Below are 54,939 nucleotides of genomic sequence, written 5' to 3'. Positions count from 1 at the left end.
TCCGCGTCCGCGTACCCATCCAGATACTGGCAAGCGGCTTGCGATCGCCCAGGTCGACATGATTCGCCTCGTGCAGCCCGATGAAGAACTCCTGCATGTTGACGGACGCCAGATAGATGGGCGGCGTGTCGGGCACCCCCTCGTCGGCATCGATCCGCGCGAAGATCTGCGCCAGTCCGGCATGCGCCGTCTGGAAATTCATGCCCTCGGCATCGTCGTAGAACAGGCGTCCGCCGCTGCGCGGATTGACGACCGATACGGCAAACGGCTTCGGCTGCGCGTGGCGGGCGATATAGTCGCGCGCCCTCCGCGCGGATTCCTGTCCCGCCCGCACAATGGGCCAGTCGGCGACGAGGCCGCGCACGACGAATGGCTCGTTTGCTTCGCGCAGCGTGCGATCGAGCGTCGCGGCATCGCCGATCGCCAGCTCGCGAATGGGTGGCAGGCTGGCGAATATGCCCTGATCGCCGTCCGTCATGATCGATCCCGCTCTCCTTGCCGATCACGATGTCCGCGGCGGCAGGCTCCGTCAAACCAAATGCATCGACCGGCGTTGCCGGCCGCGTCGTCGCCAGCGCAGCCAGCCGGTAACGAACAGCATCGTCGGCGCCAATCCGCTCAGGAAGATCAGCACCCGCCCCGCCATACCCGCGGCCTCGCCACCGTGCAGCGGGTGGAGCCAGTCCAGCACCGTGTCGCCGCCCGTCTCCGCCAGCCCATCGCGATACGCCACGATCCGTCCGTCATACGGATCCAGCCACACATTGGTCCGCGGAAAGCGCCGGCTCGGTTCCCCCGGCCGCGACAGGTTGACCCGCACCGTGCCGCGCGGGCCGGCGGGGGTCTCGATCCACGCCAGTGCGCCATCGGGCATTCGCGCCTGCGCGATCCGTGCCAGCGCATCCAGTGACAGCATCGCACCACGGGGAACCGTCACCACAGCCGAGGCCCGATAGAGCGGCGACACGCGCCCGATCACCGCCCGCGTCTGATCGGGCAGGTCCAGCATCACCCCCGTCGCGGTCACCAGCAGCAGCAGGCCCACACTGGCCAGCCCGACGACCTTGTGCAGGTCGTAGAGCCGCCGCACCGCCGCGGCGTCGCGCTTGAACCGCAGCGCCCGCCGCCAGCTGCCCGGCCGCGGCCACCACGCCCACAGTCCGCTGCCGATCAGCCCGAGCATGGCAATGCCCAGTATTCCCAGCGCCGTTCCGCCCGGTGCGTCGAGTAGCAGGCGGTAATGGAGGTCGTACAGCCACGTCACCACTGTTCGGCCCCAGAAGCCGGCGCGGATCGTCGTCAGCTGGACCGGGTCGATCCATAGCAGCAGCGGGGCGAAGCGGCCGGGCCCCCGCGTCTCGGGTGGGTCATAGTAGCGGATGGGGATCGCGCCGCCCTCTGCCGTCACCTCGATCCGCCACGCGCCCGTCCGCTCCGGATGCTCGCGGTGCAGCGTGTCGAGCACCGCCTGCCATGAGCGCGGACGCGTGCCCGCCGGCACCGCGTGGAGCGGCTCGCTGAACGCCCGCTCCAGCTCCGGGTAGAAGACCAGCGCGCTGCCGGTCAGCCCGACCAGCGCGAACAGCCCGCCAAGCGTGATCCCCAGCCACAAGTGCCACCGCCGCACCGTGACACGCAGCGCCTGCCGGCTCATAGCCTCAGCCGCGCGGCGACGAACAATGCGCGCGGGTCGACCGGCGCGAACAGTCGTTGCGCGCCGTCGTACCAGACATAGGCATAGCGCGCCCCGCCCAGATTGCGGACCTGCGCGGACAGCTCGACTTGCGTCGTCACACGCAACGCGACCTCCGACGTCAACGCGACATAGTCGCCATACCGCCCCTGGCTGTTCGCCGGATCGAGCTGATACGAAGACTGGCCGTTCCCCCAGAGCGACAGGCGCAGCCGCGGCGTCGCGGCCACGTCGATTCCGCCCGAGAAGACGTTCCGCGGCACATGGTCGATATCGTTGCCCGCCTGCGACGGCGTGGCCGGCGCAGGGATGCGGATCACCGCCCGCTGGTAGGAATAGCTGCCCCATAGCGACACGGCGTCGACCGGCCGTACGCTCAGCTGCACGTCCAGCCCACGCCGCCGCGTCGCGCCGAGATTGTCGACGTCGCCGCTCGGGTCGTTCAGCCGCCGGCGCAGCTCGCCGCTCGCGGTCTGCTGCCACAGCGCGATCCGTGCCTCGATACGGCGGCTTGGCGCCAGCTTCACGCCAGTCTCCACGCCCTCGTTGATCGACGGATCGACGTCGCTGACCCGCGGTGGCACCAGATAGCTGGCGGCACCGATCCCGATCTGGAAGGTCCGCCCGTAATTGCCATAGAGCGTCACGCCCCTGGCCGGGGTTACCGCGACCGCCAGCTTGGGCTGGCTGATCGTGCCGTAATCGTTGATCGGTGCCGGCGTGCCGGTCAGCCGGTCGAGATAGCTCCCTGCCACCCGGTCCCAGCGCCAGCCCGGCGTCACCGTCAACCAAGGGGCCGGCTGGATGACCGCCTGGACATAGCCGCCATAGACGGTCAGGTCGAAATCCTGGTCGCGTGTCTGGCGGCCGAGCACGCGCCGGTCGGTCAGCCAGCGCCGGCTGCGGACGTGCTGCACCTGCACGTCGCCGCCAGCTTCCAGCATCAGGTCGAACGGTAGCCCACTGGCGTGATAGCGCAGCATCGCGCTGCCGCCGTCCTGCCGCTCCCCGGTCAGCCGCCGCTGCTGCGCGACGCTGGCGGAAAAGCGCACATAGCGGTCGTCGTCCAACACGTTGCGATATGCCCGTGCCGCGAGCGTCAACCCACTCGCGAGATCGCTGTCGAGCAGCAACCCGTACATCTCCATCTGCCGCCGTCCGCCATCGGTCGCGGAGATCGGATAGGAGCGGCGGCGGTCACCCTCAGCATCCGCTTCGGTCAAATAGCCCGGCTCCTCGGCATTCGCGATCGAGTGGCGGACGATCGCCCCCACGCGTGTGCCGCCGGTGCGATAGAACCATTTGCCGGCCAGGTTCACTCGCTCCAGCCCGCCATGGTCGCGAAACCCGTCGGTGCTGCGATAGGCGACCGTGTAGTTCTGGCTGAAACCACCGCGCTCGATGCCGGCGGACAGCTGCCCGTCCAGTACCCCGAAAGCACCGATGGCGAGGCGGGCATCGGCATAGGTTCCGCCGGTCCGCGTCGCGATGCCCGCGCTGCCGGCGATGGCGTGCAGCCCCCAGCGCGGGTCGGCGGTGCCGCGCACCAGCTCGATCCCGGCGATATCGAGCGACGGCACCGTGTCGATGAACGGCATCCCGCCGGCATTGTCGTTGGCCGGAATGCCGTCGATCAGCAGCTTGACCGCGTTGATCTCCCCCTCGCCATTGAACCCGCGGATCGAGAAGCGGCCCGACGTCGTTCCCTGGTTAAAGTCGGTCAGCACGACGCCGGGCAGCCGCGCGAACAGTTCCCAGCTATTGTCGACCAGCTGGCGCTGTGCGGTATCGCCGCCAAGGGTATCGACCGAAGTCAGCACGCCGTCGGCCGGCCGCCCGGTGACGACGATATCGCCGATGGAGAAGCGGGTATCGGCCTGCGGCTCCTCGGCGAAGACCGGAGTGGCGGACAGCAGGGCACAGGCGAGCACGGGCACGCGACGGCGGCGCGTGGGGATCTTGGATAGCATTGAACGACCTTCTCGACCGCCCCGTGCAGCCGCGCGGGACGTGGACCGGATGCGCCGCCCGATCCGGGCAGGCGCGCTGACGGAGCGATCAGGCGGTCGGCGGGCCGTGCGATGGTGGTCGCCAGTAGAGCCGCGGCGCGGAGAGCGGCGTCGGCCGGCTCCGCGTTCCCAGCGCCAGCACGAATGCGATCAGCACTGCCAGCAGCAGCGGATCGGCACTGCCCAGCGCGTGGAGGCTCAGCCCGGCAAAGGCGCAAGGCGGCTCGGGCTTGTCATGCGTGGGGGAGGGGGCATGGTCGCTTGCCATGCCGTGGTGCATCCCCGTCATCGCCACGGGGGCGGCGTCCGCCGCACCCGGACACAGGACGATCGCGGCATGCCCGTCCTGCTGCGCGACCATGTATCCGGTCGGCACCATCAGTCGCGCCGCCAGCGTCGCCAGCAGCAGCAGGGCCGCAAGCCACGGAGATTGCAAGACAAGGCGGCGCAAGCTGGTCACACTTTCGTGCCTAGCCGCCCGCCGCCGCCCTGTCACCCGGACCAAATGTCCAACCCCCATCTTCTCCCCTCCCTGAACAAGGGAGGGGAGTTTGGGTCGGCAGGATCAGCGCAGCTTCAGCGCGCGCTTCACCTTGCCCCAGTCGACATATTTGAAGTTCTGCGTCGCCGGCGCATTGTCGCCGTCCTGCGCCACGAACAGCCCCTTGCGGAACCCCGGTCCGAAATCGCCGGGCATCAGCTCGATCCCGTCCGTCTCGCTCGTCCCGTAGATCGCGCCGCCCCCGATCCGGAAGCGTCCTGCATAGGTCACGCCCGGCAGCCGGTAGAGGGTGTACGCATTGTCGCCCTGACTCGACACCACCAGATAGCCGCCACGCCGTCCGGCCGGGGCCAGCGCGAGCCCCTCGGCATCCGCTACCAGCGTCCGTCCGTCCACCCTTGCGACCGCTGTCGCGGTGCCCGGCGCAGCGGGATCGGCGGCGAAGCGCCACAGCCCGGCATCCTCCTCCGCGACATAGAGCAGCCCGGTGCGATCGTCCGCCACGCACCCCTCGGACTGGGTGGCAAGCTTCATCGAGCGGACGGTGCGGACCTGCGGCACCGCGCCGCCTTGCATCGCGACCTGATCGATTCGCCCGTCCTTCAGCACGACGAAGCCGAACAACGCCCCGTCGCGCGCCCGCGTCCACAGGCACATGCCATATGCCTCGCCCGCACCGACCGGATAGCGGCCGAGCGGACGCAGCCGCGCCGTCGCCGGATCCAGCTCGAACAGCGAGACATGCGCCTGTGCTACGTCCGCCCGGTCGCTGGCGGCGACCAGGATGCGGCCGCCGACCTCGCGCAGGTCGACATTGTTCAGTCGCGGCGCAGGCGTGTAGCTCAGCCGGCGGCCGTCCAGCCCATAGACATGGATGCCCGCCTGCTTGTCGGTCGCGACCACCAGGCTGCGTTCCGGCGCACGCGGGTTGCGCCAGATCGCCGGGTCGTCGGCGGCGTCGTCGGCGCTGGCGACCGGCTCAGTCTCCACCGTCGCCGGGACCATCTGTACGTCGCCTGCGGGCGCCGGCAGGGTCGCGCACGCCGATAGCGCCAGCGCGCCCAGTACGGCTGCGCGCATCAGAAGGTCACCCGCACGCCGCCGGTGTAGCGCCGCCCGAACGTCTCATGCTCAATCGTGTAGCGGCTCGAGCGGACATAGCGGCGACCCGGCCCGTTCAGCAGGTTGGCGAAATCGGCATAGACCTCGATATTCGGCGTGATCGCGTAGCGCAGGCTGGCGTCGAGCTCGTCGTCCTTGGCCCAGTAGAAATCGCCGCCATCGACCCCGCGCACCACGCCGCCGACATTGTCGAACGACCCGATCGCATCCAGCCAGGGCGAGCGGTTCTGGTACGATACCCGCGCCGAGAAGCCGTACTTCTCGTAATAGCCGATCAGGTTGTAGACCGCGTCTGACGCACCGGGCAGCGGCACCTTGCGCGCGGGCACGACGCCAACGGGCAGGGTGGTCGCCCGGCTCTTGTTCAGGGTCGCGTTCAGCTGCACGCCGAACCCGCCCATCCAGTCGGGCAGGTCCAGATCGGCGACGAACGGGTCCAGCTGCTGCTGGATTGCCGCCTCCAGACCCAGGATATAGCCGTCACCGCCATTGGTGATCGTCGCATACTGATACTGCGACCGATCGACGCCGCCGATGTTCAGCGTCGTGCGCCCGAACGTGCCCACTGAATCGAACAGCACGTCGGTCACGTCCTTGTAGAAGACGCCGACCGACAGGAAGCCGCGCGGCATCGTGTAATATTCGACGTACAGGTCGACGCCCTTCGCCTTCTCCGGCTTCGCCTCCGGATTGCCGCCGGAGATGGTCAGGTTGGCGTCGTTGAAGGTCAGGTTGGGGCGCAGCTGGTCGTAATCGGGCCGCGCCGCGCCGGTATTGAACGACAGCCGCGCCTTCATCTGCTGGTTCACGTCCCAGTTCAGGTGGAGGCTGGGATAGACCAAGGTCTGCTCGCTCTTCACGTCGATCGGCGTGGTGTTGGCGAAGGCGGCGCTGTCGTTGCGGATATGCTCGACGCGCGCGCCGCCGATCACGTTGCCCCAGCCGGTGGTCACCGTCGCCATCGCATAGGCGGAGTACACCTTCTCCTGCACCTTGTAGTAATTGGCGCGAACGAAACTGTACGGCAGCACCGCCTTCGCCTTGTCGACCAGCGCAAGCAGCTTGTCCCGGTCGAAATACTGGAAGGTGTAGCCGAGCGGGATCTCGCCCTGGAACCCGCCGGTCGTGGCGATCGCATCATACCCCGTGGCGACGCCCAGCGTGCTGATATTGGTGGTGTCGATCGCATATTCGCGCGACGTCTTGGTCCGGTCGTCATAGCGGACGCCGCCGGCAAAGGTCACCGGCGTCGCGAACAGCTCCATCTCGCGCGTCACGTCCAGCTTGGCGGTGTACGCCTCGGTCACGTCCTTCGCCTTTAGGGAGCGCAGCCGCGTCAGGGTACGCGGGAAATCCTCGATCGCCGTGACCCGCGCGCCACGAGAGAACGTCCCGTTGGCGTTGCGGATGGTGCGGAACAGCTGCACCTTGGCCAGCTGCGGATCGGTCAGGTCGTAACCGACGGTCAGGCGATTGCCCGCATTGGCGCCGTTGGTGCCGAAGCCAGGGCTGTCATAGTTCAGCTGCCCCGGTGCCGAGCGGTCGTCGATCGAGCGGCTGTAATTCCCGCGCCACTTCACCGTCCAGTCGCCCAGCTCATGGTCGCCGCCGACCGTGTTGGTGAACACCGACTGCTTGTATGCCCGCACCAGGAAGTTGGAGTTCAGGTCGATACCGTACACCGTTCCTGCTAGCGGCGTGTTGCCGGTGCAGACGTCGGCATAGCCCGTCGTGCCGGCCGCCGGCGTCGCGTTGACGGTGCAGGCCGCGGTGCCGTTGGGAACGCGCGACTGCTGGTCGTCGAGGTCGAAGATATAGTTGTTGCGCTGCTCGTCGTCCTGGAACGCCGAGTAGATCGTCTCAGCGAACAGCCGCGAGTTGCCGTCGTTGGGCCGAAAGTCGAGCCGGCTGGACAGCGAGTAGTTCTTGCGCGTCAGCCGATACAGCTTGTTCTCCGTCTCGCGCGCCCAGATGCGGTCGGCGAAGCCCGGCCGCTGGTCGCGGTCCACCGCCTCGAAATCGGTCTCGAAATTGTCGGTGACCATGCCGCGGCGATAGATGCTGCCCGACGAGACGATGCCGAACTCGCCGATGCCGGTCTGGAACCGGTCGGACAGGACCAGATACGCCTCATACTCGGTTTTCTTGCCCAGCTCGACATGGCCGACGCCACCCTTCGCCTGGCCGCGAAAGCCCGGATAATCGAAGGCCGAGCGGGTGATGATGTCGACATTGCCCGCGATCGTCTCGCCGGTCATGTCCGGGGTCACCGCCTTGCGCACGACGATCTGGGATGCGATCGCCGAGGGAATGGAATCGAACCGCGCGTCGCGCCCTTCCGGGCTGACGACGTTGATGCCGTCGAACGACAGTGTCGTCCAGTTAATCGGCGCGCCGCGCAGGTTGATGTAGCGGGCCTGCCCCTGGTCGCGCTGCACGCCGACGCCCGGCAGGCGGCTGACCGCCTGTGCCACATTCTGGTCGGGCAGGCGGCCGACCGAGTCCGATGCGATCACCGACACCAGCGCCGGGCTGGTTCGCTGCAGCTGCAGCGCCGCCGCCTCGGACTCGGCGATCGGGCGCGAGCCGCGTACCACGATCTCCTCGCCCTCACTCTCGGCGGCCGGGGTCAGCGCGACGTCCAGCGTCTGCGCCTCCGCCCCGATCGTTACCTGTCGGCGCAGGTCGGGAAAGCCGACATAGCGGACCACCACCTCGAACGTGCCCGCCGGGATGCCGGTCAGCGTGTAGCGGCCCGACCGGTCCGCCGCCGTCTCCAGCCGCAGCGCCGGGATCGATACGGACGCGCCGTCCAGATACTCGCCGCTGCCCCCTTGCGTCACGGTACCGGTCAGCACGCCCTCGCCGCGTGCGACCGCATCGGCGGCGCTCCCCTCGGCCGCCGGTGCGGCGATCACCGCCGCCGGCCAGGCGGCGCAGCCCAGCAGCAGGGCACGCGCGAGAAGACGGGCGCGGACGGGCCGCGCGGGCGATGCGAACATGAAATTTCCCCCGATAACCGGCCTTTCCGGCCGTTCTGCGGCCCCGGTAGGAGCGCTTGGCGACGCTCCGATGACGGCGGGGTGACGTGTGCGTGACGTACAGAAGGCGAAACGATGACATGCCCGTCATCGCCTTCCCGGCGCCGATGTCACTCGCTAGGCTTGCGCACGATCACGATGGAACAAGGAGTTGCCCGCATGTCGATCCGGTCCAGCGACATAGACGGCGTCGAGCAGGTCATCCTGCCGCCGACGCGCGATCTGGGCGACGGCTTCACCGTCCGCCGCGCGCTGCCTTCCGCGCACCGGCGGATGGTCGGGCCCTTCATCTTCTTCGACCAGATGGGTCCCGCGGCGTTTCGCGGTGGCGAGGGGCTGGACGTGCGGCCCCATCCGCATATTGGCCTCGCCACGGTCACCTATCTGCTCGGTGGGGAGATCATGCACCGCGACAGCGTCGGCTCGGTCCAGGCGATCCGCCCGGGCGAGGTCAACTGGATGACCGCGGGGCAGGGCATCGTCCATTCCGAACGCACCGGCCCGGAACAGCGCGCCGCCGACACCAGCCTCTACGGCCTCCAGACGTGGATCGCGCTGCCCGCCGACAAGGAAGAGGTCGCCGCCGATTTCGCCCACTACAAGGCCGCGGCGATCCCCACCGCCAGCGCAGAGGGCACAACGGTTACCGTGATCGCCGGCTCGGCCGACGGCATGACATCGCCGGTCATGACCTTCTCCGACCTGGTCTATGCCGACATCGTGCTGGCCGACGGTGCGCGCTATCGCCCTGGCGCCGAGCATGTCGAGCGTGCGCTCTACGTCGTCGAGGGCGCGATCCAGGTCGTCGGCCAGACCGGCGGCTTCGCTGCGGGCGAGCTGGTCGTGCTCAAGCCCGAGGCCGAAGTGGTCGTCCGTGCCGAGGGCCCAACGCGCCTGATGCTGATCGGCGGCGAGCCCTTCCCCGAGCAGCGCCATATCTACTGGAACTTCGTCTCCTCTCGCCCCGACCGGATCGAGCAGGCCAAGGCGGACTGGCGCGGGCGCCGCTTCGCCGACGTGCCCGAGGAGCATGAATTCATCCCGCTCCCCGACGAGCCCGCCCCGGTGCGCTATCCATGACCCACGCAGTTTCGCCCGGCCCCGGCCCGATCCGCCTGGCGCAGGCCTATGCCGCCGGACTGATGGGGCAGGCCCCGACCGTCCCGTTCGCCGTCGACGCGCTGGAGCGCGCGGCCGAGGCGGCGATGACGCCGCAGGCGTTCGGCTATCTCCGCTCCGCCGGATCGGGCACGACCGAGGGCGCCAACCGCGCCGCGCTCGACGCCGTCCGGCTCGTCCCGCGCATGCTACGCGACGTCGGCGAGCGCTCGCTCGGCATCGAGCTGTTCGGCCGGCGCCTGCCGGCACCGCTCCTCCTTGCACCGATCGGCGTGCAGGAGCTGGCGCATGCCGACGCCGACCTCGCCACCGCCCGCGCCGCGGCGGCAAGGGGCGTGCCGATGGTCTTTTCCAACCAGGCATCGGTCGCCATGGAGGACTGCGCGGCGGCGATGGGGCAGGGGCCGCGCTGGTTCCAGCTCTACTGGACCCGCTCCGACGACCTCGCCGAGAGCCTGGTCCGCCGTGCCGAAGCCGCCGGATGCGAGGCGATCGTCGTCACCCTCGACACGACCATGCTCGGCTGGCGCCCGGCAGATCTCGACCACGGCTTCCTGCCGTTCCTGAAGGGGCAGGGGATCGCCCAGTATACCAGCGATCCGGTGTTCCGCTCGATGCTCGCCCGCCCACCCGAGGAGGACATGCTCGCTGCCGCGCAGCTCTTCACCCGCCTCTACTCGGACCCCACGCTCGACTGGCAGCGGCTGGCGAGGATCCGTGAGTGGACCGGCCTGCCAGTGGTGTTGAAGGGCATCCAGCACCCCGCCGACGCCGCCCGTGTGGCGGGCGAGGGCTGGGACGGCATCATCGTCTCCAACCATGGCGGCCGGCAGGTCGACGGTGCGGTCGGCTCGGCCGCGCAGCTCGGCCGCTGCGTCGACGCCGTCGCCGGCCGCGCGCGCGTGCTGTTCGACAGCGGCATCCGCGGCGGCGCCGACGTCGCCAGGGCGCTGGCGCTCGGCGCCGACGCGGTGCTGCTCGGCCGCCCCTATATTTGGGGCCTCGCCGCCGCCGGACAGGCGGGCGTGGAAGCGGTGATCGACAATGTCATCGCCGAACTCGACCTGACCATGGGCCTGATCGGCTGCTGCGACGTGCGGGATCTCGGACGCGAGTATCTCGCCTGACCGGCGCGACGAAGAAAAAAGGTGTTCGCGCGAAGACGCGAAGGTGTCTCGTGCGCGCCAGCGCACCCCTGTTCAGAAACGATCAGCGATGAAAAGCTGCCGCACGGCTGGATGCAACACCTCCGCGTCTCCGCGCGAACATCATTCTTCTTCCTTCGCGTCTTTGCGTCTTTGCGCGAAATGATCCTTGATCCTCTGAGCGCCCGCCCATGCCGGGTAATGATTAGCTCCGCCCCAACGCGATGAACCGCTGCAGATGCTGGTCCTGATCGCCCAGTTGCTGGTCGATCATCGTGATCCGCTTGGCATAGTGGGACAGCGGCAATTCCCAGGTCATGCCGATGCCGCCATGCATCTGGATAGCCTCCTCGGCCACAAGCTGCCCGATCGCGCCGATCGTGTGCTTGGCCGCCGACAATATCCGGTCGCGCGCCGTACCGCTCTTGTTATCGAACGCATCCGCCGCGTTGATGACCGCCGAGCGTGCCTGCTCCACCTCCATCAGCACGGTGGCGATGCGATGCTGGAGCGCCTGGAATTTGCCGATCGGCACGCCGAACTGCTTGCGGGTGCGCAGATATTCGATGGTCGCCTCCTTCGCGACCTCCATCGCGCCCAGCCCCTCCGCCGACAGGGCGAGCAGCCCGGCCGCCTCGGCCTCGGCGATCGCGGCGGCACCATCCGCCGCGACCCGGTCCGCCACCACGACCCCGCGCAGCGTCACCTCAGCCGAGCGCCCGCCATCGACATTGGCATAGCCGCGGATCGTCAGCCCCTTTGCGCCCGCCGGCACCAGAAACAGCGACCGGCCATCCTCCGTCTCGGCGGACACGAGCAGCAGCGCCGCCGCCTCGGCCTGCGCGACCACCGCCTTGGCACCGTCGAGCGACCAGCCGCCCTCGACCTTCGTCGCGCGGGTGGCGAGCGGATCGCCGGCTGCGCGGTCCTGCGGCTCCTGATGAGCGAAGGCGATTATCGACGTCCCTGCCACGATTTCCGCCAGCGCCGCATGCTCCGGCGCCGCAATCGCCAGTGCGCGCCCGGCCATCAGCGTGCCGAGGAATGGCTCGACCGCCAGCGCGCGGCCCAGTTCCTCGAACACGACCATGATGTCGAAGCCCGACCCGCCGAAGCCACCCGCATCCTCGCCGAACAGCGCGCCCGCGATGCCGAGTTCGCCCAGCCCCGCCCACACCGCCGGGCTGTACCCGGTATCGCCATAGGCGACCCGGTTGCGCGCCTCGACCGGCGCCTCCGCGGCCAGATAGCGACGCAGCGTGTCGGCCAGCATCTGCCGGTCGTCATAGTGGTGGAAATCCATCAGAGCCCCACGATCATCTTGGAAATGATGTTCCGCTGCACCTCGTTCGACCCGCCGAAGATCGACAGCTTGCGGTTGTTGAAATAGCTGGGCGCCGCGGCTCCGGCATCCTCCGGCCCGACCGGTTCGCCATTATAGCCCTCCTCGAAAGCCTCGGGAATGAAGGGCTGGGCATAAGGGCCATAGGCGCGGCGGAAGAGGGCGGTGATCGCCTGGCGGATCTCGGTGCCCTTGATCTTCAGCATCGAGCTTTCCGCCCCCGGTGCGCCGCCGCCTGCCGCCGCGGCGACGACGCGCAGGTTGGTCGTCGTCATGTTGGCCAGCTCGATCTCGACCCGTGCCATCCTTGCTGCAAACAGCGGATCGTCGGCGAGCGGCCGCCCGCCGCGCGTCAGCGTGTTCGCCAGCGCCTTCAGCCGGTCGAACGCGGCCGCCGACGCCCCGACGCCGGCGATGTTGGTCCGCTCATAGGTCAGCAGATACTTGGCATAGGTCCAGCCCTTGTTCTCCTCGCCGACCAGATTGCCGACCGGCACACGCACGTCGGTGAAGAACACCTCGTTCACCTCCGCATCGCCGTCCAGCAGCACGATCGGCCGAACCTCGACGCCCGGCGACTTCATGTCGATGAGGAGGAACGAGATGCCCTCCTGCGCCTTCGCCTTGGGATCGGTGCGCACCAGGCAGAAGATCCAGTCGGCATATTGGCCCAGCGTCGTCCAGGTCTTCTGCCCGTTGACGATATAGTGGTCGCCGTCGCGCACCGCGCTGGTCTTCAGGCTGGCGAGATCCGACCCGGAGCCCGGCTCTGAATAGCCCTGGCACCACCAGTCGGACCCGTCGAGGATGCGGGGCAGGATGCGGCTTTTCTGCTCCTCGGTCCCGTACTTGATGAGCACCGGTGCCAGCATCGACACGCCGAACGGGATCACCCGCGGGGCGTGGGCGCGCGCCGCCTCTTCCTCGAAGATCGCGCGCTGCACGACCGACCAGCCCGGCCCGCCATGCTCGACCGGCCAGTGATTGGCCAGCCAGCCGCGCGCGTTCAGGATCGCGTGCCACTCCTCCATGTCCGCCTTGGACAATGTATGGTCGTGCCTGACCTTGTCCGACAGTCGCCTGGGCAGCTTGTCACGCAGGAACGCGCGTACCTCTTCGCGGAAAGCCTCTTCCTCGGGGGTGAAGCGAAGGTCCATCGATCCTCTCCGATCTCTTGTGGAGATCGGGATAGCAGAGCGATGGCCGCGAACAAGCGGAAACGTACCCGATCTTCGAAGTCACCCCCAGGCATAGATCCGGTCGAGAGTCCGCGCCACCGTGACCAGCCGCTTCGCCTTGGGATCGAACCGCGCGCCCGCCGCCAGCCGCCGCGCCCAGTCCGCCGCCGCGCGGCCGCCCCAGTCGCTGTCGACCGGCGCCAGCGCCTCGGTCGTCGTGCCGGCGAACCGCTCGGCCGCGAAGTCGTAGAAGGAGCCGCCGATGTTGCGCAGCCGCGCGCCGCCGCTGGTGCCGTAGAAGGTGGCGCCGATCTCCGCCTCGACGCCCGCGTTCAGCCGCCATGAACAGGCCAGCCGGATCGCCGTCCCGTCCGCCAGCGTCAGCGTCGCCACCGCGTAATCCTCGACCGCGTCGGCAGTCAGCGGCGTGCCGCCCGCGAACAGCCGCGCCTCGACCGTTGCCGGCTCGTCCGCTCCCAGCGCCCACAGCGCCAGGTCGACCAGATGCACCCCCAGGTCCATCACGCACCCGCCGCCCGACTGCGCCCGGTCATAGAACCACGGCTTGTCGGGCCCATAGGCATTGTGGAACACCAGATCGATCGCGAAGACCCGGCCGAGCGCGCCCTCGCGCAGCAGGCCGGCGATGGCCTGCATCCCCGAAGTCAGCCGGTACGAGAAGTCGACTGACAGCAGCCGGTCGGCGCGTTCGGCCGCCTCGACGACGCGAGCCGCCTCGTCCGCATCGCGCCCCAGCGGCTTCTGGCAGAACACCGCTGCCCCCCCCGATAAGGCACGGATGGACTGGTCGGCGTGGAGCGCGCTCGGCGTCGCGATCACCACCCCGTCGAGCCCCAGTGCGAGCATGGCGTCGAGATCGTCCACTATCGCCGCGCCGGGCACCAGCGCCGCCGCCTCAGTGACCATTTCAGCGGAAGGATCGCTGATCGCCGCCGCCTCGATCGCCCCTGTCGCCAGCATCGCCGCCATCCGATGCCGTCCGATCCAGCCGACGCCGAGGAACCCGACGCGCGGACGTGTCGTGGCGCTCACGAAAACACCACCACGGCCTTCACGAACCCTTCGGGCTTGTCGCGCGTCGCGGTGATCGCCTCCGCCACCCGCTCCAGCGGATAGGAATGGGTCAGCAGCGGCGCCAGGTCGATCCGTCCGCTCGCCACCGCGTCGATCGCCTCGCGCAGCCCCCGCATGCAGACGCCGTGATCGCGCTCATGCGCGTTCGCCACGTCGATTCCCTTCCAGTTCCACATCTGCATCGAGACCTGCCGCGGCCCGTCCTGATGATAGCCCGCGATCACCAGCCGTCCGCCCTCGGCGACCAGCTCGCCTGCCAGGTCGAGCGGCCATTGCTTGCCGACCGCCTCGATCACCCGCTCGCAACCCTTGCCGCCGGTCAGCGCCTTGACTGCCTCGATGATCGCGTAATGATCGTGCATCGGCACCGTTTCCGCCGCTCCGAACGCCCGCGCCAGATCGAGCGACTCCTGCCGCCGCGAGATCGCGATCACCCGCGCCCCTGCCTCGGTCGCCAGGCGCGTCAGCACCGCGCCCAGAAAGCCGATCCCGACGATCGCCACCGTCTGTCCGGCCTGAATATCGCTCCGGCGGAAGATGTTCATCGCGCAACCCAGCGGCTCGCCCGGGAACGCCTGCCCGTCGAGCGCGGGCGGCAGCAGTGCCACCGCGTCGGCGCTCGCCACATCGAATTCGGCGAAGCTGCGGTACGACAGCGCCGCCACCCGGTCACCCACCGAAAGGCCCGACACATCGGGCCCGACCGCGTCGATCGTGCCCCAGCCTTCATGCCCCATGCCGCCCGCCTCGCCGGGGAAGCTGGACCAGGGCTGCCCCTCGAACGGCTCGACGTTCGACGCGCACACCCCGCATCCCTCCAGCCGGATTCGCACCTCGCCTGGCCCCGGCTCGGGCCGGTCCACCGCGGTGATCGTCATCCGTGCCGGGCCTTCCAGGATCGCTGCCTGCATCATCGCGCTCACCATAGTCTTCCCGCGGAGCCCGAGCGATTTCCATTGGTTACCGTCGTCATGTCATCCCCTGATCTGAAATCGCAGCTGCGCCGGAACATCGATACGCTCGGCGACAAGCGCGCCCGCGACCGCGCCGATGCGGGTCTGGGCGACCGGCTGGCGGCGGCGATCACCGGCTTCACCGGATCGATGACCTTTGTCGCCATCCACGCGGCGCTGTTCGGCGGCTGGATTTTCTGGAACCTGTGGCTGGAGCCGAAGTTCGACCCCAGCTTCGTCGTGCTGGCGATGGTCGCCTCGGTCGAGGCGATCTTCCTGTCGACCTTCGTGCTGATCTCGCAGAACCGCACCGCCCGCCTTGCCGACGAGCGCGCCGATCTCGACCTCCACATCAACCTTCTCGCCGAGCACGAACTGTCCCGCGTCGCAGCGCTGCTCGGCCGCATCGCCGACCGGCTGGAGGTGCCGACCGACGGCGCCAATCTCGATGAGATCGCCCGCAACGTCCGCCCCGAACAGGTACTCGACACGCTCCGCGACAAAGAGCCGCCCCCGACCGGCTGAGGCCATGCTCAGGCGACCGCCCGCGCGGCCTGTGCGGGGGCGTAGCGCTCGATCATCTCGGCGCAGAAGTCGGCGAACTGCGCGGGATCGCGTGGCGGGCTGGTGTGGTGCGGTGCCAGCCCCAGATGCTCGGGCGTGAAGCAGAAGGTCAGCGTGACGTCGAAGTCCGCCAGCGCCTCCATCTGCCGGTCGAACCAGCCGCGCGCATCGGGGCGGAAGCTGTCGGCCCAGCTCATCCCGGTGCGCAGGTGCCGGGTGCCCAGCCGCTTCATCCACGCCACCGCCTCGTCCAGCCGCGGGTCCTGATAGTGGAACCACTGCATCAGCCCCACGTCGCCGGCGACCCTGGCATAGCTGTCCAGTGCCGGCTTCGGCGTGCCGTCCGGCCGGATCAGGCCCATGTGGAAATGCCGGTAATAGCTCGATCCTTCCGCCTCGCGGTGCCGCGTCTCGGCACCCCATTCCATCGGCAGGTCGAACAGCGAGTACCAGAAGATGCGCGGCACCCGCCCGACCAGCAGCTCGGCGGTCCGCTCGATCCCGAACACCTGCACCTCGTCTGCGCCGAAGGTGCCGACGCCGACCTCGGTCACCCAGATTGGCTTGGCCACCGCCGCCTCGATCTCGGCGATCTTGTCGGGCCACTGGTGGATCGACCACAGGTTCCAGTCGAGCGGAAATCCGTGGACGGCGACCACGTCGACCGCGTCCATCACCCCATATCCCGCCAGCCGGTGGACGAACTGCGGGTCGATCGGCGACATGCCGCCCAGCACGCGCGTGACCGCCGGATTGGCCGCGCGGATCGCCGCGCCTGCCTGCTTCACCGTCTCGCCGAAGATCGCCCAGTCGGGGTCGAGCGCCACGTCCCAGTGCGACTTGTTGTTCGGCTCATTCCAGATCATCGCCGCTTCGATCATCGCACATCCCCCAATCGCTCGTTCAGGCTGACCAGCCGCGCGCCCCAGTCGCCGATCACCACCCGACTGACCGAGGCCGGCCCCACATCGAAGCGCAGCAGGTGGTCGAGCGACAGCCCCAGCACATGCGCCACCGCCGCCCGGATCATGTCCGAATGGGTGACCAGCGCGATCGTCTCGCCCGATCGTTCGCGCCCGATCTGCTCCAGATAACCGACGATCCGGCCCTGCGCCTCCGCCATCGTCTCGCCGCCGGGGATACGCGCGGTGCCACGGTGCGCGTTCCAGTCGCGCCACGCCGGATCGTCGCCGAAGCTGCCGAACGCACGTCCCGTCCAGTCGCCCAGATCGATCTCGACCAGCGCCTCGGCTGCCCGCGGCTCCCCCAGCCCAGCCGCGCTAGCGATCGCCGCCGCCGTCTCGCGGGTACGGTCGAGCGGACTGCACTCCACCGCCGTCAGCCCCTCGTCGGCGAGCGCCGCACCCAGCGCAGCCGCCTGCGCATGCCCGACCTCGCTCAGCGGCACGCCGGGCATCCGGCCCGACAGGCAGCGGTCGAGATGCACATGCGCGGCATGCCGAATCAGCAGGACGCTCGCCGTCATCGCCGCACCACCGAAAGCCGCAGCAAAATTAACATGGGTTATAAGGAATGTAGCTCATCCCGTTAGGAACAAAGAAGAAGATGCTTCGTTTCGTCCGGGTACCAAATAATTTCCGGGGGCGGAGGCGCGGCCCTGCGGGCCGGGTCACCGAATGCAGCAGATCGACGGGAGCTTGTCATTGACGCAGATCAACTACCAGGCCGCGGGGGCGGCGCGTTGACCGAAACCGTGCTCATCACCGGCGGCGCCGGTTTCATCGGCCGCTTCGTCGGCGACGAACTGCTCCGCCGCGGCCACCGCGTCCGCGTACTCGACAGCCTGATCGAGCAGGTGCACGGCGACGTCGAACGCCCGCCGCTCCTCAATGCAGAGGCCGAGCTGATCCGTGGCGATGTCCGCAACGGCGACGTCGTCGCCCGCGCGCTCCAGGGCGTCGACAGCGTCATCCACCTCGCGGCAGAGGTCGGCGTGGGCCAGTCGATGTACGAGGTCGAGCGCTATACCTCGACTAACGACGTCGGCACCGCGGTGCTGTTCGAGAAGCTGATCGACCATCCCGTTCGCCGCGTCGTGACGGCCTCGTCCATGTCGATCTATGGCGAGGGGCTGTACCGCGATGCCGACGGTGCGCTGGTCGAGGATGCCGAGCGCCACGGGCTGAAGGACGGCCTGTCCAACTGGGAGCCGGTCGACGCGCAGGGCCGCCCGCTCGCCCCGGTCGCGACGCCCGAGTGGAAGCGACCGGCGCTGTCGTCGATCTACGCGCTCAACAAATATGTGCAGGAGCGCACCACCCACATCATGGCCGCGCCCTATGGCATGGAGGGGGTCTGCCTGCGCCTGTTCAACGTCTATGGCCCCGGCCAGGCGCTGTCGAACCCGTACACCGGCGTCCTCGCCATCTTCGCCTCGCGCCTGCTTAATGGCCAGCAGCCGATGATCTTCGAGGATGGCGAGCAGCGCCGTGACTTCGTCCATGTGTCGGACGTCGCCCGCGCCTTCGCCGACGCTTTGGTCCTGCCGCAGGCGACCGGCGGCACCTTCAACATCGGCTCGGGCCACGACCGCTCGGTGACCGAGGTCGCGACCGAACTCGCCCGTGCGATGGGCAAGAACGACATCGCGCCGGAGATCGTCGGCAAGGCGCGGATCGGCGACATCCGCCACTGTTTCTGCGACACCTCGCTCGCCGCCGAGAAGCTTGACTTCCGCGCCACGCAGGACTTCCAGCAGGGTCTCGCCGACCTCGCAGAGTGGGTCGCCGAGCAGACCGCGACCGACAATGTCGCCGCCGCGCGGGCGGAGCTGGAGAAGCGGGGACTGGTCGCGTGACCATCCTCGTCACCGGCGGGGCGGGCTTCATCGGCGCCAATCTGGCCGACCGGCTCGCCGGCGACGGCCACCGCGTCCGCGTCTACGACGCGCTCAGCCGCGCCGGGACGGAGCGCAACCTGGACTGGCTCCGCGACCGCCACGGTGATGCGATCGACTTCGTTCATGCCGACATCCGCGACGCCGACCGCCTGGCTCAGGCCGTGACGGATGCCGATGCGGTCTTCCACCTCGCCGCGCAGGTCGCGGTCACCACCTCGATGGTCGATCCTCGCGAGGATCACGAGATCAACATCGGCGGCACGTTCAACCTGCTCGAAGCCTTGCGGCAGCAGGGCAGGGCGGTCCCGCTGGTCTTCGCCTCGACCAACAAGGTGTATGGCGACCTCGCCGACCTCGATTTCCGGCTCGATGGCGACGCCTATGTCCCCGTCGACGCGCAGGTCCGCGCGCACGGCATCGGCGAGGATCGCCCGCTCGATTTCCACACGCCCTACGGCGTGTCGAAGGGGGCGGCTGACCAATACGTTCTCGATTACGCGCGCAGCTTCGGCTTGCCCGCCGCGGTGATCCGGATGAGCTGCATCTACGGACAGCGCCAGATGGGGACCGAGGATCAGGGCTGGGTCGCCCATTTCCTGATCCGCGCCCTGCAGGGCGAGCCGATCACCCTCTACGGCGACGGTCACCAGGTCCGCGACATTCTCGACGTGTCGAACGCGGTCGACGCCTATGTGCAGGCGTGGCGGCATATCGACGCGGTGAAGGGCCGCGCGTTCAACCTGGGCGGCGGCCCCGCCAACGCGATCAGCCTGCGCCAGCTGATCGCCCATATCGGCACGCTGATCGGCCGCGAGGTCGAGGTGAGCTATGCCGACTGGCGCGCCGGCGACCAGCGCTACTTCGTCGCCGACACCCGCGCCGCCGAGCAGGCGCTCGGCCTCGCTCCGAAGCGCGCCTGGCAGGACGGTGTCGCAACCCTCGCCCGCTGGCTGGCGGCCGAGCGGCGCCTGAACCTGCCGGTCGTGGAGGAAGCGCTGCTGCTCCGGGCCGCATCATGACGCGCCTGCTGATGGCCGCCGACGCGGTAGGGGGCGTATGGCAGTACGCCACCGAACTCGCCGTCGCGCTCGCCCCGTTCGGGATCGAGACGATCCTCGCCGTCGTCGGCCCGACCGACGCGCTGCCGGACAGCGACGACCAGCGCTTCCGCATCATCCGCACCGGCCTGCCGCTCGACTGGCTGGCCGAAGACGAGGAGGCGGTGATCGCCGCCGGCCACGCCGTCGCGAAACTGGCGCGGCAGGTCGGCGCCGACCTCGTCCACCTCAACTCCCCCGCGCTTGCCGCACAGGCGGAGTTCGACATGCCCGTCGCCGCCGTTGCGCACGGCTGCATCGGCACTTGGTGGCAGGCCGCGCGCGGCACCGCGCCCGACGCGGACTTCGCCTGGAGTGTCGCGCTCACCAGCGCCGGCCTCGCCGCCGCCGACGCGGTCGTCGCCCCCAGCGCCGCCTTTGCCGAGACGGTGGCCCGGGTCCACGCGCTGCCCGCCCTGCCGCTCGTCGTCCATAACGGCCGCACCCCGCTCGCCCTGCCGGACGCGGCACCGGCCGACACTGTCTTCACCGCCGGCCGGCTGTGGGACGAGGTGAAGAACATACCGCTGCTCGACCGCGTCGCCGCGCGCGTCCCGGTGCCGTTCCGCGCCGCCGGTCCGCTTGCCGGCCCGCACGGCGAGGGCATCGCGGTCCACCACCTCGACACCCCCGGACCGCTGAGCGAAGCCGAACTCGCCGCGATTCTCGCTACCCGCCCGATCTACGTCTCCGCCGCCCGATTTGAGCCGTTCGGCCTTTCGGTGCTGGAGGCCGCCGCTGCCGGCTGCCCGCTGGTCCTCTCCAACATCGACACCTTCCGCGAACTATGGACCGGCGCCGCGCTGCTCGTCCCCGTCGATGACGAAGTAGCCTATGTCGCCGCGATCGAGCGGACCCGTACCGACCCGACGCTCCGCGCCCATCTGGGCGAGGCCGCCCGGCTTCGCGCCGCCCGCTACACGCCCGAGGCGATGGCCGGCGCGATGGCCGCGATCTACGCCGGCCTGACCGCGACCGACCGGCGGGCGGCGGCATGAGAATCGTCTATTTCACCCACTCGCTCCGCTCCTGCTGGAACCACGGCAACGCCCATTTCCTGCGCGGCGTGCTGCGTGAGTTGCAGGCGCGGGGCCATCAGGTCGTGGCACTGGAGCCGGAGGGCAATTGGAGCCTGACCAATCTCCTCGCCGACGCCGGCGAGTCTGGGCTCGACGCCTTCCGTACGGCTTATCCCGACCTGTCGCCGGTCACCTACGCCGCCGGCACCGACCCGGCCGAGCTGGTCGACGGCGCCGACCTCGTCATCATGCACGAGTGGAACGACTCCGCCCTCGTCGCCGCGGTCGGTCACCTCCGCCGACAGGGCGCGCGCTTCCAGCTGCTGTTCCACGACACCCATCACCGTGCGGTCAGCGCGCCTGACGAGATGCGCGCCTTCGACCTCTCCGGCTATGACGGCGTGCTCGCGTTCGGCGAGACCCTGTCGGACGTCTATCGCGGCTGGGGCTGGGCAGGGCGCGTCTGGACCTGGCACGAGGCCGCCGACACCCGGCTCTTCCACCCGCCCGCCGTGGAGCAGCACCGCGAGGGGCTGGTCTGGATCGGCAACTGGGGCGACGGCGAACGAACCGCCGAGCTGGAGGCGTACCTCTTCGCCCCCGCGCGCGACGCCGGCCTGCCGCTCGACATCTACGGCGTCCGCTATCCCGATGACGCGAAGGCGACGCTCGCCCGCTACGGTATCCGCTATCACGGCTGGGCGCCCAACGCCCGCGCGCCGGAGATTTGCGCCCGCGCGCTCGCCACCGTCCACGTCCCGCGGCGCTACTATTCCACCATCCTGCCCGGCATCCCGACGATCCGGGTTTTCGAGGCGCTCGCCTGCGGCATCCCGCTCGTCTCGGCCCCGTGGCAGGATATCGAGGGCCTGTTCCGCGCACAGGACTATCTCCGCGTCGCCGACAGCACCGCGATGACCGCCGCGCTGCGCGATCTCGCCAGCGACGCGGACCTGCGCGCCTCGCTCGCCGCCGCGGGTTTGGAGACGATCCGCGCTCGCCACACCTGCGGCCACCGCGCCGACGAACTGCTGGCCATCGTCGCCGGCCTGACAGAACACAGGACCGCCGCATGAAGATCGCATTCTACGGCTCCAGCCTAGTGTCGTCCTACTGGAACGGCGCCGCGACCTATTATCGCGGCATCCTGTCCGCTCTCGCCGGGCACGGGCATGACATCACCTTCTACGAGCCCGACGCCTTCGACCGGCAGCAGCACCGCGACATCGATCCGCCCTCTTACGCCCGTTCTGTCGTCTACCCAGCCACGGCAGACGGCCTGCGCAGCGTGCTGGAGCGGGCAGGGGAGGCCGACATCGTCGTCAAGGCGTCGGGGGTCGGCGTCTTCGACGCGGAGCTGATAGACGGCATCGTCCGCCATGCCGCCCCGCACGCGTTGAAGCTGTTCTGGGACGTCGACGCCGCCGCGACGCTCGACGAGATGCGCGGCGACCCCGATCATCCGGTGCTGCGCGCGCTGCCCGACCTCGACATGGTCCTGACCTATGGCGGCGGCCCGCCGGTGGTCGACGCCTATCTCGGCTTCGGCGCGGCCGAGTGCGTGCCGGTCTACAACGCGCTGGACCCCGCCACCCATCACCCGGTGCCGGCGGACGATCGCTTCGCCTGTGACCTCGCCTTTCTCGGCAACCGCCTGCCCGACCGCGAAGCGCGCGTGGAGGAATTCTTCCTCCGCCCCGCTGCGGCGCTGCCCGACAGCCGCTTTCTGATCGGCGGCAACGGGTGGGAAACGAAGGCCATGCCCGCCAATGTTCGCCACCGCGGCCATGTCTATACGGCCGAGCATAACGCCTTCAACTGCACGCCCCGCGCCGTCCTGAACGTCGCCCGCGACTCGATGGCCTCGATCGGCTTCTCGCCCGCCACCCGCGTGTTCGAGGCCGCCGGCGCCGCCGCCTGCCTCATCACCGACGCGTGGGAGGGGATAGAGCAGTTCCTGGTCCCCGACCGAGAGGTGCTGGTCGCCCGCGACGGACAGGACGTCGCCGAGCACCTGTCCACCCTGACGGCGGAACGCGCCCGCGCGATCGGCGACGCCGCGCTCGCCCGCGTCCTCGCCGAGCACACCTATGCCCTGCGCGCCGTCCAGGTCGACGCGCTGCTGCGCGACCGCGTCGCCCGCGTGCGGGAAGCGGCATGAGGATCGTCGTCCTCGGCCTGTCGCTGTCCTCTTCCTGGGGCAATGGCCACGCGACTACGTATCGCGCGCTACTGCAGGCGTTCCACGCCCGCGGCCACGACGTGCTGTTCCTCGAACGCGACGTCCCCTGGTACGCGCCGCACCGCGACCTCGCCGATCCCGACTGGTGCCGGCTCGCCTTCTACCGCGATCTCGACGAGCTGTCGGGGTGGGACCAGGCGATCGCGCAGGCCGATGCGGTCATCGTCGGCTCCTACGTTCCCGATGGCGTCGCGGTCGGCCGCCACATCCAGCGCGTCGCGCGCGGCGTCACCGCCTTCTATGACATCGACACGCCCGTCACCCTCGCCAAGCTGGCGCGCGGCGACCATGAGTATCTGACGCCGGAGCTGATCCCCGGCTACGACCTCTATCTCTCCTTTACCGGCGGCCCGACGCTCGACCGGATCGAGCGCGACTATGGCTCCCCCGCCGCCCGCGCGCTCTACTGCTCGGTCGACGATGCCCGTTACCGTCCGACCGGCGCGGCCAAGCGCTGGGACCTGAGCTATCTCGGTACCTATAGCCCCGATCGCCAGCCGACGCTGGAACGGCTGCTGCTGGAGCCCGCCCGCCTGCGTTCCGACCTGCGCTTCGCGGTCGCTGGACCACAATATCCAACCGACATCGACTGGCCGGCGAACGTCGAGCGGATCGAGCACCTGCCCCCCGCCGATCACCCCGACTTCTATTCCACCTCGCGCTGGACGCTGAACGTGACGCGCGCCGACATGATCGCCGCCGGCTGGTCCCCCTCGGTCCGCCTGTTCGAGGCGGCGGCCTGCGCCACCCCGATCGTGTCCGACCGCTGGAACGGCCTCTCCGACCTGTTCGCGCCCGATCGCGAGATCGTTCTGGCCGATGACGGTGCCGCCGTTCTCTCTGCGCTCGACTGCGACGATGCCGCTGCGATCGGCCAGGCGGCACGGCGCGTCGTCCTCTCCGCACACACCGCGGCACACCGCGCCGAAGAACTCGAACGCCTGATCGACGACGCGGCCCAGACCCGCGCGGACCGCAAAGGCGCAGCATGATGGAGGATGCTAAGATGGCACGTTCAGATCCGGGAATGATCCTCGTCGCGGGCGGCGCCGGCTTCATCGGCTCGCACCTCGTCGCGCGGCTGCTCGACGAGGGGAACGAGGTGATCTGCCTCGACAACCTCCAGACCGCGCGCCCCTCGAACCTGAAGCTGCTGGAGGGGCGGCCCGGCTTCACCTTTGTCGAGGGCGATATCACCCTGCCGCTGCCCGACGCGGTGACGCGTCACGCCGACCGGATCACGCGGATCTACAACCTCGCCTGCGCTGCCTCGCCGCCACAGTATCAGGTCGATCCCGAGCATACGATGCTGACCAACGTCGTCGGCACCCACCATCTGCTCCGCCTCGCCGAGCGTGCCGGCGCCCGCTTCCTCCTGACCTCGACCAGCGAGGTCTATGGCGATCCGGAGGTGCACCCTCAGGTCGAGGGCTATCGCGGCTGGGTCAGCTGTACGGGTCCACGCGCCTGTTATGACGAGGGCAAGCGCGCCGCCGAGGCGCTGACCTTCGACTATGCCCGCGCCGGCCGCGCGCAGGTGCGCGTCGCGCGCATCTTCAACACCTACGGCCCGCACATGCATCCCGACGACGGCCGCGTCGTGTCGAACCTGATCTGCCAGGCGCTGTCGGGTCGCGATATCACCATCTATGGCGACGGCAGCCAGACCCGCAGCTTCTGCTACGTCAGCGACATGGTCGATGCGCTGATCCGCCTGATGGAGTGGCGCAGCGACGCGCTTGAGCCGGTCAACCTCGGCAATCCCAACGAGCTGACCGTCGGCGAACTGGCGGAGCAGGTGGTGGCGCTGTCCGGTGCCCGCACCCCGCTGGTCCACCGCCCCCTACCCCAGGACGACCCCCGCCGTCGCCGCCCCGACATCTCGCGCGCGCAGGCCGAACTCGGCTGGCGCCCGACCGTCGATCTGGCCGAGGGACTGGCGACCACCTATGCCTGGTTCGCGCAGGAACTGGCGGAGGAGCGGGTCCCTGCGGAGGCGGCGTAAGCCCCTCCGCTACCCTCTACCCCCAGACCGCCGCCCGCTCGCGGTCATGTTCCACCGCGTCGATGATCCGCCCCCCGGCCATGAACACCGCGATCGTGCAGCAGCCAAACAGCATCCACCCACCGACTCCCGGGTAAAGGTGCAGATACTCCGCCCCGCGATGCGTCGCGCCCACGGCCAGGCAATAGATGACGAGGAACGCCTCGAACTTTGACTTGATGACGAACAGGCGGCGAATGCGGATCCACATGCCGTAAAACTAGCAAGTCCCGGACCATTGGCGGAAAACCGCGCTTCCGGTCCAGTCCGCTATGGTTACCTGTCAATTAACTCGACAAGATCCAGCGCTGTCAGCAGCTTGGCCCGTGCCACCTCGACCCGTGCCACCAGCGCGGGGTCGCCGATCGCGCCCTGATCGATCGTCTCGGGCCACTCGGCCTCGATCACTGCTGCGATCACGTCCAGCCGCGCATCGTCGACGAGAAAGCGGGGATCGATCGTCGCCGGATCGGCCACCACCCGCAGCCTCAGGCACGCCGGACCGCCGCCATTCGCCATCGACTCGCGCACGTCGACCACCTCGACATGCCGGATCGGCCCGTTGCCGGCACGGTTCCGCTCCAGCCACCCCCACACCGCCGCATTCGCCCGCGCCTCGGATGGCACGATCAGCGTCGTTCCCTGGGGGGCCGACACCAGCTGCGCGTTGAACAGGTAGGAGGTGATGGCATCCGCCAAGGGCACCTCGGCCGCCGGCACCTCGACGATCTCGACCTCGGGCAGTAGCCGGCGCAGATCCGCGTAGAAGCCCACCTTGTCGGCGAACGCCAGCTCGTGCGCGAACAGCACCCGCTCATTGGCGACCGCGACCACGTCGTTGTGGAACGCACCGGCCGCGATCGCCGCGTCGGATTGCTGCACGAACAGCGTGCGTTCCGGATCGAGCCTGTGGCTGCGCGCGACCGCCGCACTCGCCTCGCGATGCTGACGAGCGGGGAAGGGGCCTCCGCCCACGCCGTAGACGAACACCTCGACGCCGGGCGTATCGTGCCTCGCGCACAGCCGCATGTGATTGGCCGCGCCCTCGTCGCCGAACGGCGCCGGCACCGGCACGCGTACCCGGAATGCGTCGTCGGCAAAGGCCAGCGTCAGCTGCGCATGGGTATGCCGCCACTCATGGCTGCGATGCGGCATCGTCACCAGATTGGCGACGGTCAGGTGGCAGCGCCCGTCCGCCGTGTCCGGTGCCGGCGACACGGTTGCCGCGTTCGCCGCCCACATCGACGACGCCGACATCGCCTGCGCCTGCAGATGCGCCGCAGCCTCTCCGTAGGTCGTCGCCAGCCGCGCTAGCCATTCATGATCCGGCCGCGGCTGGGGCAGCAGCACGCCCTGCCGCAGCCTCAGGGCGAGATTGGCGCGCATCTTGGCGATGCCCTGCAACGCCGCCGCGCGCGGATGCGAAACGGCCCCGGCGTTACGCGTCGCCGCGATATTGCCGGGACTCAGCCCAGCATAATTATGGCTGGGCCCGATGATCCCGTCGAAATTGATCTCGACCAGCATCAGAACCGCCCGATCAGCGCGACGGTGTCGCCGACTGCGACACCCAGATTGCGCGCGGTGTCGGCGGACAAGGTTACGCCCTCTGCCCCAACCCGCGCCTGCCCGAACACGCAGCGAAACGCCGCCAGCTCACCCGCCGCGACCAGCACGTCGTCACCCCCGTCGCCCAGTGCCGCCACGAGCGCCACCACCGCGTCGCGGACCGAGCGGACCTGGTCGGTCGGCGCGGTCATCGTCGGCCCGCCGTCGAAGATGTCGCAGTACTGCTCGTACCGGAATCCCTCATGCTCCAGCATCCGCATCGCCGCGCGGCCCGACGGATGGGGCAGGCCAATCGCGGCGCGCGCCGTCTCGGTCAGCATCGCGGTGTAGATCGGGTGCTTGGGCATCAGGTCGGCGATAAACTGGTGCCCGTTGATCGCGTTGAACTCGTCCGCCGCCTGAAAAGTCAGCCCAAAGAATCGGCCCGCCAGCCCGTCCCAGAAGGGCGATCCGCCCGCCTCGTCGATGATTCCGCGCAGCTCCGCCAGTACCCGGTCGGCAAAGCGGGCGCGGTGTAGCCGGATGAAAAGGTAGCGTGACCGCGCCAGCAGCAGCCCAAGCCCGCCCGCGCGCTCGCCCGGATGCAGGAACAGCCCGCCGACCTCGCTGGACCCTTCCAGATCGGTGGTCAGCGTCAGCATCTCCGCGCGGAACGTCCGCTCCAGCTCGCGGCTGTGCTGGGTCAGCGTGCCGCGGCGATAGCTGTAGAAGGGGTGGCGCTGCCCCACCTGCGTGAACAGCTGGCACGTCCCGCGCACCTCGCCGGTGGCGATATTCTCCAGCACCAGCACGAACAGCTCGTCCTCGATCGCGTCGCCGGTGCGGGCAAGGGCGGCGTGGCTGCGGTCCAGCTTGGCGCGCAGGGCAGGGCGGTCGGGCGGCAGATTGGTGAAGCCGCCCCCGGTCAGCTTCGCCATCTCGTACAGTGGCTTCAGGTCGTCGTCGGTCGCGGCGCGGATGCGGAACGTCATGGCATTCGCCCCTCGGCCAGTTTCAGGATCGCGGTCGCCGACAACGCCGCCCGCTCGACGAGACTGTCGACCAGCAGATATTCCTGCGGAGAGTGGATCGCCCCGCCGCGCACACCCATCGTGTCGACCACCGGCACGCCGAGCGCCGCGACATTGTTGCCGTCGCACACCCCGCCGGTGTCGCGATGCGCGACGCTCAGGCCCAGCTCGCGCCCCGCCTCCGCCACCAGCGCGAACAGCCGCGCGGCCCGTGCGTCGATCGGCTTGGGCGGGCGGTTGAACTGGCCGTGCAGGTCGATCCGCACGTCGTGCCGGTCGAGCACGCTTGCGACCGTGGCGTCGATCAGCCGCGAGGCGGCATCGATCGCCGCCGGGTTCCTGGGGCGAAAGTTCACGCGCAGCACCGCCAGGTCGGGGACGACATTGTTCGGACTGCCGCCATCGATCCGCGCCGGATTGACCGGACATTCGGCGACCGCGTCGCGCGCCAGGCTGACCGCGAAGTCGGCTGCGGCGACCAGCGCGTTGCGACCTTCCTCGGGATTGCGCCCGGCATGGGCGCTGCGGCCATGCACCGCGACCGAGAAATTGCCCGTGCCGCCCCGCGCGCCTGCCAGCGTTCCGTCGGGCAGCGCCGGCTCGTACCCGAACGCCGCCGTCTTGCCCGCCGCCAGCTCGACGATCAGCGCGGCGGACGACAGCGACCCCGTCTCCTCGTCCGAGTTGACGAGTACGTCATAGCCGATGCCGTCCAGCGCCCGCTCCGACTCCAACGCGCCGAGCGCGGCCAGCATCACCGCCAGCCCGCCCTTCATGTCGGTCACGCCCGGTCCCACCAGCGTCCTCTCGTCCGCCCAGGTCAGCGCCTGGAACGGGTGATCGACCGGGTAGACCGTGTCCATGTGCCCGAACAACAGCAGCCGCGTCGTCGCCTCGGGCCGCACCGACACGACCAGGTGGCGGCCATGCTCCACCGCCGTCACCCGTCCGTCCGCGCCCATCCGTTCGACCGGCGCCGGCTCGACCAGTCGCACCGTCCCCGGCAGGATCGCAAAGGCGTCCACCAGTTCGGCAGCCATCGCCGCCAATCCGGCCATGTTGCCCGTGCCGCTGTTGATCGCGGCCCACTGCTCGACCTGCGCCAGCATCGCCGCGCCGTCGATCCGTTCTAGCACCCGCGCCGCCATCAGAAGGTATATACCACGGAGGCGCGGCTGACCGTGTCGATCGTCTGGCGCCCGTTCGGCGGCATGCTTTCATACTGGACATTGTACGACAGCGCCGCCGACAATGGTCCCAGCAGCTTCGCGTTCAGTGCCGTCGTGCTCGTCACCGTCGAGTTGAACCGCTCGACATACGCCGAAGCCGTTTGCCGCAGCGACAGCCCGGCGACCAGCTGCCAGCGGAAGTCGATCGACCCGCGCGCGGCCAAACTCGATTCGTGGCGATCGTCGGTAAACGAGGTCAGTCGGAAACCCGGCCCCAGTTCCACGTCCAGCTGCGTCGCCCGCGCCTTGACCGCGGTATAGCCGAAGCCGCTGGAGACACTGACGCGGTCGCTATAGCCGAAGAACCGGTCGCTCTCATACTGTGCCGCGCCATAGACATAGGCGCGGTCGTCGAACTTGTAGTTCGGCTCATAGGCGACCAGATAATGCTCGCGCGTCGTGACGTTCAGGCTCTCCTGATAATCGGCGCGGGCGCGGAACTTGTGGCGCCATTGCAGTCCCTCGCGCTCGGCGTCCAGCGCTACGCTGCCGCCGGCCGTGTCGGAATTGCCGGTGGTAATGAAGCCGCCGACCTCGACCCGACCCTTCCACAGGTTCAGGAAGCTCGCCTGCCGGATCACCTGCTCGCGCGCGGCGGCGCGGTCGTCGCGCCATTTCTGCGCGATCGCCAGCACCGCGTCGCCGCTGACCGGATCGGCGGCGCGGGCATATTTGACGATGGTCGACACCTCGCCGTCATTCCCCGCCTCGAGCGCCGCATCGAGCATCGCGCGGATCGATTCGGGAATCATCGCCGCGGCATCGCTCGGCTGCGCCGGGGGCGGCGCGTCGGCCTGAACGGCGGCGGCGAGGATCAACAGGGACAGCACCGTTTCCTGCTACCGCTGACCGCCACTGCCCCGCAACCCGTCAGTCGCGCGACGTGGGCGTCAGGTGCGGGCGAAATGCCGCCAGCACATCCTCGTACAGCGCCCGCTTGAACGGCACGATCAGCCGCGGCAGGTCCTCCGGATCGATCCAGCGCCACGCGCGGAACTCGGGATGGGCGGTGCGGATGTCGATATCGCCGTCCGCGCCAGTGAAGCGAAACAGGAACCAACGCTGTTCCTGCCCTCGCCAGCGCCCCTTCCAGACCTTGCCCACCAGCTCGTCCGGCAGGTCGTAGGTGAAGGTGCCCGGCGCCTCTGCGACCAGCTCGGCGTGATCGGCGACCACGCCCGTTTCCTCGCGCAGCTCGCGCACCGCTGCCGCCAGCGCGTCCTCGCCGGGGTCGATCCCGCCCTGCGGCATCTGCCACGCCTCCAGCGTCGAATCGAGCCGCTGGCCGACGAACACCTGACCTTCGCGATTGACCAGCATCACCCCCGCACAGGGCCGATAGGGAAGGGGTGCGCTCATCCCGCCGCCTGCTGCTGCACGCGCGCCGCCTCCGTTTCGCTGATCACCGCGCGCAGCGCGACGAGGAATCCGGCCACGTCTCCCACCGCGGACGGCACCGCCCTGCGCAGCGTCGCGAAGCCGTGGATCGTCCCCACTGCCTCCCGGTACGTCACCTGCACCCCTGCCTCGATCAGCCGTGCCGCATAGGCCCGTCCCTGGTCGCGCAGGGGATCGAGGCTCGCGACGACGATCACCGCCGCCGGCATTCCGGTCAGGTCGGCGCGCATCGGCGACCCGCGCATATGCTCGATATCGGCCGCGTACGCGTCGCCGAACCACAGCATCGACGCCTTGGTCAGCAGATAGCCGTCCGCAAACTCCTCGAACGAGGGATAGCGTCCCGCCGGGTCGGTGACCGGATAGATCGGTGCCTGCACCAGTACCGGCACCGCAGCGGGCTGGTCCCGCAGCGCCATTGCGGTGTTGATGACCAGCATCCCGCCCGCGCTGTCGCCCGCCAGCACCAGTCCGGTCGCGGTCACGCCCAGCTCGGCCGGATTGCCGGCCACCCAGCGCACCGCCGCTTCCGCATCGTCGGGCGCGGCGGGCCAGCGATGCTCGGGCGCCAGCCGATACTCGACCGACAGCACCGGCAGGTTCAGCACGCGCGACATCTCGGCGCACAGGCTGGCATGGGTGTCCACGGTTCCGATCACGAAGCCGCCGCCGTGATAGAAGACCAGCACCGGCCCCGGCACCCGCGTCTCCACGCAGTCGAACAGCCGCGCCGGGATCGGTCCGGCGGGGGAGGGGATCGACACCTCTCGCATCACCGACAGCGCGCCGACCGGCGGCTCGACCAGGTCCTTGCTCGCCGCGAACACCTGCCGCGCGTCGGCCGGCGTCATCTGGTGCGTGCGCGGTCCCGGCAGGGCGTTGATATAGTCGAGGAACTGCCGGACGTCCGGCCGCACATAATGTTCTGTCATCCATCGCTCCGATTGGCGGGGACCGCTACGCGTCCTACCTTAGCGGCGTGATCCACGTCGTCCATCACTCCGCTTACGTCACCGAGGCGCCTGCCCGCTCCACCTATCGCTGGGGCAAGAACGGCGCGATCCGTGACCTGCTCCGCGCCGAGGGCAATCGCGTCTCCTGGCATGCGCCAGAGCCGATGCCCCGCCACTGGCTCGAGGCGACCCACGACCCCGACTATGTGTCAGAGGTGCTGGAGGCGCGCGTGCCGCCCGCCAAGACCCGGCGCATCGGCTTCCCCGTCACCCCGCTGGTGGCGGAGCGCGCAGCGGCGGTCCCCGGCGGCACCTATCTGGCGGCACTGCTCGCGCTCGAACACGGCTTCGCCGCCAACACCGCCGGCGGCAGCCACCACGCGCTGCACGACACCGGCGCGGGCTACTGCGTCTTCAACGACCTGGCGGTCGCCGCCGTCCGGCTGGTCGAGGAGGGGCGCGTGCAGCGCATCTTGATCGTCGACGTCGACGTCCATCAGGGGGACGGCACCGCAGCCCTCACCGCAGGGCGGCCGGAGATCGCCACCTACTCGATCCATGCCGAGCGCAACTTCCCCGCGCGCAAGGCCCGGTCGACCCTCGACGTCGCGCTCCCCGACGGAGTGGAGGACGCCGAGTATCTGGACACCCTCGAACGCACCCTGACACCGCTGATCGCGGATACGCGCCCGCGACTGATCCTCTACCAGGCCGGTGTCGACCCGCTTGCCGCCGATTGCCTCGGTCGCCTCGGCCTGACCGCCGCGGGTCTGGTCCAGAGAGAACGCCTGATCGCCCGCCTCGCACAGGGCACCCCCCTGGCGAGTACGGTAGGCGGCGGTTACGGCGACGACGTGCTGGCGATCGCAAGGCTCCACGTCGATGCGATCCTGACCCTCGGCGACGCGATTCCCGCAACGACCACCGTCATCCCCGCGCAGGCGGGGACGTAAGCCAACTCATCCCCAGTCGTCATGCCGGGCTCGTCCCGGCATCCACCCCGCCGCGAACGCACCGGCCTTTGCTCCTGCGGACCAGTGGATGCCGGGACGAGCCCGGCATGACGAAGACCTTTGGCGGCAGCCGCCTCCGCGGGAATGACGGGAAGGGGGCAACGCAGCTCCGGACCCACCCCACCGCCCGCGCGTTCACCGCCGATGCCCCACCCTGTGATCCTCTGGTTCCGTCAGGACCTCCGCCTTGCCGACCAGCCTGCCCTGATCGCAGCCGCAGCTGAAGGCCCGGTCATTCCCGTCTACGTCCTCGACGACGATGCGCCGGGCGCCTGGCGCATCGGCGGCGCACAGCGCTGGTGGCTGCATCACAGCCTCGCTGCGCTCGACAAGTCGCTCCAAGCGCTCGGCAGCCGCCTGACCCTCCGCCGCGGCAAGGCCGCCGCAGTGCTTGCGCAGCTCGCCGAGGAAACCGGCACCGCGCGCATCCACGCCATCCGCCACTACGAACCTTGGTGGCGCAGGATCGAAGCGGAACTCGGCGACCGCCTCTGCCTTCACGACGGCAACCAGCTGACCGACCTCGAACACGTGAAGACTGGCGCGGGGCAGCCCTTTCGCATCTATTCGTCCTTCTGGAAGGCGTTGCAGGACCATCTGCCGCCCGCCCATCCCGAGCCCGCTCCCGATCGCCTCGACGCGCCGAAGCACTGGCCGAAGACCGAGAAGCTCGTCGACTGGCACCTGCTACCGACCAGGCCCGACTGGTCGACCGGCTTCGACGCCGACTGGACTCCCGGAGAGGCGGGCGCGCAGGCGCGTCTCACCGATCTTGCCGACCTCGTCACCGCCTATGAGGAAGCCCGCAACCTTCCCGGCGAAGAGGGAACCAGCCGCCTGTCTCCACACCTCCACCACGGCGAGGTTTCTGCCCGCGCCGTCTGGCATGCCGCCGCGAAGGGCGACGATGCCTGGAAGTTCCACAAGGAGCTGGCCTGGCGCGACTTCACCCGCGGTGTCGTCATGGCGCTCCCCAACTATGCCGACGTCAATGGCCGCGCCCGCTATGACCGGCTCCACTGGCGCACCGGCGCCGCGGCGAAGCGCGACCTGAAGGCATGGCAGCAGGGCCGCACCGGCTACCCCATCGTCGACGCCGGCATGCGCCAGCTCTGGCAGACCGGCTGGATGCACAACCGCGTCCGCATGATCGCCGCCAGCTTCGTCGTGAAGCACCTGCTGATCGACTGGCGTGAGGGCGAGCGCTGGTATTGGGACTGCCTGGTCGACGCCGATTACGGCAACAACGCCGTCAACTGGCAGTGGATCGCCGGCACCGGCGTTGACGCCAATATGTTCGGCCGTATCATGGCGCCGCTCAGCCAGTCCGAGAAGTTCGATGCCGGCGCCTATATCCGCCGCTGGGTTCCCGAGCTGAAGGACGTTCCCGACCCCGCCATCCACGATCCTGAGGAATCGGGCTGCCTTCCCGAAGCATATCCGCCCAAGATCATCGGCCATCGCGAAGCCCGCGAACGCGCCCTGGCCGCAAGCCGGATGATCTGACTCCACCTCCCGCCATGATGGCCGGTCCGATACCCCCCTAGCATCCGTCCGCCCGCCGGTGCATGGGGCCGCGGATGACGCCAGGGGGTATCGAACGGGGCAGGGGCACAGCCGTCGCGCGGATCGTCGCGCGACCGTTCCACCGGCTGCTCGACCGCATCGACCGGGGGCTGGTCGCCGGTGCGATCGAGGCGACGCTGCCCGACGGCACCGCGCGCCTGCTCGGCGGGCGGCGCGACGGGCCGGTGGCCGTGGTGATGGTCCGCCGCTGGCGCGCGCTGTGGCGGCTGGCGACGGGCGGCTCGGTCGGCTGGTTCGAGGCGTGGGAGGCGGGGGACTGGGCCAGCCCCGATCCGGTGCCGCTGTTCGACTTGTTCATGCGCAACCGCGTGCCGCTCGGCAACGCCGCCCGCCCCGGCGGAACGGCGAAACTCGCCATGCGCGCCTGGCACCGGCTGCGCCGCAATCACCGCGCCGGGGCGCGCCGCAACATCGCCGCGCATTACGACCTGGGCAATGACTTCTACCGCGAATGGCTCGACGACAGCCTGACCTATTCCAGCGCGATCTTCACCGCCGACGACCGCGACTTGGCGAGTGGCCAGCAGCGCAAGCTACAGGCGATGCTCGACCGCACCGGCACTACGCCGGGTGACAGCATATTGGAGATCGGATGCGGCTGGGGCTCCTTCGCCGCGCTCGCCTCCGCCGGGGGACGGCGGGTCGAGGCGCTGACCCTTTCCGCCGAGCAGAAGGCGCTGGTCGACGCGCGCACGCTCCCCGGCGTCACCGTCTCGCTGACCGACTACCGCGATGTCGCCGGCCGCTTCGACGCGGTTGCCAGCATCGAGATGGTCGAGGCGGTCGGCCAGGAATATTGGGGCACCTATCTCGATGCGATCGCCCGCGCGCTGAAACCCGGCGGTCGCGCCGCGATCCAGTACATCTCAATCGCGGACGACGTGTTTCCTGCCTATGCGCAAGGGGTCGACTTCATCCAGCGCTACGTCTTCCCTGGTGGCATGCTGCTGTCCGAAGCACGGTTCTGCGCTTTGGCGGAGGCGCGTGGTCTGTCCTGGCAGGATCGCACCGGCTTCGGCGCCGACTATGCCGAGACCTGCCGCCAGTGGCGCCGCCGCTTCGACGCCGCCGAGCGCGAAGACCGGCTGCCGTCCCGCCTCGACCAGCGCTTCCGCCGTCTGTGGCGCTACTATCTGATGTACTGCGAGGGCGGCTTTCGCGGCGGCGGCATCGACGTCGCGCAGGTCACGCTGGTGAAGGGAATGAAATAAAAAGCCCGTCCCCTTCAGGGGAGGGGTTGGGGTGGGGCCTCTCCCCCAACGCCGCGCCTGCCGAAAAGCCCCTCCCCTGAAGGGAAAGGGAGAGTCAGCGGGCCCGAACCCGTTTCAGTCGACCCGCTCGCGGTGCGCCACCCCGAACCCTTCGACTGCCAGCCGCACGATGCGCGCCGCCACCGCCTCCGGCTCCTTCACCGATGCCGGGTCTTCCCCCGGATAGGCCCGGGCCCGCATCGCCGTCCGCGTGGCGCCCGGATCGACGATCGCGACCCGCACCTTGCCCAGCGCCTCGACCTCGTCGCCATACGCGCCCAACAGTGTCTCGAACGCCGCTTTCGACGCGCCATAGGCACCCCAGTAGGCCCGCGGCTTCTGCGCCACGCTCGACGTCAGCCCGATTACCTTGCCCGCCTCGGCCCGGCGCAGCATCGGGTCGAACGCCGCCAGCAATGCCCCTTGCGCGCTGACGTTCAGCGTCAGCACCCGGGCGAACTCCTTGGCGTCGATCGACGGCACCGCCGACAGGCTGCCCAGCGTCGCTGCGTTCAGGACCATCACGTCCAGCGCCTTCCACCGCTCGCCGACCGCGGTCGCCAGCCGGGCGATCGCATCGGTCTCGGTCAGGTCGAGCGGCGCGATCGTCGCCGAACCGCCCGCGTCGAAGATCGCCTGCTCGACCGTCTCGAGGTCCTTGGGCGTGCGGGCGGTGATGACGACATGGGCGCCCTGGGCGGCCAGTGCACGGGCGGTAGCGGCGCCGATCCCGCGGCTGGCACCGGTGACCAGCGCGAGCCGGCCGGAAAGAGGCTGTTCGGACATGAAGGGATCAGATTTCCTAAAACGGTCGTCGTTCAGTTGACGCGCTCGGCGAGCAGCGCGAACTGGTCCACCTCGACGCTGTCGTCCTGATCGGTCAGCGTGGTGGGATAGTCGCCGGTGAAGCAGGCATCGCAGTAATTGGGCCGGACATCCGCCCGCTTCGCCTCGCCCAGCGCCTTGTACAGCCCGTCGATCGACACGAACGCCAGGCTGTCGGCATGGATGAAGTCGGTCATCCCGCCCAGGTCGAGCTTCGCTGCCAGCAACTTGGCGCGCTCCGGCGTGTCGACGCCGTAGAAGCAGCTGTGCCGCGTCGGCGGCGATGCGATCCGCATGTGGATCTCCGCTGCGCCGGCATCGCGCATCATCTGCACGATCTTCAGCGACGTCGTACCGCGCACGATCGAATCGTCGATCAGCACGATCCGCTTGCCCTCGATCAGCGCGCGGTTGGCATTGTGCTTCAGCTTGACGCCCAGATGCCGCACCTTGTCGCCGGGCTGGATGAACGTCCGCCCGACATAGTGCGACCGGATGATCCCCAGTTCGAACGGAATGCCGGAGGCTTGCGCGTAGCCGATCGCCGCCGGCACACCCGAGTCGGGCACCGGAATGACCAGGTCGGCCTCGACCGGCGCCTCGGCAGCCAGTTGCGCCCCGATCTCCTTGCGCACCGAATAGACCGAGTGATCGTCCACGATCGAATCAGGGCGCGAGAAATAGACCCATTCGAAGATACAGGGACGGGCATGAACCTGCTGGAACGGCTTGATCGACCGGATCTCGCTGCCCTGCACGATCACCAGCTCGCCCGGTTCCACCGCGCGTTCGAAGGTAGCGCCGCAGACGTCGAGCGCGACCGTCTCCGACGCGAAGATGACGGCGTCGTCCAGCCGCCCCATGACCAACGGCCGGATGCCGAGCGGATCGCGGCAGGCGATCATCCCCTCGGGCGTCATCACGACCAGCGAATAGGCGCCTTCGATCTGCTTCAGCGCGTCGATGAACCGGTCGAGCAGGGTCCGGTAATTACTCGTCGCGACCAGATGGATGATCGTCTCGGTGTCGGAGGTCGACTGAAAAATCGAGCCCCGCCGCACCAGCTCGCGGCGCAGCTTCATCGCATTGGAGATATTGCCGTTATGGGCAATCGCGAAGCCGCCCGTCGCCAGCTCGGCATAGAGCGGCTGGACGTTGCGCAGCGCCGTCTCGCCCGTCGTCGAGTAGCGGACATGGCCGGCTGCGACCGTGCCGGGCAGGGCGCGGATCACGTCGTCGCGATCGAAATTGCCCGCGACATGCCCCATCGCCCGGTGCGTGTGGAACTGGGCGCCGTCGAACGAGGTGATCCCCGCCGCCTCCTGCCCGCGATGCTGGAGGGCGTGGAGGCCGAGCGCCACCAGCGCCGCTGCGCTGGGGCTGTTCGACACACCGAATACGCCGCACTCCTCGCGCAGCTTGTCGTCTTCGAAGGGATTGGTCGTCAGCATGGGAGGCGCAGGCTCGCTTGGTGGCGGGGCGCATATAGGGGTGATGACCGGGCTTGTCGCCTGTTTGTCACGTTTCGATGGAGCGATCCGCCGCATCGCCGGTTGCGACGCTGCAAGGAGAGCAGCGATGGCACGCGATCATGGACCCCAGATCAAGGATGATGCGCTCTACGAAGAATTGAAGAAGCAGGGAAATTCGTCGGAGAAGGCCGCGCGGATCGCCAATGCGAAAGCGGCTGGCACCCTGCACCACGACAGCGTCCATCTTGAAGACCGCACCAAGGCCGACCTGATGAAGGAAGCCGCGAAGATCGGCATTGAGGGCCGCTCGCGGATGAACAAGGCCGGTCTGGTCCGGGCCATCCGCGACCACGGGTGACGGCGCAGTGCCGTCGCGGTACAGGCCGCCTATGTCCGAATCCCGCGACCGCACCCTCTCGCTCGACCCCGCCTACGATGGCGCGGGGCTGGTCACCGCGGTTGTCAGCGACCGCGCCGGCGCCCTGCTGATGGTCGCGCACATGAACGCCGACGCGCTCGCCGCGACGCAGGTGAGTGGCGAGGCGGTCTTCTGGTCGCGCAGCCGCCAGCGGTTGTGGAAGAAGGGCGAGACCTCCGGCAACGTGCTCCGCGTCGTCGAGATCCGGATCGACTGCGATCAGGATGCCCTGTGGCTGATCGTCGATCCCGCCGGCCCCGCCTGTCATACTGGAGCGACCAGCTGCTTCTATCGCCGGATCGAGGACGGCGCGCTGGTGCCCGTCGATTGAGGGCGCCGGTCGGCCTCGCGCTCCTTTTGCTCGCCGCCTGCAGGGGCGATGAGGGCAACCAGATGGCGGCCGAGGAGCCCAGCGCCGGCGCCCGGCTCGAAGCTGCGGCGATCGCGCAGGGGCTGGTCCACGACCCGGCCGCCGCGACCCTGGTCGGCGCCTGGGCGCGCGACACTGACCGTGCCTGCGTGGTCGAGGGAGTGGGCGGGGTGCAGCGGATCGGCATCGTCAGCGACTATGGCGACGGGCAGGATTGCAGCGCCACGGGTATCGTCGAGCGCAAGGGCGAGCGGCTGCGCGTCACGCTCGGCGAATGCCGCATCGATGCCACCTTCGATGGCGAGCGGATCGTCTTCCCGGGCGAGGTGCCCCCGGCCTGCACCTCGCTGTGCCGCGGTCGTGCCTCGCTGGCCGCGTTCGCAGTCGAGCGGCAGAGCGAATCCGCATCGGAAGCCGCGACCCTACGCGGAAGGGGTGGTCGGCGGCTCTGTGAGTAGTTGACGTTTACGTAAGGGTGACGTAGCGAACCGTCATGGCCGAGCTTGCGTCCTACGCCCCGATCACCCCTCGCGAGGATCGCGAGAGCTATGCGATCTCCGATCTGTGCGACGAGTTCGGCGTCACCGCCCGCGCGCTGCGCTTCTACGAGGACGAGGGGCTGATCGCCCCGGAGCGACGCGGCACTGCCCGCATCTACTCGCATCGCGATCGTGCCCGGCTGGCGTGGATCCTGCGCGGCAAGCGGGTCGGATTCTCGCTGGGTGAGATCCGCGAGATGATCGACCTCTACGATCTGGGCGATGGTCGCCGTGTCCAGCGTCAGGTGACGATCGAGCGCTGCCGCGCCCGCGTCACGGCGCTCGAGGCGCAGCGCCGCGACATCGACGCCGCCATCACCGAACTCACCGACTTCATCGCCGCCGTCCAACCGGTAAGCGACAACGACACCAAAGATCATAAGGATTAAAGAGGATGCCGCAGTTCACGCCCCCCGTCCGCGATACGCGCTTCGTGCTGGAGCATGTCGTCGGCCTTTCCGCTCACGCCAATGTCGACGGCTTCGCCGCCGCCACGCCCGACACTGTGGATGCGGTGCTGGAGGAGGGTGGCCGCTTCGTCGCCCAAGTGTTGTTCCCGCTCAACCAGGTCGGCGACCAGCATGGCTGCACGCGGCACGATGACGGCTCGGTCACGACCCCGCCGGGCTTCAAGGAGGCGTATCGCCAGTTCGTCGAATCGGGTTGGGGCACGCTGTCCGCACCAGAGGCGTTCGGCGGGCAGGCGATGCCGCACGTCGTCTCGACCGCGTTCCAGGAGTACATGATCTCCGCCAACATGGCCTTCGCCATGTACCCTGGCCTGGCGCACGGCGCGATCGCCGCGCTGGTGGTGAAGGGATCGCCCGAGCAGCAGGCGAAGTACCTGCCGCGCATGGTGTCGGGCGAGTGGGGCGGCACGATGAACCTGACGGAGCCGCAGTGCGGCACCGACCTGGGCCTGATCCGCACCCGCGCCGAGCCGAATGCGGACGGTAGCTACAGCATCACCGGCACCAAGATCTTCATCTCGGCCGGCGAACACGACCTGACCGACAACATCATCCACCTCGTCCTGGCCAAGACGCCGGGCGCGCCCGACAGCTCGAAGGGGATCAGCCTGTTCGTCGTGCCCAAGGTGATGGTGGAGGACGACGGCTCGCTCGGCGCGCGCAACGCGGTGTCGTGCGGGTCGATCGAGCACAAGATGGGCATCCACGGCAACTCCACCTGCGTCATGAACTATGACGGCGCGACCGGCTGGCTGGTCGGCGAGGAGATGAAGGGGCTGGCCGCGATGTTCATCATGATGAACGCCGCGCGGCTCGGCGTCGGCTTGCAAGGGCTGGGCGTCGCCGAGACGGCCTATCAGAACGCCGTCCACTATGCCGCGGACCGCCGCCAGGGCCGCGCGCTGACCGGCCCCGCCGAGCCGGGCGAGAAGGCCGACACGCTGTTCGTCCATCCCGACGTGCGCCGCATGCTGATGGAGGCGAAGGCCTGGACCGAGGGCCTGCGCGCCCTGTGCCTCTGGGGTGCGCTCCAGGTCGATCTGGAGCACAAGGCGGGGACCGAGGAGGAGCGGCAGCTGGCCGGCGACCTGATCGGCCTGCTCACCCCCGTCATCAAGGGAGTCGGCACCGACAAGGGTTACGACATCGCGACCACTGCGCAGCAGGTCTATGGCGGTCACGGCTACATCCAGGAATGGGGGATGGAGCAATATGTCCGCGACGCCCGCATCGCCCAAATCTACGAGGGTACGAACGGCGTCCAGGCGATGGACCTGGTCGGCCGCAAGCTGGCGTCGAACGGCGGGCGCGCGGTGCAGGCGCTGTTCCGCATCGTCGCCGAGGAAGCCGCTGCCGCCGGTGAAGACACGGCGGTGGCCGATTTCGCCGCCCGACTCGCCAAGGCACTGGGCGAGCTTCAGGCGGCAACCATGTGGTTTATGGCCAACGGCATGAAGAACCCGAACAATGTCGGGGCCGGCGCGGTCAGCTACATGCACCTGATGGGGCTGGTCGCGACCGGGTTGATGTGGCTGCGCATGGCCCGCGCCGCGGCGGCGCTGAAGGCGGCGGGTGAGGGGGATACCGCCTTCCTCGACGCCAAGCTGGTCACCGCCCGCTTCTTCGGTGAGCGGATGCTGCCCGACGCGGGTGCGCTGCGCCGCAAGATCGAGGGCGGCGCGGACGCGGTGATGGCGCTGCCGGTGGAGATGTTCCAGGCGGGGTGAAGCCACCGCTTAGCCCCTCCCCTGAAGGGGAGGGGCGTTAAGGATTCGGGTTTGGCGTCGGCGCAGGCGCGCCCCGCCTCACTCCGCCCAGCTCCGCCGGTCCCTTCGCCACCGGCGCGATCACCGCGCTGGTCGGGGCCGGCGTCGGCGCTGGCACCGGCTGGCGCTTCATGCAGCCACCCGGCCGGGTGCGCGGGTAGAGGGTACAGTTCCACAGCGTCCGCTCCAGCCCAGCCGGTCTGTCGCGCAGGTAGCTGAACGCCATCGCCGCCAGCTGCGTCGGATCGGGTGCGCCGGATTTCGGCAGCGACTTGGCGTCCGTCCAGCCGAGATATTTGCAATGGTCGCGGGTGCCGCAGACGGCTTGGGCCAGCTGCGGAAAGCTCTCGGGCTGCGCGCCGGCGGGGAGGACGACGAGGAAGCTGTCCGGTTCGCCGGGCGCCGCGGCAGCCGGGGTTCCCGCAGTCAACGCCGTCACGAGGTCTGCGGTGGACATCGCGGCCTTCGCTTCCTCGACGGCCGCGCCTGTCTTGTGCGCGTCCGAAAAGGGGGCGAGCTTCGCGATGACCGGCTCGCTTGCCTGGACCTGGCGGTTGAAGGCGGGCGGCGTGCCCCACCAGCCGGCCCAGCGGAAGAACAGGTGCGTGCCGACGCCGGCGATCTTGTCGAGGCTCGACTGCCAGTACGGCACCACCCAGTCGGTGTGGTAATGGGTGGCGTAGCCGACCGGCCGGTACACCGTGCCCGCCAGCGCCGCCGCCGCCAGCGTGCGGGCGCGGGTCCAGAGCGCGGCCGGCGGCTGCCAGCGGGTGAGGGCACCGTCGCAGGTGAAGGTGAACTGGCAGCCGGTGCGGCGGTCCTGCCCCTCGAACACCACACCGCACACCGTCTTGGGGAAGGCAGGGTGGCGGACGCGGTTGAGGACGACCTGCGCCACCGCCTTCTGCCCGACCGGGTCGGCGCCCGCCTCATAGAGCATCGCTGCGGCCAGGCAGTCGGTGGCGCGGGCGAGGTCCTCGGGCGCATCGCGCAGGCGGAATGGGCGCGCCGCCGGGTTGGCGCCGCGCGCGAACGGCACGTCGGCGTTATAGGCGCGCGCCTCGTCGGGCGACAGGTCGACCAGCTCGACCGGCTCGACTGCGGGTAGCACCGTTGGCGGCACCACCCGGCGCGGCGGCACGGCCTTGCGGGCGCGCGCCACCGCGGGCGGCGGCGCGGTGGCCACGACGAACGCCGGTACCACCACCGCCGTGCCGGCGATCAGCGACAGGATCGCCCGGATCGCCCCGCTGGGACGGGCGCCGGGCTTGGGCTGCGGGCTCACTGTTCGGGCAGGAAGTCCGGCACCGACAGATAGCGCTCGCCCGTATCGTAGTTGAAGCCGAGCACGCGGGCATTGTCGGGCAGGTCGGGCAGCTTCTGGAGGATCGCGGCGAGCGTCGCGCCCGACGAGATGCCGACCAGCATCCCCTCCTCGCGCGCCGCGCGGCGGGCCATGTCCTTGGCGACCGCGGCGTCGACCTCGATCACCCCGTCGAGGGCCTGGGTGTGGAGGTTGCGGGGCACGAAGCCGGCGCCGATCCCCTGGATCGGGTGCGGTCCCGGCTGTCCGCCCGAGATGACCGGCGAGGCGGTGGGCTCGACCGCGAAGACCTTCAGGTTTGGCCAGACCTGCTTCAGCGTCTCGGCGACGCCGGTGATGTGGCCGCCGGTGCCGACGCCGGTGACGATCGCGTCGATCGGCGTGTCGCGGAAATCGTCGAGGATCTCCTGCGCGGTCGTGCGGACATGGACGTCGATATTGGCCGGGTTCTCGAACTGCTGCGGCATCCAGGCATTCGGCGTCTGGGCGACCAGTTCCAGCGCCCGCTCGATCGCGCCTTTCATCCCCTTCTCGCGCGGGGTCAGGTCGAAGCTCGCGCCGTAAGCTAGCATCAGGCGGCGACGCTCGATCGACATGCTCTCGGGCATGACCAGGATCAGCTTGTAGCCCTTGACCGCGGCGACCAGTGCCAGCCCGATGCCGGTGTTGCCGCTGGTCGGCTCGATGATCGTCCCGCCGGGCTTCAGCTCGCCCGAAGCCTCTGCCGCCTCGACCATGGCGAGCGCGATGCGATCCTTGATCGATCCGCCGGGGTTCGAGCGCTCGGACTTGATCCAGACTTCCGATCCCGGGAACAGCCGCTGGACGCGGATGTGCGGGGTACGGCCGATCGTCTCCAGGATGGTATTGGCCTTCATGGCTGCGCTACTCCGTGCTGGGGTTCGGTTTTCAGGATGTCGGGCGGGTCAAAGGTTCGCGCGCGCTTCAGTTCCGGATAGAGCCGGGACCAGAGCAGGGTAACGCCGATCGCGCCCACGGCACCGAACACCACCGCGCCGACCGGGCCGAGCAGCGAGGCGAGCAGGCCGCTCTCTGCCTCGCCCAGTTCGTTCGAGGCCGATATGGTCAGCTGCGACACCGCCGACACGCGCCCGCGCATGTGGTCGGGTGTGTGCAGCTGGATCAGCGAGGATCGGACATAGACCGATACCATGTCGGCACAGCCCGCCACCACCAGCGCGCCCAGACTGAGCCAGAAATGGGTGGAGAGGCCGAAGGTCAGTATCGCCAGCCCGAACACCACCACGGCAATCAGCATCTTCACGCCGACATTGGCGGTCATCGGCCGGACCGAGAAGAAGATCGCCGTCGACGCGGCTCCCACGCCCATGCCCGCGGCCAGGAAGCCCAGCCCGGTCGCGCCGACATGCAGGATATCGCGCGCGTAGATCGGCAGGAGCGCGGTCGATCCCGCCAGCAGCACCGCGAACAGGTCCAGCGTGATCGCCGCCTGGACCAGCCGGTTGCGGCGGACATAGGCGAACCCTTCCAGAATACGGGTCAGCGGCCGGCGATCCGCCTGGGCGGGCGGCTGCGGCACCTTGCCGATCATGAAGATGCCGCCCAGCGCCAGCGCGAACAGCACCGACACGCTGGCATAGGCGATGTCGGGATGGATGGCGAACAACAGTCCGCCCACCGACGGCCCGGCGATGGTGCCGACCTGCCACGCCGCGGAACTGACCGCGATCGCGGTCGGCAGCACGTCGCGCGGCACCAGATTGGGTGCGAGCGCCGAATAGGCCGGGCCCGAAAAGGCCCGGGCGATGCCGATGAAGGCCGCCGCGCAGAACAGCACCGGCAGGCCGAGCCGGTCGAGATAGTTGGCGACCCCCAGCATCACCGATGTCAGCACCAGCAGCGCGGTGGTCGCACGCACGATCCAGCGCCGGTCGACACTGTCGGCGACCAGCCCGACGACCGGGGTCAGCAGGAACAGCGGCACGAACTGCACCATCCCGATCATGCCGAGCAGGAACGCGGCCTGCTGGATCGACATGGTCTGGCGCGCGATGCCGTAAACCTGCCAGCCGATCACAATCGCCATGGCGCTCAGCGCAATCGTGCCGGCCAGCCTGGAGAGCAGATAGGCGCGGAAATCGGGGATGCGCAGCGGGTGCGTGGGGCGGTCCATCGACCCCGCTTTAGTCCTGCGTCCTGCGGAAGAGCAACCGATCGCGGGCGAGGCAATTGCTCTTGGCGGCAAACCGGGACTATACGCGCCGGCGTCCCTTACGGAAAACAAGGTTTAACCTGTGGCCAAAGCCCCCCGCGCGTCCGAACCGCCGATCCCCAACCGCGAGCGTCCCGGCGAGCCGCAACCCTATGAGGCGACGCAGGAAGAGCTGCTGCAATTCTACAAGGAAATGCTGCTGATCCGCCGCTTCGAGGAGAAGGCCGGGCAGCTATATGGCCTGGGTCTGATCGGCGGCTTCTGCCACCTCTATATCGGTCAGGAAGCGGTCGCGGTCGGCCTTCAGTCGGCGCTCGACGGCGAGAAGGATTCGGTCATCACCGGATACCGCGACCATGGCCATATGCTCGCCTATGGCATCGATCCGCAGGTCATCATGGCCGAGCTGACCGGGCGCGGCGCCGGCATCAGCCGCGGCAAGGGCGGGTCTATGCACATGTTCTCGACCGAGCATAAATTCTATGGCGGGCACGGCATCGTCGGCGCGCAGGTGTCGCTGGGTGCGGGCCTCGCCTTCAAGCACAAGTATAGCGGCGACGGTGGCGTCTGCCTGGCCTATTTCGGCGACGGCGCGGCCAACCAGGGCCAGGTGTACGAGAGCTTCAACATGGCGGAGCTGTGGAAGCTCCCCATCATCTTCGTCATCGAGAACAACCAGTATGCGATGGGTACCTCGGTGAACCGCGCATCGTCCGAGGACCAGCTCTATCGCCGCGGCGAGAGCTTCCGCATCCCTGGCATCCAGGTCGACGGCATGGACGTGCTGGCGTGCCGTGGTGCCGCCGAGGAGGCGCTCGCCTGGGTCCGCGCGGGCAAGGGGCCGGTGATCCTCGAGATGAAGACCTATCGCTATCGCGGCCACTCGATGTCCGACCCGGCCAAGTATCGCAGTCGCGAGGAGGTGCAGTCGGTTCGCGACAAGTCGGACCCGATCGAGCATGTAAAGAAGCTGCTGGAAGAGCGCGGCGTCAAGGAGGACGAGCTGAAGACGCTGGAACAGGCGATCCGCAAGCAGGTGAACGCCGCGGCCGACTTCGCCGAGCAGACCCCCGAGCCCGATGCGGCCGAACTCTATACCGACGTGCTGGTGGAGCGTTACTGAGATGGCGATCGCAATCAAGATGCCGGCCCTGTCCCCGACCATGGAGGAGGGCACGCTCGCCAAGTGGCTGGTGAAGGAAGGCGACAGCGTCAAGTCCGGCGACATCATGGCCGAGATCGAGACCGACAAGGCGACGATGGAATTCGAGGCGGTCGACGAGGGCGTCGTCGCCAGGATCCTGGTCGCCGAGGGTACCGACAATGTGAAGGTCGGCACCGACATCCTGCTGCTCGCCGAAGAGGGTGAGGACGCCTCGACCGCCAGCGCCGGCGCCGCGACCAAGGACGACACGCCCGAAGCCACCGCCAAGGCCGACGAGAACAAGCCCGCCGACGCGGTCGAGGACTCCGCGCACCCCGCGCAGGAGAAGGTCGACACCGGCGCGCGCCAGCTGTTCGAGGCCGCGGCCCACAAGGCCGAGGTCGCCGATCCGGAGGTTCCCGCCGGCACCGAGATGGTGAAGACCACGGTGCGCGAGGCACTGCGCGACGCGATGGCCGAGGAGATGCGCGCCGACGACCGCGTCTTCGTGATGGGCGAGGAGGTCGCGCAGTATCAGGGCGCGTACAAGGTGACGCAGGGCCTGCTCGACGAGTTCGGCGAGCGCCGCGTGATCGACACGCCGATCACCGAATACGGCTTCGCCGGCATCGGCACCGGTGCTGCGATGAGCGGCCTGCGTCCGATCGTCGAGTTCATGACGTTCAACTTCGCCATGCAGGCGATCGACCACATCATCAACTCGGCCGCCAAGACCAACTATATGTCGGGCGGCCAGATGCGCTGCCCGATCGTGTTCCGCGGCCCCAACGGCGCCGCCAGCCGCGTCGGCGCGCAGCACTCGCAGAACTACGGCCCCTGGTATGCCAGCGTGCCGGGCCTGATCGTGATCGCGCCCTATGACGCGGCGGATGCCAAGGGGCTGCTGAAGGCGGCGATCCGCTCGCAGGATCCCGTCGTCTTCCTCGAGAACGAGCTGATGTACGGCCGCAGCTTCGACGTGCCCAAGCTCGACGACTGGGTCCTGCCGATCGGCAAGGCGCGGATCGTGCGCGAGGGCAAGGACGTGACGATCGTGTCCTACTCGATCGGCGTCGGCATCAGCCTGGAAGCCGCCGATCGCCTGGCAGAGGAGGGCATCGACGCGGAGGTCATCGACCTGCGCACGCTGCGCCCGCTCGACAAGGACACCGTGCTGAAGAGCCTGGCCAAGACCAACCGCCTGGTCGTCGCCGAGGAAGGCTGGCCGACCTGCTCGATCGCGTCCGAGATCATGGCCATCTGCATGGAAGAGGGCTTCGACGACCTCGACGCTCCCGTCCTGCGCGTCGCCAACGAGGACGTTCCGCTGCCCTATGCCGCCAATCTGGAGAAGCTGGCGCTGATCGACGCCGACCGGGTGGTGAAAGCGGTGAAGAAGGTCTGCTATAAATAAGGGAGCGCCGGCCTCGCGCATCTGCGGCGGGGCCGGCGATTCTTGACAGGTCAGCAGGTCGACGCGGTGCCGCTGGCGACGAGGTCGTTGGCCGTCCGCTCACGCACTGTCATGCTCGACAGCATCCGCATCGTACGCTGGCCGCGGAACAGGTTGATGTTGATGAGCGGCTGATAGACGTAGATCGTCTCGACGAAGATCAGTTCATTATCCTTGATCGCGGCGACCTGGCGACCGGTCGGACCCATCCCCGCCGTGCCAAGCGACTGGCCCTGGGTGCCGTAGCTAGAGGTGGCGGAGGTCAGGTTGCCGTAGCAACGCTGCCAGCGGATCTTCTGGTCGATGATGTTGCCGCTGGCATCGAGCACCGGCTGGATACTTGACACGATCACCCGCCCATTGGCGGTGAAGCCCAGCGTACTGCCCAGCTTGGCGATTCCGGTCAGCGTCTCGGTCACGTCGTCCTCACTGATCCCGACGCGTATACGCGAGATGCTGTCGGCGCTGAGCGTCGCGATGTCGCCGACCTTCTGCGCGGCGAACGCGTAGTTGACGTTTTCCAATCCAACGAAGGTGACGGCGGCGAGCAGCGGCAGGCACAGCGCGAACTCGGTCATGGCCAGGCCGCGCCGATCCGTCGCGAGCCGCCGCAGTTGGGTGAGAGTGGGGAAGAACAGCATCATGTCTTGCACCGTATGGTGGGCGGGGCCTGGTTCTCGTAGGGCTGACGGCGGACCATGGTCGATGCCACTACGGTTGCAGTGTCGCTGATGCCGATCAGCCGCCAGATCGGCAGCAAGCGCGGATAGGTGACCGTCACGGTCGATTTCACGATGTCGTCTGCGCCGCCGATGCCGTCCTGGCCAACCGTCACGATGTTGCGCACGCCGTTATTATCGACATCCTCCCAGCAGTCGCTCTTGTCGGGCACGCCGTTGCCGTCGGTATCGACCGGTCCGTCGAGTTGGCCGTTGCCGTTCAGGTCAACGGTCAACCGCTCCATCGTGTCGATATTGTTGTATCGGAAGAAGCTGCCCGTCTCGACGTTGACCGTCGCGCTGGAGATCACGCGCCGGATCTGGGCACGGGTGTCAGTCTCGATTGTCGCTTCGTCCGCGTCTTCCAGCAGGATGCGCCGCGACGCGCCCTCGGCGGCGCCCAGCGCAACGGTGCGGACATAGGTCTGATAGCCCATATCGACCGCGCCCATCAGCATGACCATGAGCGGGGTCACCACCAGCCCGAATTCCATGATGCTCGCGCCGCGCCGGTCGTCGAGCAGCCGTGTCAGCCAGCGGATCATCGCGACAGTCTCAGCGCGCCGATGTTGTCAGCGATGGTGTTGAACACGGAATTCAGCTGGGCGCTGCTGTCTGCCTTGAAGGCATAGCCGGCGCCCGACGAGCAGGACTGGATGTCGGCAGTCAGACTGGAGCTGGCGCTGTACGAGACGACGAAGATCTGCGTCGCCATGTTGTTTTTCAGGGCCGAACAAGTCATCAGCCAGCGGGTGCCGTGATTGGCGTTGGCGGTGGCGGCGCTGCCATCATTGGTCGTGCGCTGCCACTGCCCTTCCTGGGCATAGGCGCCATAGCCGGTATTACTGATGTCCATCACGCCGTCGGTCATCAGGATGACGTACCGCTGCACCTTGAAGCCGTTGTACGTCACGGGATTGTCCGTGGCCCACATCCCGTTGCGCGAGAGCAGGCGGGCGGCCCACAGCATCCCGAGGTCCAGATAGGTGCCGCCGTTCGCTACGAACCCGTTGGCGAAGGTGAAGTAGGAGTTGTAGTCGCTGGTCAACATCGGCGCGAGTTCACGCATCGCCTTGGGACAGGCATATTGCGGGGTGGTCGCCTCACTGACGGCATCGGGGTCGGCCACGGTAAAGCGGGTTGCCGTGTCCGTCGTCGGTGTGGAGTCGAACATGAGGTCATAGGCGTTCGACGGCAGGTTGTTGGGGATGCTGTGCCCCGATGTCGGGGTAATGGTGTTGCTGGTGCCGCGCTCCTCGACGCACCCGTCCCAGGTGCTGCTCATCCAGCTGCTGTTATGGCTGACTGAGGCACTTTTGTAGCAGTAATACGCGTTCTTCCCGCTACCGCACACGCCGATCGACTTGTAGGTTCCTTGCGTGTTGAACCAATCGGGATTGCGGCTGTAGAGGGTCGTCCCGGCCGCACCGGTGCTGAAGCCCGGATTGGTCATCTGGGAGAACGGCACAATCGCGAACCGCACGCGCTTGCGCTGCGCGGTCGGAGCGGAGGCGAACTGTGTTTCGATCGTCGCCATCTTGTCGCGCAGGGAAGAGAGCGCAGTACGCAGTCCCTGCATACGCGAGATGTTGACCCCGCCCGATGTTTCTTCCTTGAGGTAGGTCACGGTGCGGCCGTTGACAGTCATTGTCTGGCCACGGACGCCGCTCTGGTTGGCATAGGTACTACAGCCGGCGTCGTCCCGCTCGGGCTTGCACGCCATCGACCCGGTGGTATCGAGCACCAGCACAATGTCAATATTGGCGTAATCCTCGCGCGCGCTGCACGTCACCTGCACGGGCACGCTGGCGATGCCGAACAGCCTCATCAGCGCAGTGTTCATCCGCGTGTTCAGCGTCAGGTTGATCGTGTCGTTGGCGGCATCCAGCGTCGGCGCGATGGTGTAGACGGTGGTGTCCATCGCCTGCTGGGGGAAGTTGAACTGCGCGTATTTCTGCACCTCGGTGGTCACGGCGGTGCTAAGCGTGCTTGTGCCCGCCATCTGCCGGCGCCCAGCCAGCACACCGGAGTCGCATGCCTGTTGCAGTCGCGTCTTGACCAGGTACACCCGCGCCATATCGAGGCCGGATCCGATGATGCCGGTGATCGGCAGGATCATCGCAGCGACCAGCGCCAGTGTATTGCCCCGGCGGTCCCGGCGCAGCCGCGACAGGAAGGTGGTGGCCGGCCGGCGGCAATTCCTGAACAGACGCTGAAACAAACGGGGCAGCATAGGATGAACTCAACCGGAAGTTGCGGCTGCCGCGGATTGGACCATGAGCGTTAATATTCCGTACGATCACCCGCCGGCCGGCGCTGCGTTCGCCCCGCCGGTGCTGCTCGCAATCGGCTATGCACCCGTCGCCGCGCGCGCCGGGCTGGCAGCGCTGCTGCACCTCGACCGACGGCTGGGCGACATCGTGCGGGCCGCGCGCGAGCCGCTGATCGCGCAGATGCGGCTGACCTGGTGGCACGACGCTCTGTCAACCCTCGACGACGGTGCATGGCCGGCGGAGCCGCTGCTGCAAGCGCTGGCGACCCATGTTCTGCCGCGCGGGACCGGGGGGGCGACACTGGCCGGGATGATCGACGGGTGGGAGGTGCTGCTGGGCCAGGACCCGCTCTCTGCCGACGATCTGGTGACCTATGCGCGGCAGCGCGGGGGTGGTCTGTTCGCGGCCATCGCGCGCACCGTCGCGGCGGACGCTGACGATCCGGTGGCACTTGCGGGCGAAGGGTGGGCGCTGGCCGACCTCGCCGCCCATGTCCGCGACCCGTCACTTGCCGACCGCGTCCGGGCGATGGCGGCAGCGCGTCGCTTCGCGGCGCGGACGCGCTGGAGCCGGCGCGGCCGGGCGATGGGCGCGCTCGCCCTCCTCGCCGCTCATCCCGATGCGGGACCATGGATCGTCGCCCGCCTGTTCTGGCACAGGCTGACCGGGCGATAGCGGTTGAGTCCGTCTGCGCTGTCGCTAATCGAAGCGGTGAGGGGGACTGCGGCGATGTGGCGATATCTGGCGGGTGGTGGCGCGGGACTGGCGGCGATCGCGGCCGGTGCGCTGGTCTGGGCGAACCGCGATGCAGCGCCTGCAGCGGTGCTGCCGCCCCAGCCCGAAGGCGTGACCGCCGCCAGCGATGGACCGCTGCCCGATACCGTGCCGGAGGCGACGGCAAAGACCCGCGAGGAGAAACGTTTCGGTCGCTACGACAAGGATCGCGACGGGCGGATCACGCGCGAGGAATATCTCGCGTCGCGGCGCAAGGCATATGCCAAGCTCGACACCAACGGCGACGGCCAGCTGTCGTTCGACGAGTGGGCGGCCAAGACGACCGCGAAGTTCACCACCGCCGATCGCGACCGCTCCGGCAGCATGTCGCCTGCCGAGTTCGCGACCACCGCGGTCAAGCGCAAGCCTGTGCGGACGACACCATGTCCTCCTGCGGCAACTGCGCCGGCGGGCGAGGGCTGAGCCACGCCGCCAGCGCTTCCCGCCCCCGATCGGTGTAGAGGCGTTTCCGGTCGGCCTTCTTGGTCCGGCCGGGGATCGGCGGGAACAGGCCGAAATTGACGTTCATCGGCTGATAGGTCGCTGCCTCCGCCCCACCGGTGATGTGGTTGAGGAGCGCGCCGAGCGCGGTTTCCGGCGGCGGCGGCGCCAGGGATTCACCGCGCAGCTCGGCGGCGGCGAAGCGGCCGGCGATCAGGCCGATCGCCGCGCTCTCGATATAGCCCTCGCAGCCGGTGATCTGCCCGGCGAAGCGCAGATTGGGCCGGCTCTTCAGCCGCAGCGTCGTATCGAGCAATTCGGGCGAGCGGATGAAGGTGTTGCGGTGCAGCCCGCCCAGCCGCGCGAACTCCGCATTCTGCAGTCCGGGAATGGTCCGGAACAGGCGCACCTGCTCGGCATGTTTCAGCTTGGTCTGGAAACCGACGATGTTCCACAGCGTCCCTTGCGCATTGTCCTGGCGCAGCTGCACGACGGCATAGGGCCATCGTCCGGTCTTTGGATTGTCCAGCCCGACCGGCTTCATCGGGCCATAGCGCAGCGTGTCGACGCCGCGTTCGGCCATCACCTCGATCGGCATGCAGCCCTCGAAATAGGGCGTGTCCTGCTCCCAATCCTTGAACGGGGTCTTCTCACCCGCGATCAGCGCGGCGTGGAAGGCGAGGTACTGGTCCTTGTCCATCGGGCAGTTGATGTAGTCGGCCTCGCCCTTGTCCCAGCGGCTCGCCTTCCAGGCCACCTCCATGTCGATGCTGTCGTGGTGGACGATCGGGGCGAGCGCGTCGAAGAAGGCGAGCGCCTCGCGCCCCGTCGCGCCGCCGATCGCCTCGGCCAGCGCGGGCGCGGTCAACGGACCGGTGGCGAGGATCACCGGGCCATCGGGCAGCGCGTCGACCCGCTCGCGGACGAGCGTGACGTTCGGATGCGCCGCGAGCGCGCCGGTGACTCCGGCGGAATAACCGTCGCGGTCCACCGCCAGTGCGGAGCCGGCCGGCACTCGGTGCGCGTCGGCCTGGGTCAGGATCAGCGAGCCGAGCGTCCGCATCTCCTGATGCAGCAGCCCGACCGCGTTGGCCTCGGCATCGTCGGAGCGGAAGCTGTTCGAGCAGACCAGCTCGGCCAGCCCGTCGGTCTGGTGCGCGGGGGTGTGATCGCCGCCGCCGCGCATTTCCGACAGGCGAACCTTGAAGCCGGCCTCGGCCAGCTGCCATGCGGCCTCCGATCCGGCCAGGCCGCCGCCGACGATGTGGATGTCATGGGTCATGCCGCTCCGCCTAGCGGGTCGCGCCCCGATGCGGCAAGGTCGCGGTCATGACGACGATCTACACCATCGGCTATGAGGGCGCGACGATGGACGCGTTTATCGCGGCGCTGCGTACCGCCGGGGTCGCGCGAGTGATCGACGTCCGCGCGCTGCCGCTGTCGCGACGCCCGGGCTTCTCGAAATCGCCATTGGCGGCATCGCTGCGAGAGGCCGGGATCGGCTATGTCCACCTGAAGGCGCTCGGCACGCCCAAGCGCGGACGCGACGCCGCGAAGAAGGGCGACGTGGCGACGCTGCGCGCGGTCTATGACGATCAGCTGGTGCTGCCGGAGGCGCAGGTTGCGGCGGCACGGATGCTGGAACTCGCCGGCGAGGTGCCGAGCGCACTCCTCTGCTACGAGCGCGATCCCTGTCACTGCCACCGCACGCTGCTGATGCAGGCGGTGGGCGAGGGTTGGCGGGTGGAGGACCTGTATGTCTGAGCCGGCACTCGCACGCCTGACCAAGAACGAGAAGGCGTGTCTGCGCCGTCGGCTGCTGCCACAGACGGCCAAGGAGATGGCGCTCGATCTTGGCATCTCGCCTCACGCGGTCGAAAAGCGCTTGAAGATGGCGCGGACGAAGTTGGGCCTGTCGTCGTCACTCGCTGCGGCGCGGTTGCTGGCTGAGGCAGAGGGGTACCAGATCCTTGTACCCCAGCCGCCGGACCTGTTCAGCGGTGCAGGGCAGGGGAAAGGGGCGGCGGCCGCAGCGTCCCCGATCGGCGCGGATGCGCGGCGACACCGCAAGGGATCGATCATGTTCGCAGCATTGCTTCTGATGGCCATCGTTCAGGACGTACCGGCGCCCGCCACCGACCAGCCGGTGATGAAGAACGAGAAAGGGGACGATGTAACCGCCCGCAAGGTGGGGCTGGACGAGGCGGCGGCTTTCGATCGAGAGGGGTTTCGGCAGAAGGATCTCGACCATTCCGGCTTCCTCGATCCCCGCGAGGCATCGTCGATGGAGCCGCGCGACGCGGGTCGGGACGCCAACCTTCCCCCCGCGCCCGTTACAGGGTCACGCGACCCTGCAGCCGAACGGAAGTGGATGGCCAAGCTCGATAATGATCGCGATGGGCGGGTGAGCGAGACGGAGTATGTGGATTACATGCTGCCATGGACGCTTGGGGGCGGCGTTCCCGCGGAGTGGCATCCCGCCGCGGTCGTGAAGAACTGACCAGCGGGCGCGAGCTGTGCTCGGCAGCTAAAATTCCACCCGCACCCGCCCGACAATCCGGTCGCCAGCGTGGCTCAGGTCGGCATAGGGACCGCCGATCGCGCCCTGATCCACGTCGGTGCCGATATAGGAGAGGCCGAGGGTGAGGGGGCCACGGCGGCGCTCGACGCCCAGCCGCCAGTCGGTGTAGCTGCCGCCCGGTCGCAGGCGTTGGGCACGCTGGGAATCGTCCACGCTGCCAGAGGAGTGACCGATCTCGGCGATTACGGTCAGCGGCGTGCCGGGAATGCCGCTGTCGGCACTGGCATAGAGATAGAGATTGTCGCCACCGATCGCGTCCTGCGACGGGGCGTAGAGGACGCCGGCGGTCAGCCTTGCCGGGCCGAGACCGGCCGCGGCGCTGGAGCCGAGTTCAACATAGTCCATACCGGTCCGGGCACCGGCGAACAGATGGCCGGTGGCGGTGGCCCGCAGGCTGACCGCGCCCATGTCCCAGCCGGTGCCAAGCGTCAGGTCGGCGACGGCATCGGCACCCGCATGGCGTTCCGACCCGCGCGTTGCCACGATTCGCGCCGAGGCGTCGATCGGGCCGATATCGACGAAGGCGTCGCCGGACACGGACGCACGCCCTTCGCTCCAGCTCAGGCCGCGACGGACCTCGTCATTGGTCAGCTCGGCACCGACCGTTGCCGTAGTCTGTGCACCGGCCGGAGCGGTGACGGTGCAGGCCGCTGCCAGGGCGGCGAGATATCGTGCGCTCACCCGGTGCGCACCGGTGTGTGGAGGCGATCGATCTCGTGGCGCAGGATCTCGTGATCCTCGGCTGCCATCGCACGGACATGCCCGTGCAGGTCGTCGCGGCGAGCGGCGACTTCCTGGTCGATCGCGGCACGGTGTGCGTCGCACCAGCCGTGACGGCTGCCGTTCATCACCGCCTGCCGGGAAAAGGAGCGTGCCAGCGTCGATCCGGAGATCGCGCGCGCCTGCCGGTCGACGACCATGTCGGCCGACCAGAGGCAGCGCAACGTCGAGGGGCGACCGCCGGGCGCGGTTGCGCCGACCTGGCGATACGTCATCGCGACATTGCCGTTGTAACGCGCGTCGACCGGGCCACTATCGTGATCGACCCGAACCACATGGTCGACCGGCGGCACCTGCGCCGCCGCGGCAGCGCCGAGCATCAGCCCGGCGGCGAGCAAAAGGGACATCGTCATCTCCTGCGG

The 54,939-nt window shown here is 68.8% G+C and carries 54 protein-coding genes (1 of these 54 cut by a window edge); 24 read left to right on the top strand and 30 right to left on the bottom strand.

Annotated elements, in window-relative coordinates:
* The 6 genes from Q5H91_RS04590 to Q5H91_RS04565 all read right to left on the bottom strand — a co-directional run.
* Nucleotides 1–478, bottom strand: the 5' end (the start) of a protein-coding gene (locus Q5H91_RS04590; protein ID WP_305172040.1) for a cupin-like domain-containing protein. The gene continues 554 nt to the left of window position 1, outside the view; 478 of the gene's 1,032 nt are visible here — the first part of the coding sequence; it begins with the start codon at nucleotides 476–478; the stop codon falls past the left edge of the window.
* A 51-nt stretch (nucleotides 479–529) separates the two neighbouring features.
* Nucleotides 530–1,654: a PepSY-associated TM helix domain-containing protein gene (locus Q5H91_RS04585; protein ID WP_305172038.1), complete on the bottom strand. Its 1,125-nt coding sequence runs from the start codon at nucleotides 1,652–1,654 to the stop codon at nucleotides 530–532.
* On the bottom strand, nucleotides 1,651–3,663 hold the full coding sequence (locus Q5H91_RS04580) for a TonB-dependent receptor (RefSeq protein WP_305172037.1): 2,013 nt from the start codon (nucleotides 3,661–3,663) through the stop codon (nucleotides 1,651–1,653). The genes Q5H91_RS04585 and Q5H91_RS04580 overlap by 4 nt, the downstream gene beginning before the upstream one ends.
* Before the next feature lie 88 nt (nucleotides 3,664–3,751).
* Nucleotides 3,752–4,153, bottom strand: coding sequence for a hypothetical protein (locus Q5H91_RS04575; RefSeq protein ID WP_305172036.1), 402 nt, complete (start codon nucleotides 4,151–4,153; stop codon nucleotides 3,752–3,754).
* Between the two features lie 114 nt (nucleotides 4,154–4,267).
* Nucleotides 4,268–5,284, bottom strand: coding sequence for a phytase (locus tag Q5H91_RS04570; RefSeq protein WP_305172035.1), 1,017 nt, complete (start codon nucleotides 5,282–5,284; stop codon nucleotides 4,268–4,270).
* Nucleotides 5,284–8,328: a TonB-dependent receptor gene (locus Q5H91_RS04565; RefSeq protein ID WP_305172034.1), complete on the bottom strand. Its 3,045-nt coding sequence runs from the start codon at nucleotides 8,326–8,328 to the stop codon at nucleotides 5,284–5,286. The genes Q5H91_RS04570 and Q5H91_RS04565 overlap by 1 nt, the downstream gene beginning before the upstream one ends.
* 198 nt (nucleotides 8,329–8,526) lie before the next feature.
* Here Q5H91_RS04565 and Q5H91_RS04560 point away from each other — a divergent pair, with 198 nt between their 5' ends.
* Nucleotides 8,527–9,447, top strand: coding sequence for a pirin family protein (locus Q5H91_RS04560; protein ID WP_305172033.1), 921 nt, complete (start codon nucleotides 8,527–8,529; stop codon nucleotides 9,445–9,447).
* Nucleotides 9,444–10,613: an alpha-hydroxy-acid oxidizing protein gene (locus Q5H91_RS04555; protein ID WP_305172032.1), complete on the top strand. Its 1,170-nt coding sequence runs from the start codon at nucleotides 9,444–9,446 to the stop codon at nucleotides 10,611–10,613. Before Q5H91_RS04560 ends, Q5H91_RS04555 begins: the two co-directional genes overlap by 4 nt.
* 223 nt (nucleotides 10,614–10,836) lie before the next feature.
* Here Q5H91_RS04555 and Q5H91_RS04550 read toward each other — a convergent pair whose 3' ends face one another.
* The 4 genes from Q5H91_RS04550 to Q5H91_RS04535 all read right to left on the bottom strand — a co-directional run bounded on the left by Q5H91_RS04550 (nucleotide 10,837) and on the right by Q5H91_RS04535 (nucleotide 15,160).
* The gene (locus Q5H91_RS04550; RefSeq protein ID WP_305172031.1) at nucleotides 10,837–11,934 is read right to left on the bottom strand and encodes an acyl-CoA dehydrogenase family protein; all 1,098 of its coding nucleotides are present in this window, start codon (nucleotides 11,932–11,934) and stop codon (nucleotides 10,837–10,839) included.
* Nucleotides 11,934–13,130 (bottom strand): acyl-CoA dehydrogenase family protein, encoded by a 1,197-nt coding sequence (locus tag Q5H91_RS04545; RefSeq protein WP_305172030.1) that lies wholly within the window; start codon nucleotides 13,128–13,130, stop codon nucleotides 11,934–11,936. Before Q5H91_RS04545 ends, Q5H91_RS04550 begins: the two co-directional genes overlap by 1 nt.
* An 81-nt stretch (nucleotides 13,131–13,211) precedes the next feature.
* Nucleotides 13,212–14,204 (bottom strand): Gfo/Idh/MocA family protein, encoded by a 993-nt coding sequence (locus tag Q5H91_RS04540; RefSeq protein WP_305172029.1) that lies wholly within the window; start codon nucleotides 14,202–14,204, stop codon nucleotides 13,212–13,214.
* Nucleotides 14,201–15,160, bottom strand: coding sequence for an MDR/zinc-dependent alcohol dehydrogenase-like family protein (locus Q5H91_RS04535; protein WP_305172028.1), 960 nt, complete (start codon nucleotides 15,158–15,160; stop codon nucleotides 14,201–14,203). The genes Q5H91_RS04540 and Q5H91_RS04535 overlap by 4 nt, the downstream gene beginning before the upstream one ends.
* A 57-nt stretch (nucleotides 15,161–15,217) precedes the next feature.
* On the opposite strand from Q5H91_RS04535, the gene Q5H91_RS04530 reads away from it, so the two are divergent.
* A complete protein-coding gene (locus tag Q5H91_RS04530) occupies nucleotides 15,218–15,724 on the top strand; it encodes a DUF1003 domain-containing protein (RefSeq protein WP_305172027.1) in 507 nt (168 codons plus the stop codon).
* A gap of 8 nt (nucleotides 15,725–15,732) precedes the next feature.
* Here the strand turns inward: Q5H91_RS04530 and Q5H91_RS04525 are convergent, their stop codons facing one another.
* Nucleotides 15,733–16,644 carry a glycosyl hydrolase gene (locus Q5H91_RS04525; RefSeq protein WP_305172026.1) on the bottom strand — a complete coding sequence of 304 codons (912 nt, stop codon included), beginning with the start codon at nucleotides 16,642–16,644 and terminating at the stop codon, nucleotides 15,733–15,735.
* The gene (locus Q5H91_RS04520; protein ID WP_305172025.1) at nucleotides 16,641–17,249 is read right to left on the bottom strand and encodes a histidine phosphatase family protein; all 609 of its coding nucleotides are present in this window, start codon (nucleotides 17,247–17,249) and stop codon (nucleotides 16,641–16,643) included. The genes Q5H91_RS04525 and Q5H91_RS04520 overlap by 4 nt, the downstream gene beginning before the upstream one ends.
* Nucleotides 17,250–17,465: 216 nt before the next feature.
* Here Q5H91_RS04520 and Q5H91_RS04515 point away from each other — a divergent pair, with 216 nt between their 5' ends.
* Genes Q5H91_RS04515 through Q5H91_RS04485 form a run of 7 tightly spaced genes read left to right on the top strand, consistent with a single transcriptional unit; the run spans nucleotide 17,466 to nucleotide 24,986 of the window.
* Nucleotides 17,466–18,581, top strand: coding sequence for an NAD-dependent epimerase/dehydratase family protein (locus Q5H91_RS04515; protein WP_305172024.1), 1,116 nt, complete (start codon nucleotides 17,466–17,468; stop codon nucleotides 18,579–18,581).
* The gene (locus tag Q5H91_RS04510) at nucleotides 18,578–19,642 is read left to right on the top strand and encodes an SDR family NAD(P)-dependent oxidoreductase (protein WP_305172023.1); all 1,065 of its coding nucleotides are present in this window, start codon (nucleotides 18,578–18,580) and stop codon (nucleotides 19,640–19,642) included. Before Q5H91_RS04515 ends, Q5H91_RS04510 begins: the two co-directional genes overlap by 4 nt.
* Nucleotides 19,639–20,718, top strand: coding sequence for a glycosyltransferase family 4 protein (locus Q5H91_RS04505; protein WP_305172022.1), 1,080 nt, complete (start codon nucleotides 19,639–19,641; stop codon nucleotides 20,716–20,718). Before Q5H91_RS04510 ends, Q5H91_RS04505 begins: the two co-directional genes overlap by 4 nt.
* On the top strand, nucleotides 20,715–21,815 hold the full coding sequence (locus Q5H91_RS04500; RefSeq protein ID WP_305172021.1) for a CgeB family protein: 1,101 nt from the start codon (nucleotides 20,715–20,717) through the stop codon (nucleotides 21,813–21,815). Before Q5H91_RS04505 ends, Q5H91_RS04500 begins: the two co-directional genes overlap by 4 nt.
* The gene (locus Q5H91_RS04495) at nucleotides 21,812–22,900 is read left to right on the top strand and encodes a CgeB family protein (RefSeq protein WP_305172020.1); all 1,089 of its coding nucleotides are present in this window, start codon (nucleotides 21,812–21,814) and stop codon (nucleotides 22,898–22,900) included. Before Q5H91_RS04500 ends, Q5H91_RS04495 begins: the two co-directional genes overlap by 4 nt.
* Nucleotides 22,897–23,973: a CgeB family protein gene (locus Q5H91_RS04490; protein ID WP_305172019.1), complete on the top strand. Its 1,077-nt coding sequence runs from the start codon at nucleotides 22,897–22,899 to the stop codon at nucleotides 23,971–23,973. The genes Q5H91_RS04495 and Q5H91_RS04490 overlap by 4 nt, the downstream gene beginning before the upstream one ends.
* A 14-nt stretch (nucleotides 23,974–23,987) precedes the next feature.
* The gene (locus Q5H91_RS04485; protein WP_305172018.1) at nucleotides 23,988–24,986 is read left to right on the top strand and encodes a UDP-glucuronic acid decarboxylase family protein; all 999 of its coding nucleotides are present in this window, start codon (nucleotides 23,988–23,990) and stop codon (nucleotides 24,984–24,986) included.
* A gap of 16 nt (nucleotides 24,987–25,002) precedes the next feature.
* Here the strand turns inward: Q5H91_RS04485 and Q5H91_RS04480 are convergent, their stop codons facing one another.
* From Q5H91_RS04480 to Q5H91_RS04450, 7 genes are all read right to left on the bottom strand, one after another.
* Nucleotides 25,003–25,236 carry a hypothetical protein gene (locus Q5H91_RS04480; RefSeq protein WP_305172017.1) on the bottom strand — a complete coding sequence of 78 codons (234 nt, stop codon included), beginning with the start codon at nucleotides 25,234–25,236 and terminating at the stop codon, nucleotides 25,003–25,005.
* A gap of 65 nt (nucleotides 25,237–25,301) precedes the next feature.
* Nucleotides 25,302–26,552: an N-succinylarginine dihydrolase gene (locus Q5H91_RS04475; protein ID WP_305172016.1), complete on the bottom strand. Its 1,251-nt coding sequence runs from the start codon at nucleotides 26,550–26,552 to the stop codon at nucleotides 25,302–25,304.
* On the bottom strand, nucleotides 26,552–27,565 hold the full coding sequence (locus Q5H91_RS04470; protein WP_305172015.1) for an arginine N-succinyltransferase: 1,014 nt from the start codon (nucleotides 27,563–27,565) through the stop codon (nucleotides 26,552–26,554). The genes Q5H91_RS04475 and Q5H91_RS04470 overlap by 1 nt, the downstream gene beginning before the upstream one ends.
* Nucleotides 27,562–28,752: a hydrolase gene (locus tag Q5H91_RS04465; protein ID WP_305172014.1), complete on the bottom strand. Its 1,191-nt coding sequence runs from the start codon at nucleotides 28,750–28,752 to the stop codon at nucleotides 27,562–27,564. The genes Q5H91_RS04470 and Q5H91_RS04465 overlap by 4 nt, the downstream gene beginning before the upstream one ends.
* A complete protein-coding gene (locus Q5H91_RS04460; protein WP_305172013.1) occupies nucleotides 28,752–29,663 on the bottom strand; it encodes a DUF481 domain-containing protein in 912 nt (303 codons plus the stop codon). The genes Q5H91_RS04465 and Q5H91_RS04460 overlap by 1 nt, the downstream gene beginning before the upstream one ends.
* 40 nt (nucleotides 29,664–29,703) lie before the next feature.
* Nucleotides 29,704–30,192, bottom strand: coding sequence for an RNA pyrophosphohydrolase (locus tag Q5H91_RS04455; RefSeq protein WP_305172012.1), 489 nt, complete (start codon nucleotides 30,190–30,192; stop codon nucleotides 29,704–29,706).
* Nucleotides 30,189–31,163, bottom strand: a complete 975-nt coding sequence (locus tag Q5H91_RS04450) for an alpha/beta hydrolase (protein WP_305172011.1) — start codon at nucleotides 31,161–31,163, stop codon at nucleotides 30,189–30,191. The genes Q5H91_RS04455 and Q5H91_RS04450 overlap by 4 nt, the downstream gene beginning before the upstream one ends.
* A gap of 47 nt (nucleotides 31,164–31,210) precedes the next feature.
* Between Q5H91_RS04450 and Q5H91_RS04445 the strand changes: the two genes are divergently transcribed.
* From Q5H91_RS04445 to Q5H91_RS04435, 3 genes are all read left to right on the top strand, one after another.
* A complete protein-coding gene (locus Q5H91_RS04445) occupies nucleotides 31,211–32,137 on the top strand; it encodes a histone deacetylase family protein (RefSeq protein WP_305172010.1) in 927 nt (308 codons plus the stop codon).
* Between the two features lie 204 nt (nucleotides 32,138–32,341).
* The gene (locus Q5H91_RS04440) at nucleotides 32,342–33,703 is read left to right on the top strand and encodes a cryptochrome/photolyase family protein (protein ID WP_305172009.1); all 1,362 of its coding nucleotides are present in this window, start codon (nucleotides 32,342–32,344) and stop codon (nucleotides 33,701–33,703) included.
* 74 nt (nucleotides 33,704–33,777) lie between these two features.
* Nucleotides 33,778–34,995 (top strand): SAM-dependent methyltransferase, encoded by a 1,218-nt coding sequence (locus tag Q5H91_RS04435; protein WP_305172008.1) that lies wholly within the window; start codon nucleotides 33,778–33,780, stop codon nucleotides 34,993–34,995.
* A gap of 114 nt (nucleotides 34,996–35,109) precedes the next feature.
* Here the strand turns inward: Q5H91_RS04435 and Q5H91_RS04430 are convergent, their stop codons facing one another.
* Both Q5H91_RS04430 and purF read right to left on the bottom strand, forming a co-directional pair.
* Complete coding sequence (locus tag Q5H91_RS04430; protein ID WP_305172007.1) at nucleotides 35,110–35,820, bottom strand: SDR family NAD(P)-dependent oxidoreductase; 711 nt, start codon at nucleotides 35,818–35,820, stop codon at nucleotides 35,110–35,112.
* Between the two features lie 32 nt (nucleotides 35,821–35,852).
* Nucleotides 35,853–37,310, bottom strand: coding sequence for an amidophosphoribosyltransferase (purF, locus tag Q5H91_RS04425; RefSeq protein ID WP_305172006.1), 1,458 nt, complete (start codon nucleotides 37,308–37,310; stop codon nucleotides 35,853–35,855).
* A 43-nt stretch (nucleotides 37,311–37,353) separates the two neighbouring features.
* Here purF and Q5H91_RS04420 point away from each other — a divergent pair, with 43 nt between their 5' ends.
* The 5 genes from Q5H91_RS04420 (at nucleotide 37,354) to Q5H91_RS04400 (ending at nucleotide 40,855) form a co-directional block, all read left to right on the top strand.
* Entirely contained in the window at nucleotides 37,354–37,689 is a 336-nt protein-coding gene (locus Q5H91_RS04420; protein ID WP_370655214.1) for a DUF7218 family protein, read from the top strand.
* Between the two features lie 31 nt (nucleotides 37,690–37,720).
* Nucleotides 37,721–38,080 carry a phosphoribosyl-AMP cyclohydrolase gene (gene hisI / locus Q5H91_RS04415; RefSeq protein WP_305172005.1) on the top strand — a complete coding sequence of 120 codons (360 nt, stop codon included), beginning with the start codon at nucleotides 37,721–37,723 and terminating at the stop codon, nucleotides 38,078–38,080.
* Nucleotides 38,081–38,142: 62 nt separating this feature from the next.
* The gene (locus Q5H91_RS04410) at nucleotides 38,143–38,577 is read left to right on the top strand and encodes a hypothetical protein (RefSeq protein WP_305172004.1); all 435 of its coding nucleotides are present in this window, start codon (nucleotides 38,143–38,145) and stop codon (nucleotides 38,575–38,577) included.
* 35 nt (nucleotides 38,578–38,612) lie between these two features.
* A complete protein-coding gene (locus Q5H91_RS04405) occupies nucleotides 38,613–39,047 on the top strand; it encodes a MerR family transcriptional regulator (protein ID WP_305172003.1) in 435 nt (144 codons plus the stop codon).
* Nucleotides 39,048–39,052: 5 nt separating this feature from the next.
* Entirely contained in the window at nucleotides 39,053–40,855 is a 1,803-nt protein-coding gene (locus tag Q5H91_RS04400) for an acyl-CoA dehydrogenase C-terminal domain-containing protein (RefSeq protein ID WP_305172002.1), read from the top strand.
* 37 nt (nucleotides 40,856–40,892) lie between these two features.
* Here Q5H91_RS04400 and Q5H91_RS04395 read toward each other — a convergent pair whose 3' ends face one another.
* The 3 genes from Q5H91_RS04395 to Q5H91_RS04385 are packed head-to-tail and all read right to left on the bottom strand — an operon-like array spanning nucleotide 40,893 to nucleotide 44,373.
* Entirely contained in the window at nucleotides 40,893–42,179 is a 1,287-nt protein-coding gene (locus Q5H91_RS04395; protein WP_305172001.1) for a cell wall hydrolase, read from the bottom strand.
* The gene (gene cysK, locus Q5H91_RS04390; RefSeq protein ID WP_305172000.1) at nucleotides 42,176–43,096 is read right to left on the bottom strand and encodes a cysteine synthase A; all 921 of its coding nucleotides are present in this window, start codon (nucleotides 43,094–43,096) and stop codon (nucleotides 42,176–42,178) included. Before cysK ends, Q5H91_RS04395 begins: the two co-directional genes overlap by 4 nt.
* Nucleotides 43,093–44,373 (bottom strand): MFS transporter, encoded by a 1,281-nt coding sequence (locus Q5H91_RS04385; protein WP_305171999.1) that lies wholly within the window; start codon nucleotides 44,371–44,373, stop codon nucleotides 43,093–43,095. Before Q5H91_RS04385 ends, cysK begins: the two co-directional genes overlap by 4 nt.
* 121 nt (nucleotides 44,374–44,494) lie before the next feature.
* Between Q5H91_RS04385 and pdhA the strand changes: the two genes are divergently transcribed.
* Together pdhA and Q5H91_RS04375 are read left to right on the top strand one after the other, a co-directional pair.
* Nucleotides 44,495–45,535: a pyruvate dehydrogenase (acetyl-transferring) E1 component subunit alpha gene (gene pdhA, locus Q5H91_RS04380; protein WP_305171998.1), complete on the top strand. Its 1,041-nt coding sequence runs from the start codon at nucleotides 44,495–44,497 to the stop codon at nucleotides 45,533–45,535.
* 1 nt (nucleotide 45,536) lies between these two features.
* Complete coding sequence (locus Q5H91_RS04375; RefSeq protein WP_305171997.1) at nucleotides 45,537–46,970, top strand: pyruvate dehydrogenase complex E1 component subunit beta; 1,434 nt, start codon at nucleotides 45,537–45,539, stop codon at nucleotides 46,968–46,970.
* A gap of 50 nt (nucleotides 46,971–47,020) precedes the next feature.
* On the opposite strand, the gene Q5H91_RS04370 is transcribed toward Q5H91_RS04375, so the two are convergent.
* Genes Q5H91_RS04370 through Q5H91_RS04360 form a run of 3 tightly spaced genes read right to left on the bottom strand, consistent with a single transcriptional unit; the run spans nucleotide 47,021 to nucleotide 49,961 of the window.
* Nucleotides 47,021–47,653, bottom strand: a complete 633-nt coding sequence (locus tag Q5H91_RS04370) for a TadE/TadG family type IV pilus assembly protein (protein ID WP_305171996.1) — start codon at nucleotides 47,651–47,653, stop codon at nucleotides 47,021–47,023.
* Nucleotides 47,650–48,273, bottom strand: a complete 624-nt coding sequence (locus Q5H91_RS04365; RefSeq protein ID WP_305171995.1) for a TadE/TadG family type IV pilus assembly protein — start codon at nucleotides 48,271–48,273, stop codon at nucleotides 47,650–47,652. The genes Q5H91_RS04370 and Q5H91_RS04365 overlap by 4 nt, the downstream gene beginning before the upstream one ends.
* The gene (locus Q5H91_RS04360) at nucleotides 48,270–49,961 is read right to left on the bottom strand and encodes a TadE/TadG family type IV pilus assembly protein (RefSeq protein WP_305171994.1); all 1,692 of its coding nucleotides are present in this window, start codon (nucleotides 49,959–49,961) and stop codon (nucleotides 48,270–48,272) included. Before Q5H91_RS04360 ends, Q5H91_RS04365 begins: the two co-directional genes overlap by 4 nt.
* Before the next feature lie 43 nt (nucleotides 49,962–50,004).
* Here Q5H91_RS04360 and Q5H91_RS04355 point away from each other — a divergent pair, with 43 nt between their 5' ends.
* Nucleotides 50,005–50,676, top strand: a complete 672-nt coding sequence (locus Q5H91_RS04355; protein ID WP_305171993.1) for a squalene/phytoene synthase family protein — start codon at nucleotides 50,005–50,007, stop codon at nucleotides 50,674–50,676.
* A gap of 54 nt (nucleotides 50,677–50,730) precedes the next feature.
* On the top strand, nucleotides 50,731–51,198 hold the full coding sequence (locus Q5H91_RS04350) for an EF-hand domain-containing protein (RefSeq protein WP_305172388.1): 468 nt from the start codon (nucleotides 50,731–50,733) through the stop codon (nucleotides 51,196–51,198).
* Here the strand turns inward: Q5H91_RS04350 and trmFO are convergent.
* Nucleotides 51,131–52,498 carry a methylenetetrahydrofolate--tRNA-(uracil(54)-C(5))-methyltransferase (FADH(2)-oxidizing) TrmFO gene (gene trmFO / locus Q5H91_RS04345; RefSeq protein WP_305171992.1) on the bottom strand — a complete coding sequence of 456 codons (1,368 nt, stop codon included), beginning with the start codon at nucleotides 52,496–52,498 and terminating at the stop codon, nucleotides 51,131–51,133. The two genes, Q5H91_RS04350 and trmFO, sit on opposite strands and share 68 nt — an antisense overlap.
* Nucleotides 52,499–52,545: 47 nt before the next feature.
* Between trmFO and Q5H91_RS04340 the strand changes: the two genes are divergently transcribed.
* Both Q5H91_RS04340 and Q5H91_RS04335 read left to right on the top strand, forming a co-directional pair.
* Entirely contained in the window at nucleotides 52,546–52,980 is a 435-nt protein-coding gene (locus Q5H91_RS04340; RefSeq protein WP_305171991.1) for a DUF488 domain-containing protein, read from the top strand.
* A gap of 76 nt (nucleotides 52,981–53,056) precedes the next feature.
* Complete coding sequence (locus tag Q5H91_RS04335) at nucleotides 53,057–53,716, top strand: EF-hand domain-containing protein (RefSeq protein WP_305171990.1); 660 nt, start codon at nucleotides 53,057–53,059, stop codon at nucleotides 53,714–53,716.
* Between the two features lie 27 nt (nucleotides 53,717–53,743).
* Here the strand turns inward: Q5H91_RS04335 and Q5H91_RS04330 are convergent, their stop codons facing one another.
* Entirely contained in the window at nucleotides 53,744–54,478 is a 735-nt protein-coding gene (locus Q5H91_RS04330; RefSeq protein ID WP_305171989.1) for a TorF family putative porin, read from the bottom strand.
* Nucleotides 54,475–54,930, bottom strand: coding sequence for a hypothetical protein (locus Q5H91_RS04325; protein ID WP_305171988.1), 456 nt, complete (start codon nucleotides 54,928–54,930; stop codon nucleotides 54,475–54,477). Before Q5H91_RS04325 ends, Q5H91_RS04330 begins: the two co-directional genes overlap by 4 nt.
* Nucleotides 54,931–54,939 lie beyond the last annotated feature (9 nt).

It is taken from the genome of Sphingomonas aurea (assembly GCF_030678875.1).
In the GTDB taxonomy this organism is placed as follows: domain Bacteria; phylum Pseudomonadota; class Alphaproteobacteria; order Sphingomonadales; family Sphingomonadaceae; genus Sphingomonas; species Sphingomonas aurea.
The sequence above is the reverse complement of the archived record's forward strand: the minus strand, read 5'-3'. Positions and strand labels throughout refer to the sequence as shown.

What these genes read in the sequence shown, in the direction of transcription:
- Q5H91_RS04530 (WP_305172027.1), top strand. Translation starts at nt 15,218, where the DNA reads ATGTCATCCCCTGATCTGAAATCGCAGCTGCGCCGGAACATCGATACG.
- Q5H91_RS04370 (WP_305171996.1), bottom strand. Translation starts at nt 47,653, where the DNA reads ATGATGCTGTTCTTCCCCACTCTCACCCAACTGCGGCGGCTCGCGACG.
- Q5H91_RS04350 (WP_305172388.1), top strand. Translation starts at nt 50,731, where the DNA reads ATGTGGCGATATCTGGCGGGTGGTGGCGCGGGACTGGCGGCGATCGCG.
- hisI (WP_305172005.1), top strand. Translation starts at nt 37,721, where the DNA reads ATGTCCGAATCCCGCGACCGCACCCTCTCGCTCGACCCCGCCTACGAT.
- Q5H91_RS04400 (WP_305172002.1), top strand. Translation starts at nt 39,053, where the DNA reads ATGCCGCAGTTCACGCCCCCCGTCCGCGATACGCGCTTCGTGCTGGAG.
- Q5H91_RS04420 (WP_370655214.1), top strand. Translation starts at nt 37,354, where the DNA reads ATGACCGGGCTTGTCGCCTGTTTGTCACGTTTCGATGGAGCGATCCGC.
- Q5H91_RS04560 (WP_305172033.1), top strand. Translation starts at nt 8,527, where the DNA reads ATGTCGATCCGGTCCAGCGACATAGACGGCGTCGAGCAGGTCATCCTG.
- Q5H91_RS04475 (WP_305172016.1), bottom strand. Translation starts at nt 26,552, where the DNA reads ATGCTGGTCGAGATCAATTTCGACGGGATCATCGGGCCCAGCCATAAT.
- Q5H91_RS04355 (WP_305171993.1), top strand. Translation starts at nt 50,005, where the DNA reads ATGAGCGTTAATATTCCGTACGATCACCCGCCGGCCGGCGCTGCGTTC.
- Q5H91_RS04440 (WP_305172009.1), top strand. Translation starts at nt 32,342, where the DNA reads ATGCCCCACCCTGTGATCCTCTGGTTCCGTCAGGACCTCCGCCTTGCC.
- Q5H91_RS04580 (WP_305172037.1), bottom strand. Translation starts at nt 3,663, where the DNA reads ATGCTATCCAAGATCCCCACGCGCCGCCGTCGCGTGCCCGTGCTCGCC.
- Q5H91_RS04485 (WP_305172018.1), top strand. Translation starts at nt 23,988, where the DNA reads ATGGCACGTTCAGATCCGGGAATGATCCTCGTCGCGGGCGGCGCCGGC.
- Q5H91_RS04520 (WP_305172025.1), bottom strand. Translation starts at nt 17,249, where the DNA reads ATGACGGCGAGCGTCCTGCTGATTCGGCATGCCGCGCATGTGCATCTC.
- Q5H91_RS04480 (WP_305172017.1), bottom strand. Translation starts at nt 25,236, where the DNA reads ATGTGGATCCGCATTCGCCGCCTGTTCGTCATCAAGTCAAAGTTCGAG.
- trmFO (WP_305171992.1), bottom strand. Translation starts at nt 52,498, where the DNA reads ATGACCCATGACATCCACATCGTCGGCGGCGGCCTGGCCGGATCGGAG.
- Q5H91_RS04565 (WP_305172034.1), bottom strand. Translation starts at nt 8,328, where the DNA reads ATGTTCGCATCGCCCGCGCGGCCCGTCCGCGCCCGTCTTCTCGCGCGT.
- Q5H91_RS04505 (WP_305172022.1), top strand. Translation starts at nt 19,639, where the DNA reads ATGACGCGCCTGCTGATGGCCGCCGACGCGGTAGGGGGCGTATGGCAG.
- Q5H91_RS04585 (WP_305172038.1), bottom strand. Translation starts at nt 1,654, where the DNA reads ATGAGCCGGCAGGCGCTGCGTGTCACGGTGCGGCGGTGGCACTTGTGG.
- Q5H91_RS04500 (WP_305172021.1), top strand. Translation starts at nt 20,715, where the DNA reads ATGAGAATCGTCTATTTCACCCACTCGCTCCGCTCCTGCTGGAACCAC.
- Q5H91_RS04335 (WP_305171990.1), top strand. Translation starts at nt 53,057, where the DNA reads ATGGCGCTCGATCTTGGCATCTCGCCTCACGCGGTCGAAAAGCGCTTG.
- Q5H91_RS04535 (WP_305172028.1), bottom strand. Translation starts at nt 15,160, where the DNA reads ATGATGCAGGCAGCGATCCTGGAAGGCCCGGCACGGATGACGATCACC.
- cysK (WP_305172000.1), bottom strand. Translation starts at nt 43,096, where the DNA reads ATGAAGGCCAATACCATCCTGGAGACGATCGGCCGTACCCCGCACATC.
- Q5H91_RS04340 (WP_305171991.1), top strand. Translation starts at nt 52,546, where the DNA reads ATGACGACGATCTACACCATCGGCTATGAGGGCGCGACGATGGACGCG.
- Q5H91_RS04385 (WP_305171999.1), bottom strand. Translation starts at nt 44,373, where the DNA reads ATGGACCGCCCCACGCACCCGCTGCGCATCCCCGATTTCCGCGCCTAT.
- Q5H91_RS04430 (WP_305172007.1), bottom strand. Translation starts at nt 35,820, where the DNA reads ATGTCCGAACAGCCTCTTTCCGGCCGGCTCGCGCTGGTCACCGGTGCC.
- Q5H91_RS04545 (WP_305172030.1), bottom strand. Translation starts at nt 13,130, where the DNA reads ATGGACCTTCGCTTCACCCCCGAGGAAGAGGCTTTCCGCGAAGAGGTA.
- Q5H91_RS04405 (WP_305172003.1), top strand. Translation starts at nt 38,613, where the DNA reads ATGGCCGAGCTTGCGTCCTACGCCCCGATCACCCCTCGCGAGGATCGC.
- Q5H91_RS04325 (WP_305171988.1), bottom strand. Translation starts at nt 54,930, where the DNA reads ATGACGATGTCCCTTTTGCTCGCCGCCGGGCTGATGCTCGGCGCTGCC.
- Q5H91_RS04550 (WP_305172031.1), bottom strand. Translation starts at nt 11,934, where the DNA reads ATGGATTTCCACCACTATGACGACCGGCAGATGCTGGCCGACACGCTG.
- Q5H91_RS04465 (WP_305172014.1), bottom strand. Translation starts at nt 28,752, where the DNA reads ATGGCGGCGCGGGTGCTAGAACGGATCGACGGCGCGGCGATGCTGGCG.
- Q5H91_RS04470 (WP_305172015.1), bottom strand. Translation starts at nt 27,565, where the DNA reads ATGACGTTCCGCATCCGCGCCGCGACCGACGACGACCTGAAGCCACTG.
- Q5H91_RS04365 (WP_305171995.1), bottom strand. Translation starts at nt 48,273, where the DNA reads ATGATCCGCTGGCTGACACGGCTGCTCGACGACCGGCGCGGCGCGAGC.
- Q5H91_RS04490 (WP_305172019.1), top strand. Translation starts at nt 22,897, where the DNA reads ATGAGGATCGTCGTCCTCGGCCTGTCGCTGTCCTCTTCCTGGGGCAAT.
- Q5H91_RS04495 (WP_305172020.1), top strand. Translation starts at nt 21,812, where the DNA reads ATGAAGATCGCATTCTACGGCTCCAGCCTAGTGTCGTCCTACTGGAAC.
- Q5H91_RS04375 (WP_305171997.1), top strand. Translation starts at nt 45,537, where the DNA reads ATGGCGATCGCAATCAAGATGCCGGCCCTGTCCCCGACCATGGAGGAG.
- Q5H91_RS04525 (WP_305172026.1), bottom strand. Translation starts at nt 16,644, where the DNA reads ATGATCGAAGCGGCGATGATCTGGAATGAGCCGAACAACAAGTCGCAC.
- Q5H91_RS04360 (WP_305171994.1), bottom strand. Translation starts at nt 49,961, where the DNA reads ATGCTGCCCCGTTTGTTTCAGCGTCTGTTCAGGAATTGCCGCCGGCCG.
- Q5H91_RS04410 (WP_305172004.1), top strand. Translation starts at nt 38,143, where the DNA reads ATGGCGGCCGAGGAGCCCAGCGCCGGCGCCCGGCTCGAAGCTGCGGCG.
- Q5H91_RS04450 (WP_305172011.1), bottom strand. Translation starts at nt 31,163, where the DNA reads ATGACAGAACATTATGTGCGGCCGGACGTCCGGCAGTTCCTCGACTAT.
- Q5H91_RS04435 (WP_305172008.1), top strand. Translation starts at nt 33,778, where the DNA reads ATGACGCCAGGGGGTATCGAACGGGGCAGGGGCACAGCCGTCGCGCGG.
- purF (WP_305172006.1), bottom strand. Translation starts at nt 37,310, where the DNA reads ATGCTGACGACCAATCCCTTCGAAGACGACAAGCTGCGCGAGGAGTGC.
- Q5H91_RS04455 (WP_305172012.1), bottom strand. Translation starts at nt 30,192, where the DNA reads ATGAGCGCACCCCTTCCCTATCGGCCCTGTGCGGGGGTGATGCTGGTC.
- Q5H91_RS04555 (WP_305172032.1), top strand. Translation starts at nt 9,444, where the DNA reads ATGACCCACGCAGTTTCGCCCGGCCCCGGCCCGATCCGCCTGGCGCAG.
- Q5H91_RS04570 (WP_305172035.1), bottom strand. Translation starts at nt 5,284, where the DNA reads ATGCGCGCAGCCGTACTGGGCGCGCTGGCGCTATCGGCGTGCGCGACC.